General features: G+C 69.2%; 60 protein-coding genes (2 of these 60 only partly in view). 24 read left to right on the plus strand and 36 right to left on the minus strand.

All coding sequences use genetic code 11. The features are described 5' to 3' along the window. The 4 genes from VEC11_RS12515 to VEC11_RS12530 form a co-directional block, all read right to left on the minus strand. A protein-coding gene (locus VEC11_RS12515) for a carboxyl transferase domain-containing protein (RefSeq protein WP_464131769.1) crosses the window boundary here: on the minus strand, positions 1-26 show its 5' end (the start). Its footprint begins 1,570 nt before the window's first position; only the first 26 of its 1,596 coding nucleotides appear in the window; it begins with the start codon at positions 24-26; the stop codon falls past the left edge of the window. A 111-nt stretch (positions 27-137) separates the two neighbouring features. Continuing rightward, positions 138-413, minus strand: a complete 276-nt coding sequence (locus VEC11_RS12520) for a hypothetical protein (RefSeq protein WP_464131771.1) — start codon at positions 411-413, stop codon at positions 138-140. 83 nt (positions 414-496) lie between these two features. Then, positions 497-916, minus strand: a complete 420-nt coding sequence (locus VEC11_RS12525) for a hypothetical protein (protein ID WP_464131773.1) — start codon at positions 914-916, stop codon at positions 497-499. A 30-nt stretch (positions 917-946) separates the two neighbouring features. Beyond that, the gene (locus VEC11_RS12530; protein WP_464131775.1) at positions 947-1,834 is read right to left on the minus strand and encodes an alanine racemase; all 888 of its coding nucleotides are present in this window, start codon (positions 1,832-1,834) and stop codon (positions 947-949) included. Between the two features lie 364 nt (positions 1,835-2,198). On the opposite strand from VEC11_RS12530, the gene VEC11_RS12535 reads away from it, so the two are divergent. Next, on the plus strand, positions 2,199-4,244 hold the full coding sequence (locus VEC11_RS12535) for a M13 family metallopeptidase (RefSeq protein ID WP_464131777.1): 2,046 nt from the start codon (positions 2,199-2,201) through the stop codon (positions 4,242-4,244). A gap of 98 nt (positions 4,245-4,342) precedes the next feature. Here the strand turns inward: VEC11_RS12535 and VEC11_RS12540 are convergent, their stop codons facing one another. Further along, positions 4,343-5,500, minus strand: coding sequence for an isovaleryl-CoA dehydrogenase (locus tag VEC11_RS12540; RefSeq protein ID WP_464131779.1), 1,158 nt, complete (start codon positions 5,498-5,500; stop codon positions 4,343-4,345). 65 nt (positions 5,501-5,565) lie between these two features. After that, the gene (locus VEC11_RS12545) at positions 5,566-6,054 is read right to left on the minus strand and encodes a c-type cytochrome (RefSeq protein WP_464131781.1); all 489 of its coding nucleotides are present in this window, start codon (positions 6,052-6,054) and stop codon (positions 5,566-5,568) included. Positions 6,055-6,214: 160 nt separating this feature from the next. Between VEC11_RS12545 and VEC11_RS12550 the strand changes: the two genes are divergently transcribed. After that, positions 6,215-7,405 (plus strand): acetyl-CoA C-acyltransferase, encoded by a 1,191-nt coding sequence (locus VEC11_RS12550; RefSeq protein WP_464131783.1) that lies wholly within the window; start codon positions 6,215-6,217, stop codon positions 7,403-7,405. Positions 7,406-7,422: 17 nt separating this feature from the next. Next, positions 7,423-7,974: a suppressor of fused domain protein gene (locus VEC11_RS12555; RefSeq protein WP_464131785.1), complete on the plus strand. Its 552-nt coding sequence runs from the start codon at positions 7,423-7,425 to the stop codon at positions 7,972-7,974. Between the two features lie 41 nt (positions 7,975-8,015). Here VEC11_RS12555 and VEC11_RS12560 read toward each other — a convergent pair whose 3' ends face one another. Together VEC11_RS12560 and VEC11_RS12565 are read right to left on the minus strand one after the other, a co-directional pair. Next, positions 8,016-8,291: a type II toxin-antitoxin system RelE/ParE family toxin gene (locus tag VEC11_RS12560; RefSeq protein WP_464131787.1), complete on the minus strand. Its 276-nt coding sequence runs from the start codon at positions 8,289-8,291 to the stop codon at positions 8,016-8,018. A 1-nt stretch (position 8,292) separates the two neighbouring features. Then, positions 8,293-8,463 (minus strand): hypothetical protein, encoded by a 171-nt coding sequence (locus VEC11_RS12565; RefSeq protein ID WP_464131789.1) that lies wholly within the window; start codon positions 8,461-8,463, stop codon positions 8,293-8,295. Between the two features lie 113 nt (positions 8,464-8,576). On the opposite strand from VEC11_RS12565, the gene VEC11_RS12570 reads away from it, so the two are divergent. From VEC11_RS12570 to VEC11_RS12580, 3 genes are all read left to right on the plus strand, one after another. After that, entirely contained in the window at positions 8,577-9,725 is a 1,149-nt protein-coding gene (locus VEC11_RS12570) for a hypothetical protein (RefSeq protein ID WP_464131792.1), read from the plus strand. Between the two features lie 53 nt (positions 9,726-9,778). Further along, entirely contained in the window at positions 9,779-10,165 is a 387-nt protein-coding gene (locus tag VEC11_RS12575; RefSeq protein ID WP_464131794.1) for a hypothetical protein, read from the plus strand. A 121-nt stretch (positions 10,166-10,286) separates the two neighbouring features. After that, positions 10,287-11,063 carry a phytanoyl-CoA dioxygenase family protein gene (locus tag VEC11_RS12580; RefSeq protein WP_464131796.1) on the plus strand — a complete coding sequence of 259 codons (777 nt, stop codon included), beginning with the start codon at positions 10,287-10,289 and terminating at the stop codon, positions 11,061-11,063. A 40-nt stretch (positions 11,064-11,103) separates the two neighbouring features. Here VEC11_RS12580 and VEC11_RS12585 read toward each other — a convergent pair whose 3' ends face one another. From VEC11_RS12585 to VEC11_RS12605, 5 genes are all read right to left on the minus strand, one after another. Further along, entirely contained in the window at positions 11,104-11,535 is a 432-nt protein-coding gene (locus VEC11_RS12585; RefSeq protein ID WP_464131798.1) for a hypothetical protein, read from the minus strand. A gap of 297 nt (positions 11,536-11,832) precedes the next feature. Continuing rightward, entirely contained in the window at positions 11,833-12,363 is a 531-nt protein-coding gene (locus VEC11_RS12590; RefSeq protein ID WP_464131800.1) for a hypothetical protein, read from the minus strand. Beyond that, complete coding sequence (locus tag VEC11_RS12595) at positions 12,360-12,935, minus strand: hypothetical protein (RefSeq protein ID WP_464131802.1); 576 nt, start codon at positions 12,933-12,935, stop codon at positions 12,360-12,362. Before VEC11_RS12595 ends, VEC11_RS12590 begins: the two co-directional genes overlap by 4 nt. Positions 12,936-12,979: 44 nt before the next feature. Next, entirely contained in the window at positions 12,980-14,440 is a 1,461-nt protein-coding gene (locus VEC11_RS12600) for a M10 family metallopeptidase (protein WP_464131804.1), read from the minus strand. Positions 14,441-14,526: 86 nt separating this feature from the next. Next, positions 14,527-15,447 (minus strand): LysR family transcriptional regulator, encoded by a 921-nt coding sequence (locus VEC11_RS12605; protein ID WP_464131806.1) that lies wholly within the window; start codon positions 15,445-15,447, stop codon positions 14,527-14,529. Between the two features lie 156 nt (positions 15,448-15,603). Between VEC11_RS12605 and VEC11_RS12610 the strand changes: the two genes are divergently transcribed. Further along, a complete protein-coding gene (locus tag VEC11_RS12610) occupies positions 15,604-15,921 on the plus strand; it encodes a UrcA family protein (protein ID WP_464131808.1) in 318 nt (105 codons plus the stop codon). A gap of 266 nt (positions 15,922-16,187) precedes the next feature. Beyond that, positions 16,188-16,709 (plus strand): glycine zipper 2TM domain-containing protein, encoded by a 522-nt coding sequence (locus VEC11_RS12615; RefSeq protein WP_464131810.1) that lies wholly within the window; start codon positions 16,188-16,190, stop codon positions 16,707-16,709. Between the two features lie 40 nt (positions 16,710-16,749). Here VEC11_RS12615 and VEC11_RS12620 read toward each other — a convergent pair whose 3' ends face one another. The 7 genes from VEC11_RS12620 to otsB are packed head-to-tail and all read right to left on the minus strand — an operon-like array spanning position 16,750 to position 22,836. Beyond that, a complete protein-coding gene (locus VEC11_RS12620; protein WP_464131812.1) occupies positions 16,750-17,235 on the minus strand; it encodes a hypothetical protein in 486 nt (161 codons plus the stop codon). Beyond that, on the minus strand, positions 17,232-17,795 hold the full coding sequence (locus VEC11_RS12625) for a hypothetical protein (RefSeq protein ID WP_464131814.1): 564 nt from the start codon (positions 17,793-17,795) through the stop codon (positions 17,232-17,234). The genes VEC11_RS12620 and VEC11_RS12625 overlap by 4 nt, the downstream gene beginning before the upstream one ends. Positions 17,796-17,815: 20 nt before the next feature. Continuing rightward, a complete protein-coding gene (locus VEC11_RS12630) occupies positions 17,816-18,358 on the minus strand; it encodes a hypothetical protein (RefSeq protein ID WP_464131816.1) in 543 nt (180 codons plus the stop codon). Between the two features lie 34 nt (positions 18,359-18,392). Next, complete coding sequence (locus VEC11_RS12635; protein WP_464131818.1) at positions 18,393-18,854, minus strand: RidA family protein; 462 nt, start codon at positions 18,852-18,854, stop codon at positions 18,393-18,395. Between the two features lie 42 nt (positions 18,855-18,896). Next, the gene (otsA, locus tag VEC11_RS12640; RefSeq protein WP_464131820.1) at positions 18,897-20,321 is read right to left on the minus strand and encodes an alpha,alpha-trehalose-phosphate synthase (UDP-forming); all 1,425 of its coding nucleotides are present in this window, start codon (positions 20,319-20,321) and stop codon (positions 18,897-18,899) included. Then, positions 20,321-22,105 (minus strand): glycoside hydrolase family 15 protein, encoded by a 1,785-nt coding sequence (locus VEC11_RS12645; protein ID WP_464131822.1) that lies wholly within the window; start codon positions 22,103-22,105, stop codon positions 20,321-20,323. Before VEC11_RS12645 ends, otsA begins: the two co-directional genes overlap by 1 nt. Then, a complete protein-coding gene (gene otsB, locus VEC11_RS12650) occupies positions 22,102-22,836 on the minus strand; it encodes a trehalose-phosphatase (RefSeq protein WP_464131824.1) in 735 nt (244 codons plus the stop codon). Before otsB ends, VEC11_RS12645 begins: the two co-directional genes overlap by 4 nt. Before the next feature lie 188 nt (positions 22,837-23,024). Between otsB and VEC11_RS12655 the strand changes: the two genes are divergently transcribed. Together VEC11_RS12655 and VEC11_RS12660 are read left to right on the plus strand one after the other, a co-directional pair. Then, positions 23,025-23,504 (plus strand): DUF6916 family protein, encoded by a 480-nt coding sequence (locus VEC11_RS12655; protein WP_464131826.1) that lies wholly within the window; start codon positions 23,025-23,027, stop codon positions 23,502-23,504. Positions 23,505-23,559: 55 nt separating this feature from the next. Beyond that, positions 23,560-24,018, plus strand: a complete 459-nt coding sequence (locus VEC11_RS12660) for a GNAT family N-acetyltransferase (protein ID WP_464131828.1) — start codon at positions 23,560-23,562, stop codon at positions 24,016-24,018. On the opposite strand, the gene VEC11_RS12665 is transcribed toward VEC11_RS12660, so the two are convergent. The 4 genes from VEC11_RS12665 to VEC11_RS12680 all read right to left on the minus strand — a co-directional run bounded on the left by VEC11_RS12665 (position 24,015) and on the right by VEC11_RS12680 (position 27,405). Continuing rightward, positions 24,015-24,308 (minus strand): DUF6916 family protein, encoded by a 294-nt coding sequence (locus VEC11_RS12665; RefSeq protein WP_464131830.1) that lies wholly within the window; start codon positions 24,306-24,308, stop codon positions 24,015-24,017. The genes VEC11_RS12660 and VEC11_RS12665 overlap by 4 nt on opposite strands. Beyond that, the gene (locus tag VEC11_RS12670) at positions 24,305-24,787 is read right to left on the minus strand and encodes an SH3 domain-containing protein (protein WP_464131832.1); all 483 of its coding nucleotides are present in this window, start codon (positions 24,785-24,787) and stop codon (positions 24,305-24,307) included. The genes VEC11_RS12665 and VEC11_RS12670 overlap by 4 nt, the downstream gene beginning before the upstream one ends. 4 nt (positions 24,788-24,791) lie before the next feature. After that, a complete protein-coding gene (locus VEC11_RS12675; RefSeq protein ID WP_464131834.1) occupies positions 24,792-26,198 on the minus strand; it encodes an NAD(P)H-dependent flavin oxidoreductase in 1,407 nt (468 codons plus the stop codon). Between the two features lie 64 nt (positions 26,199-26,262). After that, positions 26,263-27,405, minus strand: coding sequence for a glycosyltransferase family 4 protein (locus VEC11_RS12680; protein WP_464131836.1), 1,143 nt, complete (start codon positions 27,403-27,405; stop codon positions 26,263-26,265). Between the two features lie 74 nt (positions 27,406-27,479). Between VEC11_RS12680 and VEC11_RS12685 the strand changes: the two genes are divergently transcribed. From VEC11_RS12685 to VEC11_RS12705, 5 genes are all read left to right on the plus strand, one after another. Continuing rightward, a complete protein-coding gene (locus tag VEC11_RS12685) occupies positions 27,480-28,439 on the plus strand; it encodes an alpha/beta fold hydrolase (protein WP_464131838.1) in 960 nt (319 codons plus the stop codon). Then, a complete protein-coding gene (locus tag VEC11_RS12690) occupies positions 28,436-29,422 on the plus strand; it encodes an alpha/beta fold hydrolase (protein ID WP_464131840.1) in 987 nt (328 codons plus the stop codon). The genes VEC11_RS12685 and VEC11_RS12690 overlap by 4 nt, the downstream gene beginning before the upstream one ends. Beyond that, positions 29,419-30,393 (plus strand): alpha/beta fold hydrolase, encoded by a 975-nt coding sequence (locus VEC11_RS12695; RefSeq protein ID WP_464131842.1) that lies wholly within the window; start codon positions 29,419-29,421, stop codon positions 30,391-30,393. The genes VEC11_RS12690 and VEC11_RS12695 overlap by 4 nt, the downstream gene beginning before the upstream one ends. A gap of 148 nt (positions 30,394-30,541) precedes the next feature. Further along, entirely contained in the window at positions 30,542-31,975 is a 1,434-nt protein-coding gene (locus VEC11_RS12700; RefSeq protein ID WP_464131844.1) for a hypothetical protein, read from the plus strand. Between the two features lies 1 nt (position 31,976). Then, positions 31,977-32,174: a hypothetical protein gene (locus VEC11_RS12705; protein WP_464131846.1), complete on the plus strand. Its 198-nt coding sequence runs from the start codon at positions 31,977-31,979 to the stop codon at positions 32,172-32,174. A 17-nt stretch (positions 32,175-32,191) separates the two neighbouring features. On the opposite strand, the gene VEC11_RS12710 is transcribed toward VEC11_RS12705, so the two are convergent. Next, positions 32,192-33,049, minus strand: a complete 858-nt coding sequence (locus VEC11_RS12710) for an alpha/beta fold hydrolase (protein WP_464131848.1) — start codon at positions 33,047-33,049, stop codon at positions 32,192-32,194. 88 nt (positions 33,050-33,137) lie between these two features. On the opposite strand from VEC11_RS12710, the gene VEC11_RS12715 reads away from it, so the two are divergent. The 3 genes from VEC11_RS12715 to astD are packed head-to-tail and all read left to right on the plus strand — an operon-like array spanning position 33,138 to position 36,306. After that, positions 33,138-33,479: a hypothetical protein gene (locus VEC11_RS12715; RefSeq protein WP_464131850.1), complete on the plus strand. Its 342-nt coding sequence runs from the start codon at positions 33,138-33,140 to the stop codon at positions 33,477-33,479. Further along, complete coding sequence (locus tag VEC11_RS12720; protein WP_464131852.1) at positions 33,476-34,834, plus strand: protein adenylyltransferase SelO family protein; 1,359 nt, start codon at positions 33,476-33,478, stop codon at positions 34,832-34,834. Before VEC11_RS12715 ends, VEC11_RS12720 begins: the two co-directional genes overlap by 4 nt. 32 nt (positions 34,835-34,866) lie before the next feature. Then, a complete protein-coding gene (astD, locus tag VEC11_RS12725) occupies positions 34,867-36,306 on the plus strand; it encodes a succinylglutamate-semialdehyde dehydrogenase (protein WP_464131854.1) in 1,440 nt (479 codons plus the stop codon). Between the two features lies 1 nt (position 36,307). Here the strand turns inward: astD and VEC11_RS12730 are convergent, their stop codons facing one another. The 5 genes from VEC11_RS12730 to VEC11_RS12750 all read right to left on the minus strand — a co-directional run bounded on the left by VEC11_RS12730 (position 36,308) and on the right by VEC11_RS12750 (position 43,677). Continuing rightward, on the minus strand, positions 36,308-37,825 hold the full coding sequence (locus tag VEC11_RS12730) for a serine hydrolase (RefSeq protein WP_464131856.1): 1,518 nt from the start codon (positions 37,823-37,825) through the stop codon (positions 36,308-36,310). A gap of 58 nt (positions 37,826-37,883) precedes the next feature. Continuing rightward, positions 37,884-39,461, minus strand: coding sequence for a M56 family metallopeptidase (locus VEC11_RS12735; RefSeq protein WP_464131858.1), 1,578 nt, complete (start codon positions 39,459-39,461; stop codon positions 37,884-37,886). Next, a complete protein-coding gene (locus VEC11_RS12740; RefSeq protein ID WP_464131862.1) occupies positions 39,458-39,838 on the minus strand; it encodes a BlaI/MecI/CopY family transcriptional regulator in 381 nt (126 codons plus the stop codon). Before VEC11_RS12740 ends, VEC11_RS12735 begins: the two co-directional genes overlap by 4 nt. Positions 39,839-39,939: 101 nt before the next feature. Continuing rightward, positions 39,940-42,090 carry a prolyl oligopeptidase family serine peptidase gene (locus tag VEC11_RS12745; RefSeq protein ID WP_464131864.1) on the minus strand — a complete coding sequence of 717 codons (2,151 nt, stop codon included), beginning with the start codon at positions 42,088-42,090 and terminating at the stop codon, positions 39,940-39,942. 78 nt (positions 42,091-42,168) lie between these two features. Continuing rightward, on the minus strand, positions 42,169-43,677 hold the full coding sequence (locus VEC11_RS12750) for a replicative DNA helicase (RefSeq protein WP_464131866.1): 1,509 nt from the start codon (positions 43,675-43,677) through the stop codon (positions 42,169-42,171). Positions 43,678-43,821: 144 nt separating this feature from the next. On the opposite strand from VEC11_RS12750, the gene VEC11_RS12755 reads away from it, so the two are divergent. From VEC11_RS12755 to dcd, 3 genes are read left to right on the plus strand one after another with little or no spacing between them, the layout of a single operon-like run. Further along, positions 43,822-44,340 (plus strand): UPF0262 family protein, encoded by a 519-nt coding sequence (locus VEC11_RS12755; RefSeq protein WP_464131868.1) that lies wholly within the window; start codon positions 43,822-43,824, stop codon positions 44,338-44,340. Next, on the plus strand, positions 44,337-44,780 hold the full coding sequence (locus VEC11_RS12760; protein ID WP_464131870.1) for a hypothetical protein: 444 nt from the start codon (positions 44,337-44,339) through the stop codon (positions 44,778-44,780). Before VEC11_RS12755 ends, VEC11_RS12760 begins: the two co-directional genes overlap by 4 nt. Beyond that, positions 44,781-45,335, plus strand: a complete 555-nt coding sequence (dcd, locus tag VEC11_RS12765; RefSeq protein WP_464131872.1) for a dCTP deaminase — start codon at positions 44,781-44,783, stop codon at positions 45,333-45,335. A gap of 103 nt (positions 45,336-45,438) precedes the next feature. On the opposite strand, the gene VEC11_RS12770 is transcribed toward dcd, so the two are convergent. The 3 genes from VEC11_RS12770 to rnr form a co-directional block, all read right to left on the minus strand. Then, a complete protein-coding gene (locus VEC11_RS12770; protein ID WP_464131874.1) occupies positions 45,439-46,200 on the minus strand; it encodes a LysM peptidoglycan-binding domain-containing protein in 762 nt (253 codons plus the stop codon). Positions 46,201-46,289: 89 nt separating this feature from the next. Further along, positions 46,290-46,973, minus strand: coding sequence for a hypothetical protein (locus VEC11_RS12775; protein ID WP_464131876.1), 684 nt, complete (start codon positions 46,971-46,973; stop codon positions 46,290-46,292). Positions 46,974-47,052: 79 nt separating this feature from the next. Next, complete coding sequence (gene rnr, locus VEC11_RS12780) at positions 47,053-49,332, minus strand: ribonuclease R (RefSeq protein ID WP_464131878.1); 2,280 nt, start codon at positions 49,330-49,332, stop codon at positions 47,053-47,055. Positions 49,333-49,408: 76 nt separating this feature from the next. Between rnr and VEC11_RS12785 the strand changes: the two genes are divergently transcribed. Further along, a complete protein-coding gene (locus VEC11_RS12785; protein WP_464131880.1) occupies positions 49,409-50,008 on the plus strand; it encodes a DUF7010 family protein in 600 nt (199 codons plus the stop codon). On the opposite strand, the gene VEC11_RS12790 is transcribed toward VEC11_RS12785, so the two are convergent. Then, positions 49,968-51,428 carry a M28 family peptidase gene (locus VEC11_RS12790; protein ID WP_464131882.1) on the minus strand — a complete coding sequence of 487 codons (1,461 nt, stop codon included), beginning with the start codon at positions 51,426-51,428 and terminating at the stop codon, positions 49,968-49,970. The two genes, VEC11_RS12785 and VEC11_RS12790, sit on opposite strands and share 41 nt — an antisense overlap. Between VEC11_RS12790 and VEC11_RS12795 the strand changes: the two genes are divergently transcribed. Both VEC11_RS12795 and VEC11_RS12800 read left to right on the plus strand, forming a co-directional pair. Further along, on the plus strand, positions 51,421-51,543 hold the full coding sequence (locus VEC11_RS12795) for a hypothetical protein (protein WP_464131884.1): 123 nt from the start codon (positions 51,421-51,423) through the stop codon (positions 51,541-51,543). The two genes, VEC11_RS12790 and VEC11_RS12795, sit on opposite strands and share 8 nt — an antisense overlap. Continuing rightward, entirely contained in the window at positions 51,540-52,433 is an 894-nt protein-coding gene (locus VEC11_RS12800; protein ID WP_464131886.1) for a Cif family virulence factor, read from the plus strand. Before VEC11_RS12795 ends, VEC11_RS12800 begins: the two co-directional genes overlap by 4 nt. Positions 52,434-52,436: 3 nt before the next feature. On the opposite strand, the gene VEC11_RS12805 is transcribed toward VEC11_RS12800, so the two are convergent. Beyond that, positions 52,437-52,925, minus strand: a complete 489-nt coding sequence (locus VEC11_RS12805) for a hypothetical protein (protein ID WP_464131888.1) — start codon at positions 52,923-52,925, stop codon at positions 52,437-52,439. Between the two features lies 1 nt (position 52,926). Beyond that, positions 52,927-53,749, minus strand: partial view of a fumarylacetoacetate hydrolase family protein gene (locus VEC11_RS12810; protein WP_464131891.1) — the 3' portion only. Its footprint extends 185 nt past the window's final position; 823 of the gene's 1,008 nt are visible here — the last part of the coding sequence; the start codon falls outside the window, past its right edge; the stop codon is at positions 52,927-52,929.

Below are 53,749 nucleotides of genomic sequence, written 5' to 3' on the forward strand. Positions count from 1 at the left end.
TCGATCTTCGTCGTCAGCAGCGTCATTCAATCACCCCAAACCGTCACCCCGGCGAAGGCTGGGGTCCACGCCGAGTCCGAGACCATCGCCAGCGCCGCCGGGATGCCAGCCTTCGCTGGCATGACGGTGGGTGAAAGTCACGCCGCAGCCTCCCCATGCACCGGCTTCTTCCGGATCAGATAGCGGTACACGCCGATCAGGTTGATCACGAGCAGGATCACGTTCTGCGTGCCGATCCCCTTGCCCTCGTCGTTGAGGAAGCCCCAGCCGATCAGGGCGATCGACGAGGTCACGAAGATCACGAACGCCCAGCCCGTCGGCTTCCGCCCGAGGTCGAGGCTCACAATCAGGGCGGCCACCGCGCCCGCCGCGGCGCCATAATATTGCAGGCTGTTGAGCAGTAACTCGCTCATCCGGGCTCCCCTTTGCGTTGCCGGACCGCCTAGCCCCGGGGAGAGGCGCGGGCAACTCCCGGCCGTGCGGGCGCGGGGTCTTTTCAGGGTCGGCCTTCCGGCCGCGGACCGTCGGGGGCCGGCCCGCAGCGGCCCCGGAAGATGAACACGTCGTTGCCGATCGACGAGACCTCCGTCACTGCCAGCTCGGGCGACAGGTTCATGAAGTTCCCGTCAGCCGAACCCTGCGCCGTCAGCTGCTCGCCGCGTCGCCGGAAGCGGGCGGCAAAATAGTCGCAATGGGCGAGGTCGTCCCAGCAACGCGCGAACCGGTTGCGGCCCGGATCCACCAGGATGATGACGTTCGTCGGGCCGGGCACGCAGGCCGAGCCGGCGTCGCAGCGCAGCGCCTCTGTGACGGGACAATGCCAGACGGCGGCTTCGAGCGCAGGAGAGGTTGCGGTTGCTAATGCGCCGGCCAGCATGACGGGCCATTGCAGGAGGTTCATCAGTCCGGGGCTCATTGGCTCGCCCTCACGCGTTGACGCACCCTTCTAGGCCGACCGCCCCCGCGCCGTCACCGGCCAGATGTCCACGACCATGTCCCCGTCCACCACATGATAGACGTCGTGCAGGTTCACCGTCGGGTCGCAATGGCCCGGCTGGAGCGTGACGCGCTCGCCAAGCCCCGGCAGCGGGCCGTCCGGGAAGATTGCGCCATGCTCGTCGCCCATGAACGCGTAGCGGCCGCCGCCAATCATGACGGGCGGCCCCGCATCGGTCGAGAGCGCCTTCAGCCCGGCGTCGACCGTCACCATCCCCGCCGCATTGGCGCTGATCACCGTCGCGTCGACGAACAGGGCCGGCTCGAACACCGGCGCGTCGCGCACGGCCAGCTCGCACTCCCCATAGTCGCGGTCCAGGACGATGTACGAGCCGACCTGCAGCTCGGTCAGCACGCCGAGCTCGGCGTCGATCAGGAAGCTGCCGGTCCCGCCGCCGGTCACGATCGGGATGGCGTGGCCCGCCGTGCGCAGCGCGTCGAGCACGGTCCTGAGATAATCCGTCCGGTCAGCGATCGCCGCGCGGCGGTCGGCAAAACTCTGGATGTGCTGCTGCGAGCCGCAATAATATTGCACGCCGGCGAGCGTCAGATTGCCCGACCCGGCAATCTCCGCCGCCAGCGCGATCGCGGCCTCCGGCGAGGCGACGCCCGTCCGGTGGATGCCCGGGTCCACATCGACGAAGACCGCCAGCGTCATGCCCGCATTCGCCGCATCGAGCGCCCGCACATTGGCCGGATGATCGGCCACCACCGACAGCCCCTCGCAGCGTCCGTTCAGGCTGATCAGCCGCGCAATCGCCCCGGCCGCCACCACCGGCGAGGTCAGGTGCAGGTTCGCCAGTCCCTCCGCGGCCAGCGCCTCGGCTTCGCCCAGCACAGCCCAACCGCCCCGGCAGCGATCTGCAGCCGCCCAATCTCCGCACTCTTGTGCGTCTTGGCGTGCGGCCGCAGCGCGATCCCCCGCGCCGCCGCAAAGGCGGCCATCTTTGCAATGTTCCGCGCCAGCGCCGGCCGGTCCAGCACGAGCGCGGGCGTCGGAGTTCGGCGCGGGGGAAAGGCGGCACGGGCATCGCCGCCGAGCATAGCGGCGCAGGCCGCGCCTTGGCATCCCTTGATCGATCTTGCGTTTTCGACGGACGACACGCGCGCACGGCCAACACTGTGTGATTGGACTGGGACAGTCCCGTGAATCGCCCTAAGAGCCGCTCCTTGTGATCCACTGATTCAAGGACTGCACATTCATGCGTCGTTTCGCGCTCGCCGCCGCTTTCTCCCTGATCGCCGCAGCCGCCATCGCCCAGCCCGCCCCGCGCGGCACCGTCGGCGTCGATGTCGCCGGCATAGACAAGTCCGTCCGCCCCGGCGACGGCTTCGACGCCTATGCCAATGGCGGCTGGCGCAAGGCGACCGAGATTCCGGCCGACCGCGCCTCGATCGGCTCCTTCCTCACCGCCGCGCAGCTGGTCGAGCGGCGCAACATCGACATCATCACCAATGCGGGCCGCGCCAACCCGGCCGCCGGCACCGATGCCCGCCGCATCGCGGACTATTATGCCGCATATCTGAACCAGCCCGCGATCGACGCGCGCGGCATTGCCCCCCTCCAGCCTCACCTCGCCCGGATCGCCGCCATCTCGGACCGGCGCGCGCTCTCTGCCGCGCTCGGCGCGACCATGCGCGCCGACGTCGATCCGCTGAACGCGACCAGCTTCGGTACCGAGAATCTGTTCGGCGTGTTCGTCGCGCAGGGCTTGCAGGATCCGAACCGCAACTACGCCTATCTGCTGCAGGGCGGCCTCGGCCTGCCCGACCGCGATTATTATCTCTCCGACGCGCCTAACATGGTCCGCATCCGCGAGGGCTACCGCACCTATATCCGCGACATGCTCGTCTTGATGGGCGCGGCCGACGCCGAGGCGAAGGCGCAGCGCATCTTCGACCTCGAGACGAAGATCGCCCGCGCCCATGTCGACGCGGTCGCCGCGCAGGATCCGCACCGCGTCGAGACCTGGCCCCGCGCCGAATTCGCCACGCGCGCCCCGGGCATCGACTGGGACGCCTTCTTCCAGGCCGCGCGTCTCGGCGGCGAGGAGCGGATCATCGCCTGGCACGCGGCGCCGGTGCGCGGCATGTCAGCGCTCGTCGCCAGCGAGCCGCTCGAGACCTGGAAGGACTGGCTCGCCTTTCACACCGCCAGCCGGATGACCGCGGTGCTGCCCCGGGCTTGGGACGACCTGCGTTTCTCCTTCTACGGCCGGGTCCTCTCCGGCGCACAGCAGCAGCGCCCGCGCGACCGCCGCGCCATCCAGGCGACCAGCGGCGCGCTGATCGACGCGGTCGGCCGCATCTATGTCGAGCGCCATTTCCCCGCCTCCGCCAAGGCCGACGTGGATACGATGGTCCGCAACATCGTCCAGGCCTTCGACCGCCGCCTGCAGCGGCTCAGCTGGATGGCGCCCGCCACCCTCGCCGAGGCCCGCCGCAAGGTCGAGACCGTCCGCGTCGGCATCGGCTATCCCGAACATTGGCGCGATTATTCCTCGCTGGAGATCCGCCGCGACGACGCCTTCGGCAATCTCTGGCGGGCGCAGGAAGCCGAATATCGCCACCAGCTCGCCAAGCTCGGCCAGCCCGTCGACCGCAACGAATGGTGGCTCGGCGCGCATACGGTGAACGCCGTCTTCCTGCCGCTGCAGAATGCGATGAACTTCCCGGCCGGCATCCTCGAGCCGCCCTTCTACGACCGCAACGCCGACCCCGCCTACAATTACGGCGCGATCGGCTCGGTGATCGGCCACGAGATCAGCCACAGCTTCGACAATCTCGGCGCCGAGTTCGACTCGGAAGGACGCCTCAGGAACTGGTGGACGAGCGAGGACGCCGCCCATTTCCGCGAAGCGAGCCAGGCTCTGGTCCGCCAGTACAGCCTCTACCGCGCCTTCCCCGACCTGATGGTCAATGGCGAGCTGACCCTCGGCGAGAATATCGCCGACGTGGCCGGCCTCGCCGCCGCCTATGATGCATACCGCGCGTCGCTGAACGGGCGGGAGGCGCCGGTGATCAACGGCCTCACCGGCGACCAGCGCTTCTTCCTCGGCTATGCGCAGAGCCGCCGGGAATCGACCCGCGAGGCCGCGATCCGCGCCCAGATCGCCTCGGGCTCGCACGCTTTGGGCCGCTGGCGCGCGGAGACGGTGCGGAACATCGACGCCTGGTACCGGGCGTTCAACGTGCAGCCAGGGCAGGCGCTCTATCTGCCGCCGAACCAGCGCGTCACGATTTTCTAGGAGGAGTCGTCATTGCGAGCGGAGCGAAGCAATCCAGTGCGGCGCCCAAGGCCCGCTGGATTGCCGCGTCGCTTCGCTCCTCGCAACGACGGAGCTGACTAGGCCCCGATCAGCTCCCGCCCGATCAGCATCCGCCGGATCTCGTTCGTCCCCGCGCCGATATCGAGCAGTTTGGCGTCCCGGAAATAGCGCTCCACCGGCCAGTCCTTCGTATAGCCGGCCCCGCCCAGCGCCTGCACCGCCTCGTTCGCGACCTTCACCGCATTCTCGCTCGCCAGCAGGATCGCCCCGGCCGCGTCGAAGCGCGTCGTCTTCCCCTGGTCGCAGGCCCGCGCCACCTGGTAGACATAGGCCCGCGCCGAATTGAGCGCGACATACATGTCCGCCACCTTCGCCTGCATCAGCTGGAACGAGCCGATCGGCTTCCCGAACTGCTTGCGCTCCCGCACATAGGGCAGCACCACGTCCAGACAGGCCTGCATGATCCCGAGCTGGATCCCCGCAAGCACGGTCCGCTCATAATCCAGCCCCGACATCAGCACGCCGACGCCGCCATTGACCGGCCCCATCACATTCTCGTCCGGCACCTCGCACTCGTCGAAGATCAGCTCCGCGGTCGGGCTGCCGCGCATCCCCATCTTGTCCAGCTTCTGGCCGATCGAGAAACCCTTCATGTCCTTCTCGATCAGGAAGGTGGTGATCCCCCGCGAGCCCTCGCCCGGCGCGGTCTTCGCATAGACGACGAGCGTGTCCGCATAAGCGGCGTTGGTGATCCAGAACTTCGTGCCGTTCAGCACATAGCCGCCCTGCACCTTCTCGGCCTTGAGCTTCATCCCCACCACGTCGGACCCTGCCCCCGCCTCCGACATGGCCAGCGAGCCGACATGCTCGCCCGAGATCAGCTTGGGCAGATATTTCGCCTTCTGCTCCGGGCTCGCCCAGCGGCGGATCTGGTTCACGCAGAGGTTGGAATGGGCGCCGTAGGAGAGCCCGATCGAGGCCGAGGCCCGCGCCACCTCCTCCTGCGCGACGACATGCTCGAGATAGCCGAGCCCGAGCCCGCCATCCTCCTCCGCCACGGTGATCCCGTGCAGCCCGAGCGCGCCCATTTCCGGCCAGAGCTCGGTCGGGAACCAGTCCTCCTCGTCGATCTTCGCGGCGAGCGGCGCGATCCGGTCGCTGGCGAAGCGCCGCGTCGTGTCGCGGATCGTGTCGGCCATCTCGCCCAGTTCGAAATCGAGGCCCAGCTCGGACATGTCGGCGTCTCCCTTTCGCGGACGCGCCTACAGAGCCGCGAACGCCGCGACAAGGTGGGCCGGAGCTAGCTGGCCGGCGTCGGCTGCGGCGGCGTCGCTGCGGCGGCGGGCCGCGGCGGCGGCGGCGGCAGCTGGGTCTCCGGATGCTCGCTGCCGCGGTGGCAGGTATAGCAGGTCACCCGCGGCCGCCCCGATTCCGACTCGCCGACGATCGCCGGCAGGTCCTCGCGGTTCAGCTTCTGCACCATCCGAATCATGCCGCGCGCCAGCTCCTTGTGCGGGTTGGCGTCGGAGGCGAAATCGAGCTGGCTGAGCGGCGCCCCTTCCGGCCCGACATGGCAGAAGGTGCAGCGCACGCCGAGCGAGCGGGCGAAGCCGACCATCGTGGTCCGGAGCCGCTCCTGGCCGATATCGGCGGGCAGGACCTTCGCATTGCTGATCCGCGCGGGCCAGACGAACTCCTGCTTCGCGCCCGGCTGCTGCGCAGCCGTGGCGCCAAGGCTCCCCGCCAGCGCGACGGCGGCCAGGGCAAGGGCGACGGGCGGTGCCTTCATCACGGCCCTGGAATATCCTCCCCGCGCCATTTGAACAAGCCGCCCGCCACGCTTATGTGGCCGTCACAACTTCACTCTAACCGTCACCCCAGCGAAGGCTGGGGTCCATGCGCAGTCAGCAGGGATTCCAGCCTCCGCTGGAATGACGAGGGAAATGGACATGAGCAACGCAGACCCCGTCGTCATCCTCTCCTACGCCCGCACCCCGATGGGCTCGTTCCAGGGCAGCCTCGCCGGCGCCTCGGCGACCGAGCTCGGCGCCGCCGCCGTCAAGGCCGCGGTCGAGCGGGCCGGCGTCTCCCCCGACGATGTCGACCGCTGCTATATGGGCTGCGTCCTTCCCGCCGGCCTCGGCCAGGCCCCGGCCCGCCAGGCCGCTTTGTTCGCCGGCCTCCCCAAGTCCACCGAGGCGGTCACCATCAACAAGATGTGCGGCTCGGGCATGAAGGCGGCGATGATGGCCGCGGACAGCCTCGCCGCGGGCAGCGCCGACCTGATCGTCGCCGGCGGCATGGAGTCCATGTCCAACGCCCCCTACCTGATGAAGAAGCACCGCGCCGGCGCCCGCATCGGCCATGACACGGTCTACGATCATATGATGCTGGACGGGCTCGAGGACGCCTATGAGCCCGGCCGCGCCATGGGCACCTTCGCCGAGGCCACGGCCTGCGACTATCAGCTCACCCGCCAGCAGCAGGACGATTACGCCATCGCCTCGCTGACCCGCGCGCAGACCGCCCAGCGGAGCGGCTGGTTCGATCGCGAGATCACCGCCGTCGAGGTGAAGACCCGCAAGGGCACCGAGACCGTCGACAAGGACGAGCAGCCGCTGAAGGGCGATCCCTCCAAGATCCCCGGCCTGAAGCCCGCCTTCTCCAAGGACGGCACAATCACCGCCGCCAACGCGTCGAGCATCAGCGACGGCGCTGCCGCCCTCGTCCTCGCCCGCGCCAGCACCGCCGAGGCCAGGGGCCTGAAGCCCGTCGCCCGCATCGCCGGCCACACCGCCCACGCCCGCGAGCCCGCCCTCTTCACCACCGCCCCCGTCGGCGCGATCGAGAAGCTCCTGGAGCAGACCGGCTGGAAGGTCGCCGACGTCGACCTGTTCGAGATCAACGAGGCTTTCGCCTGCGTCACCATGTTCGCCATGCAGGACCTCGGCATCCCGCACGAGAAGGTCAACATCCACGGCGGCGCCACGGCGATGGGGCACCCGATCGGGGCGTCGGGGGCGCGGATTCTGGCGACGTTGATCTCGGCGCTGGAGCGAACGGGCGGGAAGCGCGGGATTGCGGCTTTGTGCATCGGCGGCGGGGAAGCGACGGCGATGGCGGTGGAGTTGGTGGACTAGACCCTGGACGTCCCCAAATGAGGCGTAGACAAGCAATTGAGGCTCATTACCGCGCGGTTTGGGGGGCCGAGGGTATCCCTTGTCTGTTCCCGTTCGGACCGTTCCGCTCCCTGCCGGAAGACTTCCTTGTCCTGAAATATCCCCCTTTGGCCGACCGCAACATGTGGGTTTATGCCACCCGTTGCATGTCTCAACCTGAGGACGAATCCCCGGTGGAGTTGCACATGTTCGGCGCCACTGACGCGTCGGAACTGGTCGAACTCCTTTACATGACCGCTTACTTTCACCGCACCGCCGAGCATTTGGACCTTGGCCATTCGGTCAATTTCGGGAAGCCGTGGTTGCCCGGTTCAGACTGCGATCACGGCCTGATCTCTTTGCCCTATCTTGACGGACCAAAGCTGGAAATTTTGGATGAGCGCGGTGCAAAGTGTCGCTGCTATTGGTTGATACCGATCACTGCATCTGAAGTCGCATTTAAGCGAGCTAACGGGCTCGATGCGCTGGAAGAGCGCTTCGAGCAGGCGCAGTTCAATTATCTCAATCCACGTCGCGTTCCGGTCGCGTGACTTTGCTCGTCATCCTGGACTCGATCCAGGATGCACCTGCTTCATGGTTCTTCATTCCGTGCCCCATGCCGGATGCGCAGGATGATCACCCGCTCAGCCTCCACATCATAACGCAGGATATAGGGCCAGACCGTCACCATCTCCCGCTTGCCGTCGCCGACTTCGCGGCCCCGATCAGGAAATTCCATCAAACTGTCGGCCAGCTCGATCAACTTGCGCCCGAGCCTCTCGGCGGCGGCGGGATCGTATACCGACACATAAGTGACGATCGCCTCGAGATGGTCGATCGCCTCGTCGGTCCAGACGATCGTTTTCAAGTCACTCGCCGGAGCGCGGCCTCGGCAGCCTCTTGTCGCTGCCCCATGACGAGAGCCAGCGCCGCACCGCATTGTGCGAGATCAGCCTCCCGGCGCGAACATCGGCTTCCGCGCGCGCCTCGGACTTGGCCTCGGCCTCCGGGGAATCGAACAGGTTCTTCTCCGCGGTCATTGCGTCAATATAGCCTTTGCCCGGTAACCGGCCAAGGCGTTGCTGCCCTGACTCATCCGTTCCGGACCGGATTCCCCTTCCAATGTAGGAGTTTGTCTGTCCTACGCTGATCGATGGAGCACCCACCCGATCCGCCCGCGCCGGCACCGGCGATCCACGATCCCGAGACCGATCTCCACTTCCCCTCGGAGGAAGCCCGCCTCTTCTACCTGCAGGGCGCGAAGGACGCGCTGAGCAGCGCCGCGGCCCGACCCGCCGCCGCGCACCCGCATCTCCCGCCCACCCCGGACCTTGGTCTCACCCGCGAAGGCGAACCAACCTCCCTCGTCTCCACCAAACTCTTCGCCGCCTGGACCACCGCCCCGCCCCCGCCCGACGCACCAACCGCGCGCCACGACGGCTGGACCCCCGAGCGCGAGCGCCTCTTCCTCACCACCCTCGCCGAAGCCGGCGTCGTCGCCGACGCCTGCCGCACCTGCGGGATGAGCCGGGTCGCCGCCTATGCCCGCCGCAACAGCGCCGCCGGCCACGCCTTCGCGCTCGGCTGGGACGCGGCGATCCTGCTCTCCCGCGCCGCCACCGCCGACGACGTCGCCTCGCGCTCCCGGCACGGCGTGATCGACCGTATCTACCGCAATGGCGAGCTGGTCATGGAGCGGCACCGCTTCGACAACCGCCTCACCATGGCGCATCTCACCCGCCTCGACCGGCTCGCCGCCGAAGTGGAGCGCCGCCCGGAGGTCCATGCCGTCGCCGCCGAATATGACCGCTATCTGGACCTGCTGCCCGAGGGCAATGCCGGGGCCGAGCGCTTCCTCGCCGCCCGCTTCCCGCTGAAGCGCGACGACGGCGGTCCGCGCGAGGTAGGCGAGGCCTGGTCGCACAGCGACGGGACCCTGTACTGGTCCGGCAGCGAGCGCGCCATGCTCGCCCGCCATACGGCCTATGCCGAGGCCGGCGGCGGCCTCGCACGGGAGATCCCGACCGACGACCTCGACCCCGCGGAAATGCTCGACTGGACCGACGAAGAGATCGCCCGCGCCGAACATGGCGGCCTCCTCGCCGAGATCGGCCGGGGGTCCTGGCCGCACGAAATTTCCTCCCCATCCTGTGATGGGGAGGGGGACCGGCAACTTGCTGGTGGAGGGGCAGAAGGCGCAGACCTCTCAAACGCCCCGCCCGACAGCACAGATGGCACGTGTAAGCTTCGTAAGCTTCGCCGTCTGTTCCGGCTCTACTGGCCGGCGGAGGACGATCCGTGAGGCGCAGCGAAGGCGGTGGAGTCGCCGGCCCGGAGGGCGTATGAACCGGGCCCATGATCCGGCTCCGGCACGTGCTTCCCGTCGCGCTCCTGCTGGTCGCCCAGGCGCCGGCCGTTGCCCAGCCCCGCGCGCCGCTCCGCGAGATCCCGCCCGCCTTCCGCGGCGGCTGGGACGAGACGCCGGGCGGGTGCCAGGGCTTCGAGCCGCGTTTCTCGATCGCCGCGCGGGATCTCTGGAACTTCGAGGTCCACTACCGGGTCCTCCGGGTGCGCTGGCTGGGCCGCACCGAGATCGAGGTGGCGACGCAGCATGTCGATCATGACGGCAGGCCGACCCGCGACCGCGAGACCTGGCGGTTCCGGCTGGTCGACAATGGCCGCGCGATCGCCGGCAACGGCGCGAATTTCCGGCGCTGCGCCCGCCCGGTCGAGCGCGACTGACCCGATCCTTCCCTCGTCCCGGGCGCGGGAGCGGAGCAGGCCGGCGGAGAAACCTCCGCGTCGGCACGTTTCCTGCGGATCGGCGGGCAGCCTGCCGTCAATGCGAGTGAAGACCTAAATCATGACCCTCACGCCCACCGAGATCAGCGCCTTCATCCGCGACGGCTATGTCGCCGTCCCCCGCGCCTTCCCGCGCGAGCTCGCGGAGCGCTGCCGGGCGATCCTCTGGCAGGCCCTCGGCCTCGACCCGGGCCGGCCGGAGACGTGGACCCGGCCGGTCGTCCGGCTCGACCGGTTCGCCGGTCCCTTCGCCGAGGCCGCCAATACGGAGCGCCTGACCCGGGCCTACGACCAGCTCGTCGGCCCCGGCCGCTGGCTGCCGCCGGGCGCGCTCGGCACCTTCCCGGTCCGCTTCCCCTCCGACGCGGATCCGGGCGACGCCGGCTGGCATATCGACGTCAGCTTCGGCACGGAGACGCCGGACTTCATGCAGTGGCGCGCGAACATCTGCTCGAAGGGCCGCGCCCTGCTCATGCTCTTCCTCTTCTCCGACGTCGGCCCGGACGACGCCCCGACGCGGCTGCGCGCCGGCTCGCACCGCGACATCGCCCGCCGCCTCGCCCCTGCGGGTGAGGCGGGCCTGACCCTAGGTGAGCTTGCCGCGAATGATTTTGACGAAAGCGCGCAACGCGAGGAGCGCGTCGCCACAGGCTTGGCCGGCACCGTCTTCCTCTGCCACCCCTTCCTCGTCCACGCCGCCCAGCCCCACCGCGGCACGCGCCCGCGCTTCATGGCGCAGCCGCCCCTGCTGCCGCGGGAGCCGCTGCAGCTGGAGCGGGCGGACGGCGATCATGCGCCGGTGGAGATCGCGATCCGGGAGGCCCTGGGCCTTGCCTGAGCGGCCGCGAGCGACCGTTGAGACCGGCAGGCGCCCGGCCTCAGCCCGGCGCGGCGGCTGCCGCCTCCGCCCGGCCCCCCTCCGCCGCGTTGATGATCGCCCAGAAGGTATCGACCCAGGCGGCGAGCACCTCGCGCGGCGGGATCGGGCCGAGCAGGTCGCGCAGCACGGGCAGCAGCGCGTCGCCGAAGCGGGAATAATGGCGGCCGGTAATCTCGAGCAGGTAATGCTCCCCGCTGACATAGGAGAGCGGCCCGAAGGCGCCGTGCTCGACCAGCTGCCTCGCCTCGTCGAGCAGCAGGTCGACGAGGACGACGGCGGTGACCTCCGCCTGGCCGAGGGCGGTCTCCTTCGTGTCCAGCTCGGCGAGCGCCGCCTCCATGCGCTCGACGAGCGTCTCGCGCCGCTGCTGGACGAGCGGCAAAGAGCGGGCCAGGAGGCTGCGGGTACGGGTGCTGACGGCTTCGGACATGATGAGTTCCTGTCGCGACGGCGGAATGGCGCCGGGCGATTGCTGATTGGGTTGAAAGTGGCAATGGACCCGCGGGAACCTGCGCTGGCCGGCAATGCGATGCGCGCCTCAGCGGCGGTTCGCCCGGACCCGGATCAATACCCCTCGCGGACGGCCGCTAGCGCGCGGCGCGCCCCGAGGGCCGGGCTCGCGACATCAGGCTGCCGCCATGCAGCCGGAAGCGCTCGAAAGGAGAAAAGCCGCGCATGGACTCAATCTAGGCAGCCGGAACGGAAAAGCAAATCGGGCGCCAGCGCCTCAATAATGCAGGTCCGGCCGCGGCCGGCAGGCGTCGAACGCCCGGACCAGCCGGCGCATCCATTCGAGCTGCGGGTCGGCGGGGCGGCCGCGCACGTCGTAGCTGGTGAAGCTGATCTCGCCCTCCGCGCCATTGGCGAAGCGGACGAAGCCGTCGAACTCGTAAATCTGCGGCCGCGGCGCCCTGTAATCGTAGTGGCGGTTATCGCCGAGGGTGATCGCCGGCATCTCCATCCGCGCGAGCGCGGCCACCGCCTCGCGCAGCGCCGGGCAGCCGGCAAGGTTGAGGTCGACGAAGCTCTCCTCGCCCAGCCAGGTGTTGCTCCGCTCGACGAGCAGGCTGGCCGGGTCGGACGGATCGGCGTGGAAGACGCGGTAGGTGAACTCGATGCTCATCGCCGGCTCGAAGCGAATCCGGAAGAGCTCGCCATGATGGCGGTGGGCGTCGCGGATCGTCGAGGGCGCGGCCGCGGCGGGTTCTGCGAACGGCAGCGCGGACGCCAGCGCAAGGCAGAGAAGGAGGCGCCTCATTGGCGCGGCCTCGGCGGGCGGCGGCGGAGCGGGGCATAGCCCTCGCCGCCATGGCCCTGGTCGCGGCAGATCTGGAACACCCGCTCGCCCTCCTTGAACCAGCTGCTGAGCGCATTGGGCGGCGCCCCCTCCGGCTCGAGGACGCGGAGGGTCAGATGGCCGAGCCAGCCCGGCCCGGTCCGGGTCCGCGCATTGAGCTCGTACCAGGTGCCGCGAATCGGCCCGCGCGGCGCGACATGCTCGCGGAGCATCGGCGCGGGCAGGCTGAGCCGGGTCGCCGCCTGGACCCAGGCGCCGAGCGCGGCGCATTGCGAGACCGGCACCCATTGCAGCGGCTCGCGCTCGTCCTCGGGGCTCCCCGCCCGCCGCCGCTCGACCCGGAAGTCGCCGCCGCCGCAAACGTCGAGCGAGAGGAAGATGCGCCGCTCGGGCGCGACCTCCATACGCTGCGCGTGGAAGACGGGCGGCGGCGGGCCGGCTGCGGTTATATTCACCCGGGGCGCGCAATCGTGCACCTCCGCGGGCACGGGCGCGGCCGGCTGCAGCGCGGTCAGCAGGGTGGCGAGAAGCATGGACCGGCGGCGTAACGATCCGGCCGTGTACGCTCAATGAACCGCTAGAGGATGAAGTCGTTCACCAGGATCTGCGTGCCGCTGGCGATGATGTGCAGGTCGGCGCGGAGGTCGCCATTGGTGTCGCCATAGATATGAACCAGGCCGTCGAGCACCTCGGCGCGGAGCTGGCCGGCGACGCCGGAAAAGGCGTTCGTGCCGATCCAGCTGAATGCCTGGTCGCCGTCCGTGCCGCGATTGGCGTCGACCGCGCTGAGGTCGATCCGGTCGGTGCCCGAGAGGAAGTCGTTGAGGCGGTCCGCGCTCGCCTTCTTGCCGTCCGAGCGCGCGGCCAGGTCGCGGCTCTCGCCGGCGGTGCCGAAGACGAAGATGTCGGCGCCGGCGCCGCCCTCGATGCGGTCCATGCCGCGGCCGCCGCGGATCGTGTCGGCGCCGCCGCCGGCCTGCAGCACATTGCCGACGGCATTGCCGGTGATGCTGTCGTTGCCGGCGCCGGCCACCGCATTCTCGATGATCGTCCCGAAAGCGATCTGGACGTTGCTGGTCTGGCCGCCGCCGTCGCTGAAGGCGCCGGGCGAAAGGTCGATCCGGCTGTTGCTGCTCCAGCCCGAGAAATCGAGCGTGTCGCGCCCGCCCGCGTCCCAGATCGCAACCACCGGCGCCGTATTCTTCGTGAAGTCGAGGGCCGGCCGGTCGGCAGTGCTGTTGAAACCATAGACGGTATCGCCGGTCCGGGTCGTCAGGTTCACTCCGTAGAGGCTTTGGATGGCGGCGATGTCGTGCGCCAACGGCGTTGCCGCGAAGGAGGTTCTCGTCGCCCCGGTATTGATGGAGCCGAAATAGGACATGATCGTATATTCGTGGCTGTCCTGATAATATTCGGCATTTGCCTCGTAGGTGATCGTGACCCCCTCGGCGGCGTCATAGGCGCCGGGATGCGACAGGCCGAGCGCATGGCCCATTTCGTGGAACAGGGTGCGGAGGGCCGACTCGCCGAGCGCGACCTGATTGTATACGCCTCCGAGCATGTTGACCCAGATGTCGCCCGCCACCAGCGAGTTGCCGGGATAGCTGGCATAGGCACCGAAATAATCCTCGGTCGTATCGAGATTGCCGAGGTTGATGTCGGCGGTGGCAGGCGTCCCCTCGACAAAGTGGACGGGGATGAAGTCGCTCCAGATGGCGAAGGCGGCGCGAACCGCGTCGCGCTGCGCTGTGGTCATCGGCGAGAATTGCGACTTTTCGGATGAATAGACCTGGCTGGCGTCGTCGAAGAAGGCGAAGGTGATCGTGCCGGGGCCGGCCTTGGGCATCGGATTGAAGCCGATGCCGATCTCCCCGGTGGCCCAGGCGACGTTCGGCCTGGTCAGCTGGTCGATGATCTGCGGGAGCGTGAAAATCTCCTTGCCGTTCGGCGCGAGCACGGACTGGCGGACGACGTCCCCGTCATTGTCGCGGAGCATCGGCGCCACCGTTTTTCCGTCATTCCGCAAAGGCTTACGCATCACCAATCCCGTTCACGCCTGCGGCACGATCATGCGCTTTTGACGCGGAGGCGTCAAACATTCTCGTGCGGAATCCCGCTTTGCCTTCAGGCGGCCCAGCGCCCCTCGCCCGCCGCCAGCGTCTCCCGCGACAATTTGGTCAGCGCCGCGGCCAGGAAGTCCATCACCGCCCGGATCCGCGGCGTGTGGCGCAGCCGCTCATGGGTCATCAGCCAGAGCCCGTATTCGTCGCCGGCGATCGGCTCGAGGCAGCGGACCAGATCGGGGTCGCGGTCGGCGACGAAGCTCGGCAGCACCGCCAGCCCCGCGCCGGCGCGCACCGCGGCGAGCAGGCCGGTGCCGGAGCTGGCCTGCATCGTCACCGCGCTTTCCAGCTTCAGCCGCTGCAGCCAGGCCCGGTAGCGCGGCCAGATCTTCTCGCCGCCGCCGCCGATGATCGGATGCTCCCGAAGGTCGGCGGCGCTGTACGGCCGGCTGTGGGCGGCGGCATAGTCCCGGCTGCAATAGAGCGTCCAGCTGTCCGTGCCGACGCGCCGCCCGACCAGGCCGATGTCGCTCGATTTCTGCTCGGCCCGGAGCGCGACGTCGGCTTCGCCCGCGCCGAGATCGCGCCGGTGGTCGGTCAGGTCGAGCTCGATCACGACGCCCGGATGCGCGTCGTGCAGCGCCTTCAGGATCGGCGGCATGATCGTGACGCCGTAGAGCTCGAGCGTCGTCAGGCAGACCGTGCCGCGCGCCTCGCGGGACTGCGCGCCGGCCGCCTCGGCGAAGGCGGCGGCAGCGCTCTCCATCGCCTCGGCTTCGGGCACCAGGGCCTCACCCGCCGGGGTCAGCGCATAGCCGGCCTGGCGGCGCTCGAAGAGGACGAGGCCGAGCCGCTCCTCGAAGGCGGCGACGCGGCGCGCGACCGTCGTCTGGCTGACGCGCAGCGCCCGGCCCGCACCGAGCGCGCTGCCGCTGCGCGCGACGGCGAGGAAATAGCGGAGATCGTCCCAGTCGAGCGTCATGGTTGCTTCCCCTGCGCCCTGCGGGCGCACGCGTCATTCTGCACTTTTGCAGATTACACGTGCAATAACGTTGTTTGCGTTGCGTTTTGCAACTGATTTAAAGAGGAGCTGCACCGGCGAAGGGCCGGCCTGCCAGATACTCACGGAGACACAGCCATGAAGACCCTCGTTCTCGCCGCGGTCGCCGCGGCCAGCCTCTCTGCGGCCCCCGCCATCGCGCAGCCCGGCCCGACCCGGATCGTGATCAGCCCCGCCGGCCTCGACCTCGCCACTGCCGAAGGCCGCGCCGCGCTGGACCTGCGCATCCTCCACGCCGCCCGCGACGCCTGCGGCACCCCCTCCTCGGCCGACGCCCGCGGCCGGGCCAAGGCGGAGGAATGCGTCACCGGCCTGCGTGCCGCCGCTGCCGAGCAGCGCGATGTCATGATCGCCTCGGCGGAGCGCCGCGCCCAGACCACGCTCGCCAGCCGCTGAGCTCCCGCTCCGGCGGCGTCCTCTCCCCGAGGCCCGCCGGGTTCAGAGCAGAATTCTCTGCTCTCCTCTCCTCCGCCGCCGTCGCTTCTGCGTCGGCGGCGGCTTCGTCTTCGGCGTCCTGCGCGCAGCCGGGCGGCGTTGAATGGCACCGCATTATTGCGGCAGTCTCCGCCCGCCTTATCGCTTTGTCCGTTCGTCCCGCCCGGCTTCCCTTGGCGGATGGGACGTGCGACTAACGCCGTTACGTGGCCGGAAGGAGAAAAGAGATGAGGATCAGCCTGCTTGCTTTGGCGCTTGCCACCGCGGTGACGCCGCTCGCAATGTCAGCGCCAGCTGCCGCGCAGAGCCGCGCCGACCAGATCCGCTGGGAGCAGGCGCAGGCCCGCTTCGAGCGCGAACGCGCCATCTACGATGCCGAACGCGACCGCTACGAAGCCTCGCGCCGGCGCGGCGGCCGTTATGGCGGCGGCTATGGTCGCGGCGGCGGCCGTTACGGCTGGAAGGACGGCCCCGATTGGGAGCCCTCGCGTTATTATCGCGACGATCCCAGCTACCAGGAGCGCCGGCTGAGCGCGCAGGATGAGGTCTATCGCGGCGAGGACGGCCGTTATTATTGCCGCCGCAGCGACGGCACGACCGGCCTCGTCATCGGCGCGGGCGTCGGTGCCCTCGTTGGCCGCGGCATCGACACGCGCGGCGAGCGGGCCACGGGCACGATCGTCGGCGGCGTGCTTGGCGCTTTGGTTGGCCGCGAAGTCGAGCGCAGCCAGGACCTGCGCTGCCGCTGACCTTGGAAGCGGGGACGGCCTCCGGGCTGTCCCCCTTCGCTCAGCAGCGGGTGATCTGCACCTGGTGGATAAGGACGCCGGTGCGGTCGGACCAGCGATAGCCATAGGTGCCGCCCAGCTGCAGCGTCTGCGCCATATTGGCCTGCCCGCAGACAAAGGCACGCGTATGCTGCTCCAGCAAGGCGGCGACGTTGGGCGGCAGCTCCGCCCTCAGGCCGGTCGTGCTGTAATGATAGGTGAGCGAGGGTCCCGCGACCGTGATCCGGTCGAGCCGCGTGAGCTCGTCGACCTGCACGGGCAGCTGCGCGTTGATCTGCCGGGCGGTATTCTCGAAAATGCACGCCACCAGGCGACGGCGCTGCGCCGGTCCGATCTGCGCCAGCGGCTGCCGCTGCTGCGCGGGCGTCAGGCAGGCATTCACCGCCTGGTTGGTATCGACGTTGACCGGCGGAGGGGGCTGCTGGCCCCGGGCCGCGCCGGCCAGGCCGGCCGTCAAGCCGGCGAGCAAGATCATCCTTCGGGTCATTGCCTTCCCCCCTCATCCTCACAGGCGTCGATCCTGACCTCGCGAATCAGGGCATCGTCGCTGTCCACCCAGCGATAGACCTGCGCCCCGCCCAGCGCGATGACGTTCCGCACATCCTCGCCGGCACAGGCATGGCGGCGCGTATCGGCCTCCAGCCGCTCGGCCAAGCCCGGCGGGGCGCCGGCCAGCCGCCGCGCGATCCTGTAGCGATAGACGAGGTCCTGGCCCTCGGCGCCGACCTGGACCACCTCGGTCACGGGGTCGATCCGGAGCGGGAGCTGCGGCGTCAGCTGCCGCACCGTTTCCTCATTGTAGCAGCGGTTGAGCGACGCCCGCCGGGCGGGCGAGAGCTGGTCGATGGTCAGCTGGCGCTCGTTCGCCGGCAGGCAGGTCTCGAGCAGCCGCCGCTCGTCGAGCGGGATGGGCCGCCCTTCCTGCGCCGCATTGGCGACCTGATCGGCGGGCGGAGCCGCGGCCTTGTTCTGCGCCGCCGCCTTGTTTTCCGCGCCGCCGCTGCAGGCGCCGAGCGCCAGGAGCGCGGCGCCGAGCCCGATCCTCACGTCCGGTCCGCCAAGGCTCGCTAGCACGCGTCGACCCGGAAGGCGTGGATCAGCGCGCCCTGATTGTCGACGTAGCGATAGCCATAGGCGCCGCCCATCTGCAGCGTCTGCCGCATCGCCGGCTGCGAGCAGACCAGGCGCCGGCCGCCGGTCTCGATCTGCTGCGCGGCGTTCGGCGGCAGCGAGGAAGCGGACCTGAGTACGGTGTAATGATAGGTCACCGTCGGACCCTCGGCCACGATCCGGTCGAGCCGGGTGAGCTCGTCAATCTGCCGCGGCAGCTGGGGATTGATCTGCGCGGCCAGCGCCGCGTTCATGCAGGCGACGATCTCCCGGCGCTGCTCCGGCGGGAAGGCCGAGGGCGGCCGCTGCATGTCGCTCGGCGAGAGGCAGTTGCCGGCGGCGCTGAGCCCGTTCGCCTGGATCCCCTGCTTCGTCGTCACCACGCCGGTCTGCTGGTTGAACTGGACGTTGGGCGGCGTGTTCGGATTGTCCTCCCCGCGCGAGCAGGCCGCAACCGCAAGCAGCGCCGCACCGGCCGTCAGCAGCATCCGTTCGCTCATCACCAGTCTCCCCGTTCCTGTCCGTCCGTCGTCATCATCTCCGGCGCGCCCGGCCGGCATAGGCCTGGCATTCCAGCTCGATCAGCGCGCCCAGCGCCAGCCCGTCCGTGCCGAACGCGCTCCGTGCCGGCAGCCGGCCGGGCGTGAAATAGCCGACATAGACCCGGTTGAAGGCCGGCCAGTCCGCCATGTTGTCCAGCATCGCCGTGCAGTGGAACACGTCATCCCAGCCGCGCCCGGCGCTCCTCAGGATCGCGCCGATATTCTCCATCATCTGCCGGGTCTGCGCCTCGATCCCCTCGGACAGCCGGCCGTCCGCGCCGATCCCGATCTGCCCCGAAAGATAGAGCACGTCGCCGACCCGAACCGCATTGGAGAAAGGCAGAGGCTGCCCGCCGAGCTGCGGCGCCCCGAAATGTTCGACCGGCGGGCGCTGTGCGGACGCGCCGGCAAAGGGCAGCGCGAGCAAGGCTCCCATTCCGAATAGCCGGCGCATGCCTCATCCTCCCGTTGGTCGGAGGCAGCATAGCGCGGCGGTCTATTCCAGCAAAGGCAGCGCGGCGCCCTCGGCCCGGTCGTGGCTGTTATCGGCTTTGGCCAGCGCCTCGACGAAGGTGCGGCGCCAGTGGAGCACGTCCTCGCGCCGCACATTGTCGACCAGCGCCTCCCAGCGCCGGATCCGCTCGGCGCGCGGCATGTCCAGCGCCTTGCGGATGGCGTCGGAGACCTCATCCTTGCTGTAGGGATTGACGAGCAACGCCTCGCGCAGCTGGTGCGCCGCCCCGGCGAAGCGGGAGAGGATCAGCACGCCGGGATCGTCCGGATCCTGCGAGGCGACATATTCCTTGGCGACCAGGTTCATGCCGTCGCGCAAGGGCGTGACCAGGGCGACGTCCGCGGCCCGGTAGAAGCCCGAGAGCCCGTCGCGCGGATAGCCCTGGTTGACGTAGCGGATCGGCACCCAGTCGACATGGGCGAACTGGCCGTTAATCCGCCCCGACAGCGCGTCGAGCTCTTCGCGGATATGCTCGTAGGTATGGACCTCGCCGCGCGTCGGCGGCGCGATCTGCAGGAAGGAGACGCGGCCGAGCCAGTCCGGATTCTCCTCGAGGAAGCGGCGATAGCCGTTGAACCGTTCGGCCAGCCCCTTGGAATAATCGAGCCGGTCGACGCCGATGATCACCTTCCGGCCCTCGGCGCTCCGGTGCAAAGTCTCATAGGCGTTGCGCGCATCCGGGCGGTCGAGCACCCGCTCGAACTCGCTGACGTCGATGCCGATCGGGAAGGCGGCGGTCTTCACCCTGCGGCCTTCGACCTCGATCGTCCCGTCGGGCTCGATCGTCCCGCCCAGCTCGCGCGCGACATAATGGTGGAAGCTCTCCAGCCATTCCTCGGTGTGGAAGCCGATCAGGTCGTAGTCGAGCATCGAGCGGACCAGCCGCTGGTGATAGGGCAGCGACACCAGCAGCCGCTGCGGCGGCCAGGGGATGTGCAGGAAGAAGCCGATCCGGTTCTTGAGGCCGCGCTGCCGCAGCTGCTGGCCGAGCGGGACGAGATGGTAATCGTGCACCCAGATCAGGTCGTCCGCCTCGATCAGGGGTGCGAAGGTGGCGGCGAAGCGCTCGTTGACCCGCTCGTAGCCCGACCCGAAGGTCCGGTCGAACTCAGCGAGGTCGATCCGGTAATGGAAGAGCGGCCAGAGCGTCCGGTTCGCATAGCCGTTATAATATTCGTCGACGTCCTGCTCCTCGAGGTCGACGGTCGCCGTGGTGACGCCGCCGTGCCGCTGGAAATGGATCTCGCCGGTGAACCGCTCCGTCCGCTCGCCCGACCAGCCGAACCAGAGCCCGTTCGATTCCTGCAGCGCCGCCAGCAGGGCGACCGCGAGCCCGCCCTGCGTGCCCTCGGCCGAGCGCGGCTTGGGTGCGGAGACCCGGTTGGAGATGACGATCAGCCTGCCCATCAACGCACGCTCGTCCACGGGCGGGAAAGCAGCCCCGCACAATTTATCAGCCCGACAAGCGAATAAGTCTGCGGATAGTTTCCCCAGAGCTCGCCGGTCATGAAGTCGGTATCCTCGGAGAGCAGGCCGGCGGGGGTGAGCCGCTCCAGCATCGTCTCGTAAAGCGCCCGCGCCTCGGCCCCGCGCCCGACCATCTGCAGCGCCTCGATCAGCCAGAAGGTGCAGAAGTTGAACGCCGTCTCGGGCAGGCCGAAATCGTCCTCGGCCGCATAGCGCAGCATATGCTCGCCGCGGCGCAGCCCCTTCTCGACCGCCTCGAAGGTGGCGCGGAAGCGGGGATCGTCGGGCGCGAGGAAGCGCATGTCGACGAGCTGCAGCAGGCTCGCGTCCAGCTCGTCGCCGCCGAAGGTCGCGGCGAAACGCTGCTCCGCCTCGTGCCAGGCCTCGCCCTCGATCGTCGCGCGCACCTTCGCCGCGCGCTCCAGCCAGAAGGCCGCCCGGTCGGGGAGGTCGAGCTTCGTCGCGATATTGCAGAGCCGGTCGCAGGCGGCCCAGCTCATCACCGCGCTATAGGTGTGGACGCTGGTGCGGGTGCGGAACTCCCAGAGGCCCGCATCCGCCTGGTCGTGCATCGCCCAGGCGCGCTCGCCCACTTTCTCGAGCGACGCGAAATCCTCCTCCGTGGCGGGCCGGAACAGCCGCTCGTCGAAGAAAGCCTGGGCGTTGGAGAGGACGATCTGGCCATAAGCGTCGTGCTGGATTTGGGAATAAGCGGCATTGCCGACCCGGACCGGGCCCATGCCGCGATAGCCGGCCAGCCCCTCGGCGACCTGCTCCTCCAGCTTCGGCTCGCCCGACACCGCGTAGAGCGGCTGGATCTGCCCGCTTTTCGCTTCGTCGACGATGTTGCGGAGGTAGGAGAGATAGCCTTCGAGCACATCGAGCGCGCCGAGCCGGTTCAGCGCCTGCACTGTATAATAAGCGTCGCGGATCCAGCAGTAGCGATAGTCCCAGTTCCGCCCCGAATTCGCCGCCTCGGGAATCGAGGTGGTCAGCGCCGCGACGATCGCACCGGTCTCCTCGTGCTGGCAAAGCTTCAGGCTGATCGCGGCGCGGATCACCACCTTCTGCCACTCCAGCGGAATGGCGAGCCCGCGCACCCAGTCGCGCCAGTGCGCCTCTGTCTGGCTCAGCATCATCGCCAGCGTCTGCTCGACATTGCCGACAAAGGGCTCGTCGGGGCCGAGGAAGAAATGGAGCGGCTTCTCCAGCCGGAAGCTGCGCTCCTCGAGCAGGTGCAGGATCGGCGCATCGGTGGTCAGGCGGAGCGGCTGCGGCTCCGTCAGGAAGCGGATATGGTTGGTGCCGCTGGTCCGCTCGGCATCGCGCGATCCCCAGCCGGCGGCCGGGCTCAGCGTCACCCGGATCCGCGGCGCGCCCGCGACCGGGCGGACGACCCGCAGGAAGGCCACCGGCCGGTACATTCGCCCCACCCGCTCGAAGCGCGGGCAGAAATCGAAGACGTCGCAGCAACCGCCGGCATCGTCGGTGAGCCGCGTCACCAGGATCGGCGTGTTCTTGAGATAGCGGGGCTCGGCCGAGACCTGGTTCTCGAGCGCGATCCGCCACTCCCCTCGCGCCGGCGCGTCCTTCGGCTCGAGCAGTCGGCAGAAGATCGGGTCGCCGTCGACGCGCGGCTGGCAGGCCCAGACGAGGCCGGCCGCGCCGTCGACCAGGGCGCTCACTTGGCAATTGCCGATCGGCCAGAGGTTGAGATCGCTCATGCCGCGACCTCCCGCAGCCAGCGCGCCGCCTCTTTCACCGAGCCGAGCCGGAAGCGCGCCGCGCTGTCCCGCGCGGGCCCCACCAATATGCCCGCGCCACCGAGGCCGGCCGCCGCGGCGAAGCCATGTTCATCGGTCAGGTCGTCGCCCATGAACAAAGGACGCGCACCGGCGAACTCCGGTTCCGTCATGAACGCCTTCAGCGCATCGCCCTTGGTCGCGCCGGTGGGCCGCAGCTCGACGACCATCGCCCCGCGCTGCACGGTCATGCCCCGCTCCTTCGCCAGGGCGGTCATGAAGGCATCGGCGGCCGCGCCCTCCCCGGGCGCCAGCCGGTAGTGGAGCGCGATCCCGGCGGGCTTGTCCTCGACCAGCAGGCCCGGCCGGGCTGCGGCGAAGGCGTCGACCTTCGCCCTGACGTCGTCCAGGCCGATAGGCACGCTGAGCGGCAGGCGGGTGCCGTCGACCAATTGCAGCTCCAGCCCGTGCGAGCCCGAAAAGGCGATGCCGTGCAGCGGCAGATGCCGTTCGAGGTCGGCCAGCGAGCGGCCGGAGACGATCGCGAGCCGACCCTCCAGCTTCCGCCGCAACCGCTCCAGCATCGGCGCCAGCCCCGCCGGCACCGCGATCGCATCCGGCGTGTCGGCCAGCTCGACGAGCGTGCCGTCAAAGTCCAGGAAGAGGGCCGCACCGTCGATCAGGGCGGGCAGGGGTGGCAACAGGCTGGCCATGCCGCCCCGTTGCCGATCCGCGGCGCCGGGCGCAAGCCGCAGCGATCCTGCGGTCTTCCCCGGAATTGGTGCACTTGTCCGCACCAGCCATCCAAATTGGCTGTTTCACGCGCGCAACCATATAGTATATCCCCTGGGGGCGCTGCTTCCCGGCGGACCGGGCCGAAGCACGAAGTGGGGATTGGACCATGGCTGAATCGACCGACAGGAAAGAGACGACCAAAGAGGGCGTGAGCCGCCGTAAGGCGATGATGGTGACCGGCGCAGCGGTGGCCGGAGCGGGCGCCTTGATGGCCGCCCCGTTCCGCGACCAGATCCAGGCCGCAGCGCGCAAGGCGATGGTCAGCACCGGCGTGGGCCGGCGCATCCTTTCGCTTGCCGACGGCACTTACGAGGAGTGGATGGGCGAGGTCGGATCGACCTTCGCGCTCGGCGGCCAGAGCAGCATCAGGCTGGTCGGCGTGCGCCCGTTGCGCTCGGGCGGCCGCGGGCCGCAGGGCGTCCGCACCCAGGGCTTCGCCGCCTTCTTCGAGCCGGTCGGCGGCCAGACTCTCGCGCCGGACCTGATCTACACGGCCAATCATCCCGCCTACGGGCCGTTGCCGCTCTATCTCGGCGCAGCCGGCACCGGACGCGCGCCCGGACGGATGGTCGCCGTCTTCAGCTGATCAGATGCCGCCGCCCATAAGAAAGGCGGCGGCCTTCGGCATCGCCTATCGGAAAATGACGGACGACGATCTGCCGTTCGTCGCCGCGCTCTATGCCTCGACCCGGGGGGAGGAAGTGGCCGCGACCGGCTGGCCGCCTGAGATGCAGGCCGCCTTCCTCGACCAGCAGCACCGCGCCCAGCATTTCCACTATCGCAACGCCTTTCCCGCCGGCGAGTGGCTGCTGATCGAGCGGGATGGCGCGCCGATCGGCCGCCTCTATCTCGCCGAATCCGAGGGGATGCTGCGGCTCGTCGACATCTCGCTCCTGCCAGAGGCGCGCGGCGAGGGGCTCGGCACGGCGATCCTTTGCGACCTGCTCGACGACGAGCCCCGGCCCGTCTTGCTCCACGTCGAGCACACCAACCCGGCCCGCCGCCTCTACGTCCGGCTCGGCTTCTGCCTGGCCGAGGACAAGGGCTTTTATCTGATGATGATTCGCCAGCCGGCGGGCCGGGATCGAGACAAGGCCTAGAAGTAGACCGCCTCGTAGCGCATCGAGCGCCCGCCCGGGCCGAGCGGCACGATGAAGATCGCATATTGGTCGTGGTCTATATTGACGGCGAAGGTGCCCTGGCCGAGCTGCGGGTTCAGCGGGCCCGAGAATTCCAGCCGGAAGGCACCGCCGTCCCGCTTGGAACCTGGCAGCGCCTGACAGGCGCGCAGGATAATGGGGACGTTGTGCCCGCCCGCGCTGACGATGAAGGTCTTGCCGAGCCGATGCTCGAAATCGCCGATCCGGACAGGCCGGGCGAAGTCCATCATCGGATCGCCTCATTGGGGGCGACACCCCAGAGCCGGTCGGTGCGGATATAGCCGCCGCGGCCGCGGACGTCGAAATAGCACCAGCCGTCGCTGCAGCGCGAGACCCGGCCGACGACATTGGGCTCGGCGCGGAAGCGGACCGCGCTCGCCGCGTCCGGCGATTCCCGCATCTCGGCCAGCCCGTCGCCGACGACGATGCCGGTGCGCTGGTCGGAGAGCAGGCTGACCAGCATCCAGCCCCGCGTCCCGCCCGGATCCTCGATCATCCGCCAGTCGCGATAGACCCGGACCACGCGGATCGGGAGGTCGCGCCGCGTGTAGAGCCAGGTGCCCGGATAATTCTGTCCCGGCCCGGTACGCATCATCGCCCGGCCCGACGCGATCGAGGCCATATAGGGCGTCTCGCGCTGCGGCTGGGCCTGTGCGGTGGTCAGCGACAGGGCGGCGGCAATGACGAGAAAAGCGGCGCGGCGGGCCATCGGGTCAGTCGCCGCTCCGGATGCGCTCGACGAGCTGCTGCACGGTCGGCACGAACCCGTTCGAATAGAAGGGGTCCTTCTTGAACCGGAAGGCGCTGTGGCCGGCGAACATCAGATTCTGCTCGGTCGAGCCGCCATGGGCGATCTCCTGCAGCGTCTTCTGGATGCAGAAGCTGCGCGGGTCCGCCAGCCGGCCGGTCGTGTTCTTCTCGTTGTCCGCCCAGGACGAGAACTGGCACTGTGAGAGGCAACCCATGCAGTCCGCCTGGTCCTTGCGGATGACGTGCTTCTCCTCGGGCGTGACGAAGACCAGGGTCTCGTCCGGGGTCTTGATCGCCTCGGTGAAGCCCTGCGCATACCATTCGCGGGCGTGGTTCAGGTCGCCCTTGGTCACCCAGTAATTCTTCTTGCCCATCACGCCGACGTCGAGCGGGAAGGCATGGTCGCCGAGCGGCTCCTTGGTGAAGGCGATCTGGCGGTGCGAGCGCGCCTCCAGGTTGCGCAGGAAGGGATTGCGCACGGCCGAGCTGTAGAAGCCGGTCGGCGAGAAACGGTGGAGCAGGACGTCGCCCTCCTCCAGGGTCATCAGCCTCTGCTTCCAGGCGTCCGGGATCGGGCTTTCCTTGGTCAGCAGCGGGCGCGTGCCAAACTGGAAGGCGATCTGCCCCAGTTCCTCATTGTCGATCCAGTGATCCCATTCCTTGAGGTTCCAGACGCCGCCCGCCATCACGATCGGCACGCTGTCTGAAATGCCGCCCGTGCGCATCGTCTCCCTGAGCGCCTTGACGCGCGGATAGGGGTCCTGCGGCACCAGCGGATCCTCGGCATTGGACAGGCCGTTATGCCCGCCCGCCAGCCAGGGATCCTCGTAGACCACGGCCGACAGCCATTCCGCAGCCTTGTGGTAAGCGCGCTTCCAGAGCGCGGAAAAAGCGCGGGCGGAGCTGATGATCGGAAGGTAGCTCACCCTGTGCGAAGCCGCGATCTCGGACAGCTTGTAGGGCATGCCCGCGCCGCAGGTGACGCCGGAGACCAGCCCCTTGGTCCTTTCCAGCACCCCCTGAAGCACGCGCTGTGCGCCACCCATCTCCCAGAGCACGTTGATGTTGATCGCGCCACGGCCCGAAGCGATGTCATAGGCGCGCTGCACCTGCTGCACGGCGCCGTCGATTGCGTACTGGATCAGTTCCTCGTGCCGCTCGCGGCGGGTGAGGGCATGGTAGATCTGGGGGATGATCCGGCCTTCGGGATCGTAGCTGTCGGCGTTGACCGCGGAGACGGTGCCGATGCCCCCCGCCGCCGCCCAGGCACCCGAACTCATATGGTTGGTCGCCGCGACGCCCTTGCCGCCCTCGATCAGGGGGAGCACCTCGCGCCCCGCATAGAGGATCGGCTTGATACCCTTGAACATCAAACCTCCGAAATCGTTTGGAAGCCTATAGGGAGTTTGGCCCGGCCACGCAAAATATCATATGTTAGCGCAAATCCGTGTCTGATCCCGCGAGGAACGCACCGACCTGCCGGATCGCCTCGCCGTACAAACGCGCATAAGCGGCGATCATTTCCCTCTCGTTGTAGCGGTCCCGCGCCAGCTCGCGATTCGCCTCGCCGATCGCCCGGCGCAGGCTCGCCTGGTCCGCGAGGCTGTCCAGCGCCGCGGCGAAGCCCGCCTCGTCGTCGGGCGAGACGATCAGCGGTTTGTTGTCCTCGGCCACGATGCCCGGCACGTCGCCCACCGCGGTCGCCACGACAGGAAGTCCCGCCGCCATCGCCTCGACCAGCGAGATCGGGAATTGCTCGCTGTCGGAGGACAGAGCGAAGATGTCGAAATGGCCGATCCACCGCGCCGCCTCGGCGAGGAAGCCGGGCATCAGCAGCCGCGCCGCCACGCCCTTCGCCCGTGCTTCGGCGGCGATCCGCTCGCTCTCCGGCCCCTCCCCGACGATCACCAGCCGCGCCGGCCTGTGGCTCATCGCGGAGAAGGCGCGCACCAGCCGCGGCAGGTTCTTCACCGCCCTGAGCCCCGCGACGGTGCCGATCACCACCTCGTCGCCCTGCCGCTCGAAGCCCGGAATCGCGCCCGCTTCCGGGGGCTTCGCGAAAGCGGCCACGGGCACCCCGTTCGGGATACGCAGCGCCTGCTGCCCCCAGTGGCGCCGGGCGATCCTCTCAAGCCGCTCCGACGGCACGACCAGCTTGTAGGCGGCCTTCAGCCCCAGCCGGCGATAGCGGTTTCGCTTCGGGCTGAGCCGCTCCGCCTCGTCCTCGTTGAAGCCGTCCTCGTGGTGGACGAGCGGCGGGCCGCCAAACAGCCGCCGCGCCATCACCGCGTCGAACGCCCCCCAATTATAGGTCAGCACCAGGTCGAAGCCGCGCATGTACCGCGCCAGTCGCCAGAGCCGGACCGGCGTCGGCGCCCCGGCGAGCGGCGGCGCGTCCCCGGGGAAGTCGGCCTCGATCCCCTTCGCGATCGCGTCGCGCGCCGCCAGCCGGTCGGGCATCGCGCTCAGCACGGTATGCGCGGCCGCGTCGCCGAACGCGTTCATCAGCCGCACCGCCCGCGCCTCCTTGCCGCCCAGGCTGAAGGTCGAATGGCAATGGAGGATGCGGAGGACCATGCGCCCTTATGGCGCAGCGCTGCTTTGAGGGAAACGCGCTTCGCGTCCGTAACGGGCGATGCTACAAATAGCGCATGAGAGCGCTGCTCGCCTTCCTCCTGCTGCTTGTCCCGACAGCCGCGGCAGCGCAGCAGGAGGGCTTCATCCCCACCGACGATGGCGTCCGCCTCTTCTACAGGATCGAGGGCCGCGGCCCGCAGACCCTGATCGTCGTCCATGGCGGGCCCGGCTTCTCGCTGGAGTCAGTCCGTGCCGATTTCGCCCCGCTCGCCCGGAACCGGCGCGTCATCTATTACGACCAGCGCGGCAACGGCCGCTCCAGCCTGGCCGACGATCCGGCGAAGCTCGCCATCTCCCACCATATCGCGGACTTGGAGGCGGTGCGCCGCCATTTCGGGCTCGAGAAGCTGGTACTGCTCGGCAACAGCTGGGGCAGCCTGCTGATCTCTTATTATGCCGTCGCCCATCCGGACCGCGTCGAGCGCATGGTGCTCGACGCCCCGGCGCCGCCGACCAGGGCCTATTACCTGCGATTTGCCGCAAACATCTCGGCGCGCACGGCGCGAATGAGCGAGGCCGTTCAGGCGCGCCTGCAGGCTTCCCGGCCGGGCCTCTGGTTCGACGCCGAGGATCCGATCGCGGTCTGTCGGGCGTTCACGCAGCTGATCCTCCGCGCCTATGTCTTCGATCCGGCCGCGGCATTGCCGGTGCGCAGCAATCTCTGTGCCGGCTCGCCCGAGGCGGTGCGGCGCACGCCCTGGGCCGGCGAAGTCATCCGGGCCTCGCTCGGCGAATATGATCTGCGGGCGGACGTACGCCGGGTCACTGCCCCCGTATTGGTGATCCACGGCGTCGCCGATCCCATTCCGATCGAAGGATCGCGCGACTGGGCGGCCGGCTATCCCGGCGCCCGGCTGCTGCTGATGCACCGCTCGGGCCATCTCATGCATGTCGAGGAGCCGGAGGCCTTTTTTGCGGCGGTCGAGACCTTCCTCGCCGGCCGCTGGCCCGCCGCCGCGGCGAGGGTCCCGTGAGGCTCTTCCTCTTCTTCCTGCTGCTGCTTGTCGCGGCGCCGGTGGCGGCGCAATCGGAAGGCTTCATCACCACCGACGACGGCGTGCGCCTCTTCTACAAGGTCGAGGGCAGCGGACCGCAGACTCTCGTCGTCGTCCATGGCGGCCCCGGCTTCTCACTGGAGTCGGTGCGCGCCGACTTCGCCCCGCTCGCGCGGAACCGGCGCGTCATCTATTACGACCAGCGCGGCAACGGCCGCTCCAGCCTGATCGAGGACCCGGCGAAGCTGGCCTTGCCCCGTCATGTCGCGGACCTGGAGGCGGTCCGGCGCCATTTCCGGCTCGAGAAGATGACTTTGATCGGCAACAGCTGGGGCGGCCTGCTGATCTCCTTCTATGCGGTCGCCCATCCGGACCGGATCGAGCGGCTGATCCTAGACGTGCCGGCCTCGCCGACCCGCGGGCTGATGCGCGAGATGAGTGCCGGCATCGGCACCCGCGCCCGCGAATGGCTGAGCGCCGCGGATCGCGACCGGCTGCGCGACCTGTTCCTGCCGCGCACCTGGCTGGAGGCGCGCGATCCGGTCGCGGCCTGCAACACATTCGGGCGCCTGATCCTCCGGATCTACGCCTTCGACCCTGCGGCGGATCCGCCCTTCCACGGCTCGCTGTGCGCCGGGCCGCCCGACGTCGTGCGCCGCTCGCTCTGGGTCAACAACATGATCGTCGATTCGCTCGGGGAATATGACCTCAGGGCCGAAGTCCGGCGGGTCAGGGCGCCGGTGCTGGTGATTCACGGCGTCAGCGACGTCATTCCGCTGGCCTCGTCCCGGGTTTGGGCGGCCAGCTACCCCGATGCCCGGCTGCTGCTGATGCGCCGCTCGGGCCATCTGGCGCATGTCCAGGAGTCGGCCGCCTTCTTCTCCGCGATCGAGACCTTCCTCGCCGGCCGCTGGCCCGCGGGCGCGGAGACGGTCACATCGGGGAGCGAAGCGGCGCCATGAACAAGCTCCTGCTCGTCCTTCTCCTGCTCGTCGCGACGCCCGCTATGGCACAGCAGGAGGGCTTCATCACCGTCGACGGCGGCGTTCGGCTCTTCTACCGGATCGAAGGCAGCGGCCCGCAGACCCTGGTCGTCGTCCACGGCGGCCCGGGTTTCTCGCTGGAATCGATCCGCGCCGATTTCGAACCGTTCACCCGCAACCGCCGCGTCATCTATTACGACCAGCGCGGCAACGGCCGCTCGACCCTGATCGACGATCCGGAGAAGCTTGCGTGGCAGCGTCACGTCGCCGACCTCGAGGCGCTCCGCCGGCACTTCGGGCTCCAGAAGATGACCCTGCTCGGCAACAGCTGGGGCGGCCTCCTGATCTCCCTTTATGCCGCCGCCCATCCGGACCGGATCGAGCGGCTCGTCCTGGACTCGCCCGCGGCGCCGATCGCCGCCCAGCACCGTCTCCAGATGACGCGCATGACGCAGCGCGCGCGCGAACGGTTCAGCCAGGAAGAGCGCGATCTGGTCCAGGACAATGCGGACTGGCTCACGGCCAGGGATCCGATCGCGGCCTGCGGCCTTTTCGCGCGCTACATATTGAAGCTCTACATGTACGATCCGGCCCAGCCGGTGCGCATCCGCGGCAACCTCTGCGCGGGGCCGCCGGAAGTGGTTCGCCGCTCGCTCTGGGCCAATCGCGTTATCGTCCAGTCGCTCGGCGAGTTTGATGTCCGGCCGTCGGTGCGACGGGTCACTGCGCCCGTGTTCATCATCCATGGCGCCGGCGATGTCGTCCCGCCCGAAGGCGCGCGCGATTGGGCGATGGCCTATCCCGATGCGCGGCTGCTGATGCTGCCGCGCGCCGGCCATCTCATCCAGGTCGAGGACCCCGCCATCTTCTTCTCCGCGATCGAAACCTTCCTCGCCGGCCGCTGGCCCGAGGGGGCGGTGGCGGTCGCCCCTGCGCCTGCGCGCCCGTAAGACGTGCGCCGGAGGAATGGCGCCGGCTTCGTGCGCTTGACTTCAATCAGGCCCAAGAAAATCTAGGGTATATGGTAGAAACCATGTAATCTGCTCTCCGGGCTCGCGAGTCGACTTGATCTCGATTGCGGGAAACGGGGGAAATGCGATGCCGGGAAAGCTGTTCCGCCTTTCGCTGCTTGCGATCGGGATGTCGCTGCTATTGTCAGGCTGCGCCGCGCAGCATTCTATTTTCCGCAACCGGACGGTCCGGCCCAACGGACCGAGCATCATCACGGTCGACGCCAAGCAGCGCGCCTATCTGGCCGTACCGACGCTGCCTGTCGCCGGGACGAACACGGCCGGCGCCGCGCGCCCGGGCCAGATCAGGATCTGCGCCGAGCCGCCGCCCGATTTCGCCTCCGTGATCGCCCAGTCGCTTTCGGCGAGCGGGTCGTTCGGTCAGAGCGCCGATCCGCAATCGGTCCAGGCGGCGGCCAGCCTTGCCCAGTCCTCCTCCGAGCAGGGCGCCACGATCGCGCGCACGCAGACGATCAACATGCTGCGCGAGCTGATGTACCGGACCTGCGAACGCTATCTGAACGGCGCGATCACCGACCTTGAGCTGCCCATCCAGGCGATCAGGGACCAGCGCCTCATGGTGGCGATCCTCGCGATCGAGCAGCTGACGGGCGTCGCGACCCCGCCGGCGACGGTCATCGGCGCGGGGGGTGGCGCATCGGCCGGCGCATCGTCGGCGGACGCAGTGGTCCGCCTCGACGATGCCCGCAAGAGACTTGAGACTGCGGACGCGAGTCAGCGCTCCCGGCAGACCGAATATGATGCGCTCGAAGGGGCGGCGCCGTCCTGTACGTCCATCGAAACCGCCGCGGCGGCGAGCCCGCCGACCCTGACGCCTGAGCAGACCAACAAGCGGCCGAATTGCGCCAACGCGCTGACCGCGCTCAATCGTGCCAAGGCGGAGCGGACCGGTGCGGCCGAGGCCTACCAGGTGCTGCGGGACGCGATGAGCAGCGGGGGCGCGGGGCCAGCCTCGGCAACGACGACCGTTCAACAGGGCGACCACTCCGCCGGAGAGAGTGCGCAGGGCAATGGCGCGGCCATGGAGAAGGTCGCCGACGCCGTTCAGGAGATCGTCCGCCTGAACTATGCGCAGGACGAATTCGGCCTGTTCTGCTTACGGTTCGTCACCATGCCGCAGCCCGAGCTGGCCGACCTGCGGGCCGAATGCCGGACCTATTTGGTGGAAAGGGTTCGGCTGGATGCGGCGCGCGCAAATAGCGAGGCGCGGCGGCTCTATGCGGCAGACCGGGCGCGGGCAGCGGTGGCCATCGACAATCTCGATCGAAGCCAGTTCGGAATCTTCTGGGCCAAGGTTGCACCCGGAGGAACATTTGACCGCACGCGGCTTTCGACCCTGATCAACGCCTACGTGAATGCGTTCACCTTCGCGCACGGCCGTGCCCCGCCAATGACCCGCCTTCGCGAGCTGCAGGCGGTCACCGACGAGGCGGGCGCGCGCCGCGCCTTCTCCAGGGTGGACGACGAAGCCCGGGACTTCCTGGCGAGGGAGGGAGACTGACATGGCGGAATATGCGGTTCTCGTGGCCATCAACCGGGCTGCACTGGATGAGGTCGCGGAAAGGCGCGGCTGCACGATCGTCGAGGACTCCGTCTGTGAATTCGACGGGCTGGTGACCTACAAGGATGCGACCCTTGCCCAGGCCGGGAGCGTCACGGTGGGCCAGGGCGGGATAGCGGCACTCGCCTCGCTGGACTGACGGGCAGCCCGAGAAGGCTAGGCCACCCGCTTCAGCAGCTTGTCGATCGCCTTCTGCGCCGCGGGCTCGTCGAGCGTCGGGGCGTGGCCGACATTGGGGATGGTGACGCTGTCCAGCGAGGGAATGGCGGCCTTCATCTTCGCCACGCTCGCTTCGCTGAGCACGTCCGAGAGCGCGCCGTGCACGACCAGGGAGGGAATCCCGTCGAGCGCGCGGAAGGCCGGCCAGAGGTCGAACCCGGCCTCGCCGGCGGGCAGCTTGAACGGCTCGGCGATCCGCATGTCATAGTCGAAAACGATGCGGCCCTTGGAGTTCAGCCGGCAGAGCCTTTTGGCGTAGACCAGCCAGTCGTCGATCTGCCAGTCGGGATAGCGGTCGCCCTGCGCCTCGGCGAGGAAGCGCGCGGCGTGCAGCCAGGTCGGCCAGTTCTGCGAGCGGCCGACATAGGAGCGGATGCGCTCGAGCCCGCGCGATTCCAGCTCCGGCCCGATGTCGTTGAGCAGGGCGCCGGCGATCCTGTCCTTGCCGGTCGCCGCCATCAGCATGGTGATGAGGCCGCCGAGCGAGGTGCCGAACAGGATGAAGCGCGCCAGCTTCAGCGCGGCGACCAGGGCCTCCATGTCCTGGAGATAGACCGGCGGCACATAGGTCATCGGGTCCCTGGCGTGGGCGCTCGCGCCGCGGCCGCGCAGTTCGACGCAGATCACCCGCCACTCGCCGGCAAGCCGCGCCGCAACCCCCTCGAAGTCGCGCGCGTTGCGCGTCAGGCCAGGGATGCAGATGATCGGCGGCCGGCTCGCCTCGCCCGGATAGTCGCGATAGTGAAGCCTCAGGCCATCGCTCGATTCCCAATAGCCATCGGACCACTCGACCATGCAACGCCCCTTCGAACCTGTTCCCGGTCCTATCGGCGCTGGCGCGGCTTCGCGCAACCGCGGAGCGTGGTCGCCCACCTCCCTGCTGTTGGCGCCGGCCCTGCTCGCCGCCTGCGCCGGCCCGCAGGAGCCGCTGGCGAACGGCAACGAGACCGCCATTACCGCCGATGACGGCGCCTGGGAGCGGCTGCCGGTCGGAGCGCGCGTCCGCTTCGACGGCATCCTCTCCGGCGCGTTCGACAATGGCGCCCGCGTCGACATCGCCTCCGGCCTTTGCGCCAGCCTCGCGATGACCCGGTCCGAATGGGACGCCCTGATGGTGGCGGCCGGGCCGGGCCGCCGCGTCACCGCTTACGGGAGCAAGGCGGCCGCTCCCGGCGGCGGCGCCTGCCGCCTCCGCCTCGACCGGGTCGGCTTCGTCGCCCGATGAGCAGCTATCGCCCCGAGACCGCGATCCTCGAGCTCGGGCCGGATTTTTACGATCCGGTCCGCCCCGCCGACTTCCCGCAGGCGATCCTGCGCTTCCGCAACCAGCGCCAGGCGGAGGGCGTGGGGCTGGGCGGCCTCACCAACGCGGACTGGATCCGCCATTTCGCCCGCTTCGCACCATTGCCCGACGCCCTGCCGGAGCCGCTGGCGCTGCGTTATCACGGCCATCAGTTCCGCGTGTACAATCCCGATATCGGCGACGGCCGCGGCTTCCTGTTCGCACAGCTCCGGGACGGCGATGGCCGCCTGCTCGATCTCGGCACCAAGGGCTCGGGCCAGACGCCCTGGAGCCGCTTCGGCGACGGCCGCCTGACGCTGAAGGGCGGCGTCCGCGAGATCCTCGCCACCGAGATGCTGGAGGCGCTCGGCGTCGAGACCTCGAAGAGCTTCTCGCTGGTCGAGACGGGCGAGGCGCTCGAGCGCAATGACGAGCCCTCCCCCACCCGCTCGGCCGTGCTCGTCCGCCTCCAGCACAGCCATATCCGCATCGGCACCTTCCAGCGCCTCGCGACGCTCGGCGAAGAGGACAATCTCCGCAAGCTCACCGCTTATTGCCTGCGCCATTATTATGGTGACGAGAGCGGCGACCCGGCCACCCTGCTCGGCCACGTCACGGCGCAAACGGCCCACCTCGCCGCCTCCTATATCGCCGCGGGCTTCGTCCATGGCGTGCTCAACTCGGACAATATCGCGATCACCGCGCAGAGCTTCGATTACGGCCCCTGGCGCTTCACCCCCGTCTGGGACGGCGCCTTCACCGCCGCCTATTTCGACCATGCCGGCCTTTACGCCTTCGCCCGCCAGCCCGAGGCGATCCACTGGGACCTCGTCCAGCTCGCCATCGCGCTCCGCCGGATCGAGGCGGCCGAACCGCTCACCGCGCAGCTCGAGAACTTCCCGCACCTCTTCCAGCTTGCCCTCCGCGACGCCATCTTCGCCCGCCTCGGCCTGCAGACCGGCGAGCTCGCCATCGACATGCCGCTCGTCTCCGCGCTGGAGGAGACTCTCTCTGCCACCCGGGCGCCGCTCGACAAATTCTATTTCGAGTGGCGCGGCGGCCGCCGGCCGGAGGGCTATGCCAGCTTCGACGAACTCGCTGCGCTCGTCGCCCGCCACCAGCCAGTCCCCGGCGCCCGCGACCATGCCTATTGGTCGGACCCCGCCCCCTGCTCCATGCATATCGACGAGGTCGAGTCGATCTGGGCGGCGATCGACGAGCGCGACGACTGGGCCCCGCTCAACGATAAGATCGTCGCCGTGCGCCGCATGGGCGAGGCCCACCGCAGGACGGCTTGAAAAATTCCTCCGTAACGGCATTTAGCATTGGCATGGCCAGCCTCACATCGACAGAACCCGCGACCGGCGAGACCCTCTGGACCGGCGAGGTCGGCGACGTCGAGGCCGAGGTCGCCGCGGCGCGCGCCGCCTGGCCCGGCTGGGCCTCGCGCCCCTTCGCCTATCGCGTCGAGACGCTGCGCCGCTTCGCCAATGTCGTGCGCGGCAAGCTCGAGCCCTTCGCCGACCTGGTCGCCCGCGAGACCGGCAAGCCGCTCTGGGAGGCGCGCACCGAGGTCGAGGCGGTGATCAACAAGGTCGACATCTCGGTCGCCGCTTATGCGGACCGCACCTCGCAGAAGCGCCTCGAAGGCGCGATGGGCGCCCGCGTCGCCGTCCGCCACAAGCCGCACGGCACTCTTGGCGTGCTCGGCCCCTATAATTTTCCGGCGCACCTGCCCAACGGCCATATCGTCCCGGCCCTGCTCGCCGGCAATGCGATCGTCTTCAAGCCGAGCGAGAAGACGCCCGCGGTCGGCGATTATCTGGTCTCGCTCTATCATGAGGCCGGCATCCCCGAAGGCCTGGTCCGCTGCGTCCAGGGCGGCCCGGAGGTGGGCAAGGCGCTCGCCGCCAGCCCGGGCATCGATGGCCTGCTCTTCACCGGCTCGGCCCGCGCCGGCCTCGCCTTGCACCGCCAATATGCCGAGACGCCGCACAAGATTCTGGCGCTGGAGATGGGCGGCAACAATCCGCTCGTCGTCTGGAACGCGCGCGACGTTCACGCCGCCGCCGCGATCGCCGTGCAGTCCGCTTATATGAGCGCCGGCCAGCGCTGCACCGCCGCGCGCCGCCTGATCGTCGAGGACGGCAATCACGAGGAGTTGCTGGAGACAATCGCCCGACTGATCGACCGGATCATCGTCGACCATCCGCATGCCAGCCCGGCCCCCTTCATGGGCCCGGTGATCGACAATGGCGCCGCCGACCATCTGCAGGAGGCCTATCTCGACCTGCTCGGCAAGGGTGGCCGCGCCATCCGCCGGCTCGACCGCAAGTCGGACGACCGCCCCTTCCTCACCGCCGCCCTGATCGACGTCACCGAGGTCGAGCGCCGCTCGGACGAGGAGATGTTCGGGCCCGTCCTGCAGGTGATCCGCGTCCCCGATTTCGACGCCGCGATCATCGAGGCGAACAAGACGCGCTACGGCCTCGCCGCCAGCCTCGTCGGCGGCAATCCGGAACTGTACGACCGCTTCTGGGCCAATGTCCGCGCCGGCGTGGTCAACTGGAACAAGCCGACCAACGGCGCCCCGTCCAACGCCCCGTTCGGCGGCATCGGCCTCTCCGGCAACCACCGCCCGAGCGCCTATTACGCCGCGGACTATTGCGCCTATCCGGTGACCAGCTCCGAGGCCGAGGCGCCGCGGGCGACGATCGGCGTGGGGCTCGCCGATCCCTACGCGGCGGCGGCGGAGAATCTGGAGGGCTGAGCTAGCGCGCGGGCTCGACCCGCCGTGCCTCGACCCGGTCGCGCACCACCAGCATCGACAGTCGCGCCGGACGGCCGGAATCGTCCAGCGCGAAGGTCACGCGGGTGTCCCCGAACTCGCCCCAGATGCGGTTGCGCCAGCGCACCGCGAACGTATCCCGGCTGAGCGGTGTCAGCACGGCCTCGTCCCCCTCGCCGAGCTTCAGGACCAGGCCCCGGGCCGTGCGGGTGACGCTGACCGGCCCGTACAGGTCGCTCCGGTACAGCCCGGCATAGGCGCCGAGCTCAAGCGGCGGCAGCACCGCGGGCGGAGGTCCGGCAGGTGCCGGGGCCGCCCGCGCCTGGGCTGCGCGGGCGGCGCGCAGCGTCTCCCCGGCATAGTCGCGCGTCGGCAGGCCAAGATAATGGTCGAGGATGCGCGAGGCGAGATCGAAGCGCAGATTCTGGGCGATCCAGCTGTTCTGCAGCACGACGATGCCGAGCCGCCGCTCCGGGATCAGCGCCATATAGCTCATCACCCCGTCATTATTGCCGCTGTGCCAGAGCAATTTGTGGCCATAATAGTCCATCACGTTCCAGCCCAAGCCATAGCCACCGAAGAAGCGGACGTTGCGGGCGCTGCGCATCGCCGGGGTGGTCGGAATGATCACCCAGGGCTCGTGCATCGCCTGCAAGGTTTCGCCCGAGAGCACGCGGCGCCCCTCGAAGCTGCCGTCGCCGAGCTGGAAGCGCAGCCAGCGCACCATGTCCCGCGCCGTGGATTCGATGCCGCCAGCCGGCGCCGTGCTGACATAGTCGCCGGGCCGGATCGCCTGCTGGCGGCCGCCGATCACGACATGCGGCGTCGCCACGTTCCCGCTCGTGCTTGAGGCCATGCCGACGATCGTCCGGGTCATGCCGAGCGGACGGAGCAGCCGCGAGCGCACGACATCCTCCCAGGAGGTCCCGCCCGCTGCGGCAATCACCTCGCCAGCCACGACATAGAGGGCATTGTTGTAGACCTGCTGGGTGCGGAACGGCGCGGCAGGCTCGAGATAGCGGACGCGGCGGAGGATCTCGGCGCGGTCGATCCCGGTCCGGTACCAGGCGGTATTGGCCGCCTGCAGGCCGGTGCGGTGGGAGAGCAGATCGGCCAGGGTGATCTGCCGGGTCAGCCAGGGATCGGCGAGTTCCATCGTCGGCAGCCAGCGCACCACCGGATCGTTCCAGCCCAGCCGACCCTCGTCGACGAGCGCGGCCGCCGCGGCGGCGGTGAACGACTTGGCCAGCGAGCCGATGTTGAACAGGGTGTCGGCATCCACCAGCGCAGCCACGCCCATGCGGCGCACGCCGAAGCCCTGCGCGATCGGCGGATCGTCGCCATTCACGATCGCGATCCCCACACCCGGCGTTTCCGACTGCCGCAACGCCTCCTCGACATAGCGCTGCAGCGGCTCGGGCAGGCGTCCCTGCGCCGCGGCGGTTCCCGGCACGATCCACAATAAGGCAGCCAGCCAGATCAGCAGACTCCGTCGCGCCATGACAATCTCCCGTTAAATTATTAACACTTTAAGCAAAAAAAGAGACGGGTCGGACGGATCAGAACCGGGCAAGCACTTCCTCGGCACGCATCCTGGTCGCGCCGTGGGGATCGCGCAGCAGCGGGCGCAGATGCTCGGCGAACCGCCGGTCGCCAAGCCGGTCGAAATAGTCGATGGCGGCGAGCCGGACTTGCCAGGCGGGATCGGCCAGCGCTTCCACGACGGCATCGGCCGGGGCGGGATCTCCGAGCCCGGCGAGCGCGCCAGCCGCCATTGCGCGGACTCGCCAGACCGGATCGTCCAGCATCAGCGCGAGGCGCGGCGACGCCCGGCGGTCGCCGGCGATCAGCAAGCCCCAGGCGGCATAGGCGCGGACCCGCCAGTCCGGATTCCGGGTCTGCGCGACCAGCGGCTCATAGAGCTGCCCGCCCCGAACCTGGACGAGGGCCCAGATCGCGCGCTCGCGAACGAGATCGCCATAGCCGGTGGACCGGCGATTGAGCTGACCCTTCAGCGTGGCGATGGCACGGGCGTCCCGTCCCCGGGCCGGCACCGCGGCCGCGGTCGCTGCGAGGCGATCATATGGCAGCGGCACGCGCTCGCTCATCGGATCGTCGAGCCCGGCGAAGGGTCCGCCGCTCAGTTGGACGCTGCCGTCGCCAAGCATGCCTGCGGCCGGTGCGCTCAGGGCTGCCAGGGTCAGGAACGCGGTCGCGGCCAGTCCGGCCAGGAGAACGGACCGCCGGCCGCCGCCTGCCGGCCGTCGCGGCCCGAGCAAGGTCACGACCCTTCGCTCCAGCCCAGACAGTCTCGCCATGCCGAGCAGGGCTGCGATCCGCGGCCGCCCCGCGCTGCGCGCGATCTCGACCAGGGTGGCGGCATAGCTGCCTGCATCGAGCCCCGCCCCGACGACGCGGTCGTCGCAGGCCAGCTCGCGCTCCTCGCGGAGACGCCGCGCGGCCATCCAGACCAGAGGATTCCACCAGTGCAGTGCGCAGGCGAAGCGGGCCAGCGCCTCGATCGCGCAATCGCGCCGCGCGATATGGGCGGCTTCATGGGCCAGCACCGCCTCGAGCCGATCGCCTGGCCACCTTTCCGCCTCTACGGGCAGCAGAATGACCGGTGCCCTTATCCCGAACAGGGCCGGCGCCGAAAGCTCGGGGCTGAGCCTGACCGTGACTCCCGGCGGCGCCCCTCCGATCGCCGAGGGCATGGCCCGACGCGCGATCGCGGTCGCGGCGCGATAGGCGATCAGGCTGCGGACGCCGGCGACGAGAAAACCCGCCAGCCAGACCAGGGTCACGGCCGTCGCCGGCATGCCGGCGCGAAGCACGCCGCCATCGCCCGACCAGATCCGGTCGACTGCCTCGATGGCTCCGGGCGGAATGGCGGCGGGCAAGGAGGGGGTTAGCGCCATGACCGCGTCGTGCACCGGCGCGAACGGCAGACCCGGTGCCGCCAGCCGCCACGCGATGAGCGCGAACGGCAGCAGGATGCAGCAGACCAAAACGGTCAGCCAGACGAGATGCCTGAGCGCGGCGCTGCGCCGCCGCATCGCCCCCTGCGCCGCCATGCCGAGAAGGCAGAGCAAGGCCGACTTGAGCGTTGCATCGACCAGCAGGACGGCGGCGGTCATCTGCTCCTCCTCCGCGCTTCGGCGATCAGCTGTTCGAGCCTGTCCAGCTGGGCCTCGGTCAGCGAGTCCCGCTCGCTGCCCAGCAGCGCGGCCATCGCGCTCGCCGGCGAGCCCCCGAAGAAGGTCCTGACGACATGGCCCATCATCGAGGTGCCCGCCTCCTCGCGATCGGCCGCCGCGCTGTAGACGTAGGCCTTGCCGTCGCGCTCGAACCGGACATGCCCTTTGCGGCCGAGGATCCGGAGCAGGGTACGAACCGTGGTGTTGGTCGGCGCATCGTCGAGGTCGGCGGTGATCTCGGCGGCGGTCGCATGGCCGCGCCGGTGGAGCACGTCCATGATCTGCCGCTCGCGTCGACTCAGGCCTGGAGGAGTCATCGGCCCCATCGCTTCACCTGCGTAAAATTTAACACAAGGGACCTGAAAAGGGCCGTGCTGTCAAGTGGCAGCACGGCCCGTCGCCAGCCGGTCCCGTTGGCTCAGTCCACCAGCCGCTTCGTCGCGTAGACGAATTCCAGCGCGATCCGCCGCGCATTTTCCTGCAGGTTCGCCGCCGCGGCGTGGCCGCCCTCCATATTCTCGTAATAATAATAAGGCTGGCCGAGCTGGGCGAGCCGCGCCGCCGCCTTGCGGCCGTGCGCCGGATGGACGCGGTCGTCCGCGGTCGAGGTGTGGATGAACGGCGTCGGATAGGTCCGCCCCGGAAGCAGCCTTTGATAGGGTGAATAGCCTTCCAGCCAGCGGCGCTGCTCGGCGATGCGGGGATCGCCATATTCGCCGATCCAGGACGCGCCGGCGCCGATCTGGTGGTAGCGCAGCATGTCGAAGAGCGGCACCTGGATGATCGCCGCGTTGAACAATTCCGGCCGCTGCGTGATCGCGGTGCCGACCAGGAGGCCGCCCTGCGAGCCGCCGATCACGCCGAGCCGCCGCGGGCTCGTGATCCGCCGCCGGATCAGGTCCTCGGCGACCGCGATATAATCGTCCCAGGTGCGCTGCTTGTTGGCGAGCTGCGCGCTCTGGTGCCATTCCGGCCCGAACTCGCCGCCGCCGCGCAGGTTCGCGACCACATAGGCATTGCCCTGCTCCAGCCAGAGCCGGCCCATCGTCCCCGAATAATTGGGCACCTGGCTGACCTGGAAGCCGCCATAGCCGTAGAGCAGGGTCGGCGTTGAGCCGTCATAGCGCATCGTCCGCGGCCGGATCAGGAAATAGGGGATGCGCGTGCCGTCGCGCGAGACCGCCTCGAGCTGCTCGACCTGGTGGTGCGAGGAATCGAAGCGCGCCGGCGTCGTCTTCAGCACCTGCAGCGACCCGCTCGCCCCGTCATAATGGTAGAGCGTCTGCGGGGTCAGATAGTCGGTGACCATGAACATCGCCTGCTCGTCCTGGTCGGACGAGGCGGCGATGCCGATCGTGGCGTTGCGGGGCAGCGCGATCTCGCTCGTCCGCCAGCGCCCGTCCGCATAGTCGAGCGCGAAGGCGCGGCCGCGGACATTGTCGAGGATGTTGACGAGCAGCCGGCCCCGCGTGGTCGAGATCCCGTTCAGGGTCTGCCGCGGCCCCGGCGCCCAGACCAAAGTCGGCCGCGCGGCGAGCGGGTCGCGCGCCCATTCGGCGAGGTCGAAGGAGACGATCGAATCCGCCGCGAAGCGCGTCCCCTGCCCGGCGTCCCAAGCCTCGTCGAGCGTCACCAGCAGCCGCCCGTCGACGATCCCGGCGAGGCTGGCGCGCTGCGGGATGTTGAGGGTCACGTTGCTGCCGCCGGGCCGGAAGATGATCCAGCGGTTGTGGAAGAAGTCGACGCCGCGATAGGCGCCGACGCCGTGCACCCGGCCCTCGGGGTCGCGCAGCACCAGGGGCGCCGCCCGCACGTCGCTCGCCTCGCCGCGATAGACCTCCTGGGCCTGGTCCAAAGTCTGCCCGCGCCTGAGGCGCTTGATCACGAAAGGATAGCCCGACGCGGTCATCGTGCCCGGCCCCCAGTCGCGCGCGACGAGGACCGTATTCTCATCCTCCCAGGCGACGCTCTGCTTGCCCTCGGGCAGAGCGAAGCCGCCCTCGACGAACTGGCGGGTGCGGAGGTCGAACTCGCGCACGGTGTTCGCGTCGCGGCCGCCGTCGGAGAGATAGACGAGGCAGCGCCGTTCGTCGGGCGGCAGGCAGCTCATCCCCTGATAAACCCAGGACTTGCCCTCGGCCCGGGCCAGGGCGTCGACGTCGAGCACCGTCTCCCATTGCGGGCTGTCGGTGCGGTAGCTGGCGAGGGTCGTGCGCCGGACGATGCCGCGCACATGCTCGGCATCCTGCCAGAAATTGTAGAGCCCGTCGGGCCGAAAGCTCACGGTTGGGATTCGGTCCCGCGCCTGCAATATGGTGAGTGCGCGGTCGTACATCTGCTGGTAGCGCGCGTCACCCTGCAGGAAACCCAGCGTCCGGGTATTCTCGTTCCGCGCCCAGGCCAAGGCCCGCTCGCCCTGGATCTCCTCGAGGAAGGTGAAGGGATCGCTGGCCTCGTCGGCCGCGAAGGCGGCCTCCGCCCTGCCGGCCGCGCCGCCGCTGTCCTGCGCGCTCACGCCCGCTCCCGTCACCGCCAGCACCCCCGCCAGAAGCAAGCCACGCGCACGCATAAATCCCTCCCTGTCATGACGGCGCGGACGCTAGGGGGCGGTCGGGATTCGGGCAAGCGGGCGTTCGACGAACGTCGCCTAGCCCCTGATCTCCGGCATCCGGCCCTCGACGGCGCGGTCGGAGAAGCGCGTGAAGCGCGCCTCGAAGTGCAGGTCGACGGTGCCGGTCGAGCCGTGGCGCTGCTTGGCGACGATCAGCTCGGCATGGCCGTATTTCTTGGCCATCGATTCCTGCCAGGCGAGGAAGGCGGCGACGTCCTTGGCATCGTCGCCCTCGGTCGCCTCGGTCGGCTTCTGGAAGGCGAGATAATATTCCTCGCGATAGATGAACATGACGATGTCGGCGTCCTGCTCGATCGAGCCCGATTCCCTGAGGTCCGCCAGCTGCGGGCGCTTGTTCTCGCGCTGCTCGACGGCGCGGCTGAGCTGGGAGAGCGCCATCACCGGCACGTTCAGCTCCTTGGCGAGCGTCTTCAGGCCGCGCGAAATCTCCGAAATCTCCTGCACGCGATTGTCGTTCGAGGCCTTGCCCGTGCCCTGCAGCAGCTGGAGATAGTCGACGATGATCAGGCCGATCCCCTTCTGCCTTTTCAGCCGCCGCGCGCGGGTGCGGAGCGCGGCGATGGTGAGGCCCGGCGTGTCGTCGATGTAGAAAGGCACGTTCTGCAGCTTGGCCGCGGCGCGGGCGAGGCTGCGGAACTCCTCCTGCGTGATCTTGCCCATGCGCAGGGTCTCGGAGCTGATCCGGCTCTGCTCGGCGAGAATGCGGGTGGCGAGCTGGTCGGCCGACATTTCGAGGCTGAAGAAGGCGACCGCGGCGCCGGCCGATTTCTCCGGCTCGATCCCGTCCTCCATGTCCTGCAGGTATCGCTCGGCCGCGGCGAAGCCGATGTTCGTGGCGAGCGACGACTTGCCCATGCCCGGGCGGCCGGCGAGGATCAAAAGGTCCGAATGATGCAGGCCGCCGGTCTTGACGTTGACCGATTCGAGGCCGGTGGTGATGCCCGACAGCCCGCCGCCCGAATTCAGCGCCTTCTCGGCCATCTTGATGGCCATGGTCGCGGCCGAGGCGAAGCTCTTCACGCTGCTCTCGCCGCCGCCTTCCTCGGCGACGCGGTAGAGCGCGCTTTCCGCATTCTCGATCTGGCTCTTCGGATCGACCTCGTCCGACGTGTCGAGCGCCTGCTCGACCATGTCGCGCCCGACCCCGACCAGGGCCCTGAGCAACGCGAGGTCATAGATCTGCTCGGCGAAGTCGCGCGCGCCGATAATGGCCGCGCCGCTCCCGGTCAGCTGCGCCAGATAGGCCGGCCCGCCCAGCTCCTTCATCTCCTCGTCCTGCTCGAACAGCGGGCGAAGCGTGACCGGCGAGGCGATCATATTCTTGTCGAGCAGCCTCAGGATCTGCTCGTAAATCCGCCCGTGCAGCGGCTCGTAGAAATGCTCCGGCCGCAATTTCAGCTGGATGTCCTCGGCCAGCCTATTGTCGATCATCAGCGCGCCGAGCAAAGCCGCCTCGGCCTCGACATTCTGGGGCAGGGCGGACGAGGGACCCGGTTCGACGACGGCGAGATTAGGCTGAAGCATCCTTTCTCAATACGCCTTCCGGGCACCGTCTCAACCGGTTTCGGGCCGTCCCGGACAATCTAATTTGGATCGAATTGTGGACGAATCTGTATGTTCATCACGTGGGTCATGGCGCCGGAATGCTGCACCCGCTAACAAGCCTTCATGCCCGATCCGCGGATCATCGACATCGAGCTGGACGAGCGCTCCATCCTGAAGCGCAACGCCGATATCGAGCAGGAGCGGCGGATCGCGATCTTCGACCTGATCGAGCACAATCAGTTCGCCGTCGCCGGCCATGACGGCCCCTATCGCGTGAAGCTGCGCGTCGAGGAGGGCCGGCTCGCCATCGAATTGCTCGGCGACGAGGGCGCGCCCTACGAGACGATCCGCATGGGCCTCGCCCGCTTCCGCCGCCCGATCCGCGACTATTTCCAGATCTGCGATTCCTACTTCAAGGCGGTCCGCTCCGGCGGCGCCAGGGGGATCGAGGCGATCGACATGGCCCGGCGCGGCCTGCACAACGAGGCCGCCGAACTCCTCCAGGAATGCCTCGCCGGCAAGGTCGAGATGGATTTCGACACCGCCCGGCGCCTGTTCACTTTGATCTGCGTCCTGCACATCAAGCAGCCGACGACGGCGGTTGACTCGCACGGGGGCGGGCACGCATCCCAGCGGGCATGATCCGACTCCTCCTTGGCATCCCGCTGCTGCTCGCCGCCGCCAGCTGCGCGACCAGCTCGACGCCCTACGCGCCCGTCCGCGACCCCGCCTATCAGGCGCTCGGAGGAAATCCCCCATGGCTGCTCGCGATCGGCGACGATCGCATCGTATTGCGCGTCAGGCTCGATGAGAACGGAGGCACGAGAGATTTTAGCAGTTTCACGTTCCCCCGCACCCTGCCGCGAACTCAAGATGGTGTTCGCACCTGGCGATCCGGCGATGTGACTCACATTTTGGTTGAAGCCAGACGCAGCCCTTGCACCGGCGTTGGTGGACGAGTCTTCGAGGATAGCGTCCGCGTCCGTTGGAGTTACACCCTCCTTCGACCAGGTGAAGCCCGGAATATCGTCCAAGAGCTATCCGGCTGTGGTGGCCGCCTGCTAGAAGTAAGGGCCCGCTAGATGTCCATCCTCTCCGACAAATGGATTCGCGAGCAGGCGCAGGCCAATGGCATGATCGAGCCGTTCGTGGAATCGCAGCGCCGGGAGGGCTGCATCTCCTACGGCCTCTCCTCCTACGGCTATGACGCGCGCGTCGCCGACGAGTTCAAGATCTTCACCAATGTCGACAGCGCCGTCGTCGACCCCAAGGACTTCGCCGCGAACAGCTTCGTCGACCGCAAGACCGATGTCTGCATCATCCCGCCGAACAGCTTCGCGCTCGCCCGCACCGTCGAATATTTCCGGGTGCCGCGCGACGTGCTCGTCATCTGCCTCGGCAAGTCCACCTACGCGCGCTGCGGCATCATCGTGAACGTGACCCCGCTCGAGCCGGGCTGGGAAGGCCATGTCACGCTGGAATTCTCCAACACCACCCCGCTCCCGGCCCGCATCTACGCCAACGAGGGCGCCTGCCAGTTCCTCTTCCTCCAGGGCAACGAGCCCTGCGAGACCAGCTACGCCGACCGCGCCGGCAAATATATGGGCCAGCGCGGGGTGACCCTGCCGAAGCTCTGATCGTCATCCTGACGAAAGTCAGGACCCAAGAACTCCGATGGCGAGAATTCTCATCGGCCGTGGGCATGGATTCCGGATCAAGTCCGGGATGACGACCCTGTCGTCACATCCCGTCAGGCTCCGGGCTGCCATCGTCCATCCCGCCGGGGGTGACCTCGTCATCGTCCGCATCGTCCTCCGGAATGGGCTTGGCCGGCGCCGGCGGCGGCGGGCGCATGGCCGGCGGCGGCATCGCCGCATCGGGACGCGGCGGCAAAGGCGGACGCGGCGGGCGCGGCGGCGCCGCGGCGGGCAGGAGCGCGGGCCGGCCGCGCTCGCGCAGCCGCAGCGGCTCGGGCCGAACGGCGCCGCGCGGCAGCCGGATCGGATCGCCGATCTCGATGTCGCGCGGGTCCACATCCGGATTGGCCGTGCGTAGCGCCGCCAGCGAGGTCCGCGCCCAGCGCGCCAGCGAGTAGAGCGTGTCGCCCGCCTGGAAATGATAGACATTCCCCCCGGCGCGCGGCGCCGGCGGCGGGGGCGGCGGCGGGCGATGCTCCGGCGGCCGGACCCCGGGCAGCCGGCGCGGTGGCGGCGCGGCTTCGGGCACCCTCGGCGGCCCCGGCCGGGCGAAGCCCGGAATGGCCAGCGCCTGCCCCGCTGCGAGCACCGGCGGCCGCCCCAGCCTGTTCTCCTGGACCAGCTCGGCGACGCTCGTCTCGCAGCGCCTTGCGATCGAATAGAGCGTGTCCCCCCGCGCCGCGATGAAGCCGCCCCCGCAGCCCGGCCCGGGCCCGTCCGGCCGGCCCGAGGCGTGCGGCAGCGGGCCGCGGTCGGCGGCGGCGATGGTGAGCAAGGCGAGGCAGGCAGCGACGGCGCGACTCATGGCGTCCTCCGAACGGAGAATTAACCATGTTCGCTAAGGATTTGCCGCTTTGCAACGCCCCCATCCCGAAACGGGATTCGGGCCGGCCGCTAGCGCCCCGGGCAGGCCGAAAGGGGCTGCCCCGCCATCGGCGCGCCGCCGCCTTCGGTCGTGTCCACCCGCAGCGTGCGGCCGCCCTGGAAGAAGGCGTTGCCGGTGCCGCCCTCGCAGAAGCCGCCGAGGAAATCCTGCCCGATCGACGCGGGGGTGACCCCCTGGCGCCAGCCGGCCGGCCCGTCCAGCACCAGCACGAGCGTCTGGCCCTCCGCGCGGGACGAGGTCAGTCTCGTGCCGTCGCCGAGATCGCGGCCGACCATGCGCTGGTACATCTGCGCATAGGTTTCGACGGTCACACCCTGGCCGACCGGGCCTGGCGGGCAGCGGTCCACCGTCGCGCTGCTCGGCGGCCGCCCCGGCATCGAGAGGTCGAGGCGGAGCGTCCGGCCCTCGCTGAAGAAATTCATGGTCGCGCGATTTGCGCAAATGCCGTGGGCGAAGCTGGTCGCCACGTCGGACGCGCCTACGACATTCCCGAGATCGCCCGGCATCTCCGTTTCCAGGATCAGGGTCCGGCCCTCGCCCCTGGCCCGCTTGAGCCTGAGATCGCCGGCGCTCTCGGGCATGCGGATGGTCCGCGCCAGCCCGGCGACCATCGGATCCACATTGCCGTCCTGCTGGCAGCCGGCCGCCAGTGCCAGCAGGGCCGTCAACGCCATCGCTTTCCGTGCCATCATGCCTCTCCCCCCGAACTTCATGTCGTTGCGGCCGACAGGCTATTGCCCCGCGGGGCGGTGCGCAATCGGCGGGCTTTGTTCAGCGCCGCCGTCCCTGATGGCGGATGTTTGAAGGCCGCCCGCGCTTTCCCTGCAGCCGCCGCCCGCCTCTTTCTTCCCGCGCCCGCGGCATGCGCCCCGCCCCGCGCGGCGCCTCGGGCAGCTCGAAGCGCAGCGCCCCCGACACCGGGTTGGCCTCGGCGAGCCGCAGCGTCAGCCTCTGCCCGAGCGTGTAGCGCGTGCCGCTCTCCTCGCCGGTCAGGCTCTGGCTCGCCTCGTCATGGCGATAATATTCGTCGCCCAAGGTCGCGGCCGGCACTAGCCCGTCGCCGCCCAGATCCTCGACCGTGGCGAAGAAGCCGAAGCTCTGCACGCCGGTGATCCGGCAGCGCACCAGCTCCCCGACCTTCTCGCTCAGATAGGCGGCGACATAGCGGTCGATCGTGTCGCGCTCCGCCTCCATCGCCCGCCGCTCCAGATTGGAGATGAGCTCCCCCGTCACCTCCATGGACGCGGCCTCCTCGTCGGTCAGCCCGCCCTCGCCCAGCCGATAGGCGCGCACCAGCGCCCGGTGCACGACCAGATCCGCATAGCGCCGGATCGGCGAGGTGAAATGGGCGTAGGAGCCGAGCGCCAGCCCGAAATGCCCCTGGTTCATCGGCGCATAATAAGCCTGGGTCTGCGTGCGCAGCACCTGCTCCATCACCTGCGGCCGGAAGTCCGCGTCACCCAGCATCTCGATGATCCGGTTGAACGTCGCTGGCCGCACCACCTGGCCGAGCGCGAACTCGATCTCGAAGGTCTTCAGATAATCCTTCAGCGCCACCAGCTTCTCGCGGCTGGGCGGCTCGTGGACGCGGTACATGACCGGCGCCTTCTTCGCCTCCAGCGCCTTCGCCGCGGCGACGTTCGCGGCGATCATATAATCCTCGATCAATTTGTGCGCGTCGAGCCGCTCGCGCGGCGCCACCGAGAGGATCCGCCCCTTCTCGTCGAGCACCACCCGCCGCTCGGGCAGGTCCAGCTCCAGCGGCCCGCGCTTGGCCCGCGCCCGGTACATGGCCCGCCAGCAGGCCCAGAGCGGCCGCAGCGCGTCCATCACCTCGTCCTCGATCTCCGGCATGGAGCAGGGTGAGGAGGCGACCTCGACCCGCGCCTCGTCGGCGTCGATCGCCGCCTGCGCGTCCTCATAGGGGATGTTCGCCCGGATCCGCACCCGCCCCCGGCTGAACCGCCAGGACCTGAGCTGGCCGTCCTTCGTCACCTGCAAATGGCAGGCGAGCGCCGCCCGGTCCTCGCCCGCCTTCAGCGAGCAGATGTCGGCGCTTAATTCCTCGGGCAGCATCGGCACCACCCGGTCGGGGAAATAGACGCTGTTGCCGCGCCTGCGCGCCTCCTTGTCCAGCGCCGAGCCCGGCCGGACGTAGAAACTGACGTCGGCAATCGCGACCAGCGCCTTCCAGCCGCCCTTATTTTCGGGATCGTCATCCTCCGTCGCCCAGACCGCGTCGTCATGGTCGCGCGCATCCGCCGGGTCGATCGCGACGATGGGCAGATGCGTCAGGTCCTCGCGCTCGCCGAGCTTCTGCCTGGCGACTCGCTCCGCCTCCTTCAGCACAGCCTCCGGAAACTCATGCGGGATGCCGTGTTTGTGGATCGCGATCAGGCTGAAGCTGCGCGGCGCGAAGGGATCGCCGAGAATCCGGTCCACGCGCGCCGTGAGCCGCGGAGGCCGGCCGACCTTCTCGGCCAGCACCAGGTCGCCCACCCGCGCCTCGCCGAGGTCGGAGATGGGGAGCTCACGCCGCTCCTTCTTCTCCACCGGCCTCAGCCAGTGCCCCGCCCCCTCCTCATGGACCACGCCGAGCACCAGCTCGCTGCCTCTCAGCAGCTTCTTCATCGGATGCGCGACCCAGCCCCGCGGGCCCTCCTCGTTGCGCGCGAGCACCCGGTCGCCGACGCCGAGCGCCGCCGCGCGCGGGCCCTTGCGCTCCATCACCCTGAGCCGCGGCGGCTCGCCCTCCGCCTCCCAGCGCTCGGGCACCGCCCAGGCCTTGCCGCTGTCGTCTACGTCGACGACCCGCAGCACCGTCACCTTCGGCACGCCGCCCAGCTTGTGGAAGGCTCGTCCCGGCCCCGCGTCGATCAGTCCCTCGTCGCCCATGTCCCTGAGCAGCCGCTTGAGCGCGATCTTCTCCTCGCCCTTCAGCCCGAACGCCTTGGCGATCTCTCGCTTGCCCGCGGGCGCATCGCTGCCCTGGATGAACTCGAGGACCTGCGCCCGCGTGGGCAGCCCGCCTTTGACCGGTCGTTTCGCCATCGCTCCACGCAACGCACCATGTCGTGGCAGGATGCAAGCCTTGCCGCAGCTGTATTATTCTTATAATACACTTCGGATGGACATGTGGATCTATCGGGAGCGGGCCGTGCAGACACTCCGCGAACAGGTGCGCCGGGACCAGCTGGGCAGCTTCGTCCGGCTCAAGGGCGGTTTCCCCTTCCCGCTTGCGGGCGCCGTCTACTGGCTCGCGCTCGGCATCGCCGGCTATTCGATGACGCTCGAAAGCTGGAACCTCGCCGCCTTCGTCTTCTCCGGCGCGATCTTCCCGCTCGCCATCCTCTTCTCGAAGCTGTTCCGCTCGGACTTCATGAGGGACAGCACCGCGACCGGTGACGTGCTCGGCCCCGCTTTCACCTCGATGCTGCTCTTCTACGCCATCGCCTTCCCGGCTTATGCCTATGCGCCGGAGCTGGTGCCGCTGATCGTCGCCGTCGGCATGAGCCAGCACTGGCCGGTGATCGGCTGGAGCTACGGCAAGCCCGCGCTCTACTCCGCCCATGCCGTGATCCGCGCCATCGGCGCCGCCGCGCTCTGGATGACCTTGCCCGACGGCCGGACGACGCTGCTCCCCTTCTGGGTCGCCGCCGTCTATCTCGGCACGGTCGTGGCGATCCTCATTGTGTGGCGGCGGGAGCGGGCGGCGGCACCGGCCTGAACGCCCCGCCCGGCACCGCCGAGGCGACCGGGCTCTCCGACCCGTCCGCCGCCACCGACGACACGCCGAACGTCCAGTCGTCGACGCGGACGTGATAGAGGCGAATGCCGCATACCGACGGCGGCGTGGCGGGCGTGCCTTGGACAGGAATGAGTTCCGGATGGGCTGGATCGAGCGGCGGCAATGGCGAATTGCAGGGAATGCCCAAGCTTTGGTCGCGATCGGGTACTATTGCGACTTCCTGCCACTGGCTGGCATCGGTTCGCCGCCACCTGACGAAGTAGCCGGCAGCGCCAGCGACCGGTCGCCAAGTCACAACCGTATCCGTCGATACCGCGCCCTCGACGGTCGGTTCCGGCGGCATCGGCGCCCGGGCCAGCTCGGCCAAGGCGGCCACATTCAGCTGCGTCACCTTGCGCAGATAGGGAAAGTCCATCCGGTCAATCGTGTCGCCGAAGCGCGTGCCGTCCTCGTTCCTGAGGTCCTGGTGTTGCGCATCGTAATTCTCGACCGCGACCGTCATCCGCACCGCCGGATAGCCGGCATTGAGAAACTCCGTATGGTCGCCGCCACGCCCGAACCGGTCGTTGCGCCAGATCTGCCGCACGTCCAGCCCGATCCGGAGCTGGTCCGCCAGCGTGTCGAGGAAACGCGACAGGTTCCGCGAAGGCGAGTCGTTCTCCCCGCCTAGGCTGCGCACCTGTCCCCTGATCTGGTCGCCGCCCTGCCAGCGCAGCCCTTCCGAGAAGACCCGCACATGCGCGTCGTCGCAGGTCCCGTCCGACCCGCAGCTATTGCCGATAATGTCGTTGTTGAGATTGGCGAGGACCTGCCAGCCCTGCGCCCGCGCATAGTCGGCCAGGATCCGCCCGCCGACCAGCCCCTGCTCCTCGCCGGACAGGGCCGCATAGACGATCGTGCCCGCAAACCGGTGCCGCGACAGCACCCGCGCGGCCTCGATCACCGCCGCCGTGCCGGAGCCGTCGTCATTCGCTCCCGGCGCGTCCGAAGTCGCGTTCATCACGTCGGTCACCCGGCTGTCGATATGGCCGGTGATGATCACCACCCGGTTCGGGTCGCCCGTGCCGCGCTGGATGGCGACGACATTCTCGACGAGCGTCGGCGTCGGGATGCGCCGGTTGGTCACCGTATCGCCCGGCCGCACCACGGTCAGGCAGCCGCCGCAGGCCCGCGAGATCCGCTGAAACTCGGCCTGCGTCCAGTCGAGCGCCGCCCCGATCCCGCGCCCCGGCGTGCCGCGCGGCGAGAGCGTATGCCGCGTTCCGAAGCTCACCAGCCGCTCGACGGTCTCGCGCAATCGCTGCTCCGAGACCTGGCCGGCGATGGTGCGGAGCGGAGTGGGCTGAGGCGCCGCCCCCTGGGCGGACGCGGCGGCGGCGAGGAGGAGGGTCGTGATCATGGTCCGCACCGATACGCCTTTCGCGCGCGATTTCCAGCGCCTGATCGAACCGCGCCCTTCCTTCGTCGAAACCGCCGCGCCTGCTGCTGCGGTCCTGCCTAGCCAATGCCCATGACCCGCCTCCTCGCCCCGCTCGCCGCCCTCATCCTCCTCCTCGTCGCCCCGGCCGCCCGCGCGCAATCCGCGCAGGCGAATGTCGACTCCCTGCTCGCTGCCGACCGCGCTTTCGCCGCCGCAGCCGCCCGCGCCGCGACTCCGGTCGAGGCCGTTGGCGCGATGTTCGATACGGAGGTGGTGCTCCCCGCCGGGCCGACGCTCACCGCCGGCCGCGACGCTGCCCTCGCCGTTTTGCGCGCCATTCCCACGTGGCAGTCCGGCACGGTCAGCTGGCGCCCGGTGCGCGGCGGCGTCTCGGCGGACGGCACGCAGGGCTTCACCTACGGCTATCTCACCGTCACCGCCGGCCCACCCGAGCGCCGCGAGCGCAAATATCTCGCTTACTGGGTCCGCCGCGCCGAGGGCTGGCGGGTCGTCGCCTGGCGCCAGAGTCCCCGCGAGGCGGGCGCGCCGACTGAAGGCATGCAGGCGCCCGCCCTCCCGGCCTTCGCCGCCGCGCCGAATGCCGACGCCGCCGCCGTGCAGCGCCACCAGGCCAGCCTCGCCGCCGCCGAACGCGCTTTCTCCGACCGCGCCCAGCAGGTCGGCCTGCGCGCCGCCTTTCGCGAATATGGCCGCCCCGACGCGGTCAATCTCGGCACGCCCGGCGCCGCCTTCATCCAGGGCGCCGACACCGTCGCCGGCGGCCTTACCGACAACGGCGCCACCAGCCCGCTGAACTGGTCCACCGAGCGCGCGATCGTCGCCTCGTCGGGCGATCTCGGCGTCTCCCTCGGCCTGATCCGACGCAACCAGCCGCCCACCGACGGCAGCCCCGCCAGCTTCGCCTTTTTCACCATCTGGAAGCGCGACACGCCCGACGGGCCGTGGCGCTACATCGCGGAATAGGCGTCAGGGGCAATTATTGAGGCTGTAGAGAGAAGGTGACCCGGCGAGAAGATTGTCGGTGTCCTGGCGCAGCCTGGCCAGTTCGGCGGGACCCAGCTCGCTATAGGCCGCGACCATTTCTGGGTCGCAAAGCCTCGCGTCGCCATTGACCTCTCGCTGGACCCAGGCCGCCATTTCAGCGGCGCGGGCGGGAGACTGCCGGCGGGCATAGGCCTCCATGAGGGACACCGAGCGCTCCAGTTCGGCCTGGAAGGCCGGATTGGCCGTGACACCGCAGCGGCGGCCGACTTCGAGCATGTTCGCATGGATGGCCCAGGGACAGAGCAGGCCCTCGCGCTGGGAGGGCGATGGCGAATTGTCCCCGGCGGTGTTGAGCTCCAGCCTGTCGGCTTCCGATTCGTTGCCCGGGGGCGCGATCATGCGGGCCCCTGCGGTTGCTGTCAGGGCGCCCGCCGCTGCGGCCACGATCAGCAGGCGCGCGCCCATCCGCATCTCAGCCTGCCACCACTTCCTGCTCGATCGCGCCGAAGATGGAGTGCCCGCTCGCATCTTCCATCCAGATGCGCACCGTGTCCCCGGCCTTGAGGAACGGCGTTGCGGCCTGGCCGTCGAGGATCGTCTCCACCGTCCGCACTTCGGCCAGGCAGGAATAGCCCCGCCCGCCGCGGTCCACCGGCTTGCCCGGGCCGCCGTCCGCATCCCTGTTGGAGACGGTGCCGGAGCCGATGATCGTCCCTGCGCCCAGATTCCGCGTCTTCGCGAGATGGGCGATCAACGTGCCGAAGTCGAAGGTCATGTCCTCGCCCGCATCGGCGCGGCCGAACGCCTGGCCGTTCAGGTCGACCTTCAGCACGCCGTGCAATTTCCCGTCCCGCCATGAATCGCCAAGCTCGTCCGGGGTCACGAAGACCGGCGACAGGGCCGAGGCGGGCTTGGACTGGACGAAGCCGAAGCCCTTGCCGAGCTCGGCGGGGATCAGGTTGCGGAGGCTCACGTCGTTCACCAGCCCGACCAGCCGGACCAGCCCGAGCGCCTCCTCGCGGCTCGCGCCGCGCGGCACGTCGCCGGTCACCACCACGATCTCCGCCTCCAGGTCGCAGCCCCAGGCCTCGTCCGCCAGCGGGATCGGGTCGCGCGGGCCCAGCATCTCGTCCGAGCCGCCCTGGTACATGAGCGGGTCCGTCCAGAAGCTTGCCGGCATCTCCGCGCCGCGCGCCTTCCGGACCAGTTCGACATGGTTCACGTAGGCCGAGCCGTCCGCCCACTGATAGGCCCGCGGCAGCGGCGCGTCGGCCAGACGCTCGTGAAAGCGCTCG

Source organism: Allosphingosinicella sp., from assembly GCF_035626655.1.
Taxonomy (GTDB): Bacteria; Pseudomonadota; Alphaproteobacteria; order Sphingomonadales; family Sphingomonadaceae; genus Allosphingosinicella.

Coding starts and splice junctions, on each gene's coding strand:
- VEC11_RS12520 (WP_464131771.1), bottom strand. CDS start 413: ATGAGCGAGTTACTGCTCAACAGCCTGCAATATTATGGCGCCGCGGCG.
- VEC11_RS12525 (WP_464131773.1), bottom strand. CDS start 916: ATGAGCCCCGGACTGATGAACCTCCTGCAATGGCCCGTCATGCTGGCC.
- VEC11_RS12535 (WP_464131777.1), top strand. CDS start 2,199: ATGCGTCGTTTCGCGCTCGCCGCCGCTTTCTCCCTGATCGCCGCAGCC.
- VEC11_RS12540 (WP_464131779.1), bottom strand. CDS start 5,500: ATGTCCGAGCTGGGCCTCGATTTCGAACTGGGCGAGATGGCCGACACG.
- VEC11_RS12545 (WP_464131781.1), bottom strand. CDS start 6,054: ATGAAGGCACCGCCCGTCGCCCTTGCCCTGGCCGCCGTCGCGCTGGCG.
- VEC11_RS12550 (WP_464131783.1), top strand. CDS start 6,215: ATGAGCAACGCAGACCCCGTCGTCATCCTCTCCTACGCCCGCACCCCG.
- VEC11_RS12555 (WP_464131785.1), top strand. CDS start 7,423: ATGAGGCGTAGACAAGCAATTGAGGCTCATTACCGCGCGGTTTGGGGG.
- VEC11_RS12565 (WP_464131789.1), bottom strand. CDS start 8,463: ATGACCGCGGAGAAGAACCTGTTCGATTCCCCGGAGGCCGAGGCCAAG.
- VEC11_RS12570 (WP_464131792.1), top strand. CDS start 8,577: ATGGAGCACCCACCCGATCCGCCCGCGCCGGCACCGGCGATCCACGAT.
- VEC11_RS12575 (WP_464131794.1), top strand. CDS start 9,779: ATGATCCGGCTCCGGCACGTGCTTCCCGTCGCGCTCCTGCTGGTCGCC.
- VEC11_RS12580 (WP_464131796.1), top strand. CDS start 10,287: ATGACCCTCACGCCCACCGAGATCAGCGCCTTCATCCGCGACGGCTAT.
- VEC11_RS12585 (WP_464131798.1), bottom strand. CDS start 11,535: ATGTCCGAAGCCGTCAGCACCCGTACCCGCAGCCTCCTGGCCCGCTCT.
- VEC11_RS12590 (WP_464131800.1), bottom strand. CDS start 12,363: ATGAGGCGCCTCCTTCTCTGCCTTGCGCTGGCGTCCGCGCTGCCGTTC.
- VEC11_RS12595 (WP_464131802.1), bottom strand. CDS start 12,935: ATGCTTCTCGCCACCCTGCTGACCGCGCTGCAGCCGGCCGCGCCCGTG.
- VEC11_RS12600 (WP_464131804.1), bottom strand. CDS start 14,440: ATGCGTAAGCCTTTGCGGAATGACGGAAAAACGGTGGCGCCGATGCTC.
- VEC11_RS12605 (WP_464131806.1), bottom strand. CDS start 15,447: ATGACGCTCGACTGGGACGATCTCCGCTATTTCCTCGCCGTCGCGCGC.
- VEC11_RS12610 (WP_464131808.1), top strand. CDS start 15,604: ATGAAGACCCTCGTTCTCGCCGCGGTCGCCGCGGCCAGCCTCTCTGCG.
- VEC11_RS12615 (WP_464131810.1), top strand. CDS start 16,188: ATGAGGATCAGCCTGCTTGCTTTGGCGCTTGCCACCGCGGTGACGCCG.
- VEC11_RS12620 (WP_464131812.1), bottom strand. CDS start 17,235: ATGACCCGAAGGATGATCTTGCTCGCCGGCTTGACGGCCGGCCTGGCC.
- VEC11_RS12630 (WP_464131816.1), bottom strand. CDS start 18,358: ATGAGCGAACGGATGCTGCTGACGGCCGGTGCGGCGCTGCTTGCGGTT.
- VEC11_RS12635 (WP_464131818.1), bottom strand. CDS start 18,854: ATGCGCCGGCTATTCGGAATGGGAGCCTTGCTCGCGCTGCCCTTTGCC.
- otsA (WP_464131820.1), bottom strand. CDS start 20,321: ATGGGCAGGCTGATCGTCATCTCCAACCGGGTCTCCGCACCCAAGCCG.
- VEC11_RS12645 (WP_464131822.1), bottom strand. CDS start 22,105: ATGAGCGATCTCAACCTCTGGCCGATCGGCAATTGCCAAGTGAGCGCC.
- otsB (WP_464131824.1), bottom strand. CDS start 22,836: ATGGCCAGCCTGTTGCCACCCCTGCCCGCCCTGATCGACGGTGCGGCC.
- VEC11_RS12655 (WP_464131826.1), top strand. CDS start 23,025: ATGGCTGAATCGACCGACAGGAAAGAGACGACCAAAGAGGGCGTGAGC.
- VEC11_RS12660 (WP_464131828.1), top strand. CDS start 23,560: ATGACGGACGACGATCTGCCGTTCGTCGCCGCGCTCTATGCCTCGACC.
- VEC11_RS12665 (WP_464131830.1), bottom strand. CDS start 24,308: ATGATGGACTTCGCCCGGCCTGTCCGGATCGGCGATTTCGAGCATCGG.
- VEC11_RS12670 (WP_464131832.1), bottom strand. CDS start 24,787: ATGGCCCGCCGCGCCGCTTTTCTCGTCATTGCCGCCGCCCTGTCGCTG.
- VEC11_RS12675 (WP_464131834.1), bottom strand. CDS start 26,198: ATGTTCAAGGGTATCAAGCCGATCCTCTATGCGGGGCGCGAGGTGCTC.
- VEC11_RS12680 (WP_464131836.1), bottom strand. CDS start 27,405: ATGGTCCTCCGCATCCTCCATTGCCATTCGACCTTCAGCCTGGGCGGC.
- VEC11_RS12685 (WP_464131838.1), top strand. CDS start 27,480: ATGAGAGCGCTGCTCGCCTTCCTCCTGCTGCTTGTCCCGACAGCCGCG.
- VEC11_RS12695 (WP_464131842.1), top strand. CDS start 29,419: ATGAACAAGCTCCTGCTCGTCCTTCTCCTGCTCGTCGCGACGCCCGCT.
- VEC11_RS12700 (WP_464131844.1), top strand. CDS start 30,542: ATGCCGGGAAAGCTGTTCCGCCTTTCGCTGCTTGCGATCGGGATGTCG.
- VEC11_RS12705 (WP_464131846.1), top strand. CDS start 31,977: ATGGCGGAATATGCGGTTCTCGTGGCCATCAACCGGGCTGCACTGGAT.
- VEC11_RS12710 (WP_464131848.1), bottom strand. CDS start 33,049: ATGGTCGAGTGGTCCGATGGCTATTGGGAATCGAGCGATGGCCTGAGG.
- VEC11_RS12720 (WP_464131852.1), top strand. CDS start 33,476: ATGAGCAGCTATCGCCCCGAGACCGCGATCCTCGAGCTCGGGCCGGAT.
- astD (WP_464131854.1), top strand. CDS start 34,867: ATGGCCAGCCTCACATCGACAGAACCCGCGACCGGCGAGACCCTCTGG.
- VEC11_RS12730 (WP_464131856.1), bottom strand. CDS start 37,825: ATGGCGCGACGGAGTCTGCTGATCTGGCTGGCTGCCTTATTGTGGATC.
- VEC11_RS12735 (WP_464131858.1), bottom strand. CDS start 39,461: ATGACCGCCGCCGTCCTGCTGGTCGATGCAACGCTCAAGTCGGCCTTG.
- VEC11_RS12740 (WP_464131862.1), bottom strand. CDS start 39,838: ATGACTCCTCCAGGCCTGAGTCGACGCGAGCGGCAGATCATGGACGTG.
- VEC11_RS12745 (WP_464131864.1), bottom strand. CDS start 42,090: ATGCGTGCGCGTGGCTTGCTTCTGGCGGGGGTGCTGGCGGTGACGGGA.
- VEC11_RS12750 (WP_464131866.1), bottom strand. CDS start 43,677: ATGCTTCAGCCTAATCTCGCCGTCGTCGAACCGGGTCCCTCGTCCGCC.
- VEC11_RS12755 (WP_464131868.1), top strand. CDS start 43,822: ATGCCCGATCCGCGGATCATCGACATCGAGCTGGACGAGCGCTCCATC.
- VEC11_RS12760 (WP_464131870.1), top strand. CDS start 44,337: ATGATCCGACTCCTCCTTGGCATCCCGCTGCTGCTCGCCGCCGCCAGC.
- dcd (WP_464131872.1), top strand. CDS start 44,781: ATGTCCATCCTCTCCGACAAATGGATTCGCGAGCAGGCGCAGGCCAAT.
- VEC11_RS12770 (WP_464131874.1), bottom strand. CDS start 46,200: ATGAGTCGCGCCGTCGCTGCCTGCCTCGCCTTGCTCACCATCGCCGCC.
- VEC11_RS12775 (WP_464131876.1), bottom strand. CDS start 46,973: ATGATGGCACGGAAAGCGATGGCGTTGACGGCCCTGCTGGCACTGGCG.
- rnr (WP_464131878.1), bottom strand. CDS start 49,332: ATGGCGAAACGACCGGTCAAAGGCGGGCTGCCCACGCGGGCGCAGGTC.
- VEC11_RS12785 (WP_464131880.1), top strand. CDS start 49,409: ATGGACATGTGGATCTATCGGGAGCGGGCCGTGCAGACACTCCGCGAA.
- VEC11_RS12790 (WP_464131882.1), bottom strand. CDS start 51,428: ATGATCACGACCCTCCTCCTCGCCGCCGCCGCGTCCGCCCAGGGGGCG.
- VEC11_RS12800 (WP_464131886.1), top strand. CDS start 51,540: ATGACCCGCCTCCTCGCCCCGCTCGCCGCCCTCATCCTCCTCCTCGTC.
- VEC11_RS12805 (WP_464131888.1), bottom strand. CDS start 52,925: ATGCGGATGGGCGCGCGCCTGCTGATCGTGGCCGCAGCGGCGGGCGCC.